This window comes from Exiguobacterium sp. UBA6309, from assembly GCF_002439205.1.
In the GTDB taxonomy this organism is placed as follows: domain Bacteria; phylum Bacillota; class Bacilli; order Exiguobacteriales; family Exiguobacteriaceae; genus Exiguobacterium_A.
In genome coordinates this window covers 173,015-218,246 of record NZ_DJTL01000009.1, presented here as the reverse complement: position 1 = coordinate 218,246, position 45,232 = coordinate 173,015, and the positions used below count along the sequence as shown (strand labels likewise).

The following is a 45,232-nucleotide window of genomic DNA, read 5'->3' as shown; positions in this document are numbered from 1 at the left end:
GTTAAAGTGACAGCGGAAGACGTGGAATCAAGCTGGGCTGGTGTACGTCCATTGATTTATGAAGAAGGAAAAGATCCTTCTGAAATCTCTCGTAAAGATGAAGTATGGCAGTCTGAGTCAGGTCTCATCACGATTGCGGGTGGGAAATTGACTGGATACCGTAAAATGGGTGAGCACGTCGTTGATCTCGTTGCTAAACTCTTGAAAAAAGAAGAAAACGTTGCGTATGCACGTTGCTCGACGAAAAACATGCCAATGTCGGGTGGACATGTCGGCGGAGCAAAAGGATTTGCTGAATTCCTAAAAGCTCAAACAGCAACGAATGGTCTAACAACAGAGGAAGTTCAATTCTTAGCAAAACGCTACGGTTCGAACTTACCGAAAGTACTTGAATATGCAGCAGCATATGATGCTGCTACGACAGATCTTCCTCGTTCTGTCTACGCACAACTTCACTATGGTATCGAACATGAAATGGTCGCTCGTCCGATTGACTTCTTCATCCGTCGTACAGGTGCTGTCTTCTTCGACATTGCTTGGGCTCGTGCTCACAAAGACGCGGTCATCGAAGAAATGAAAACTGTCTTGAACTGGACAGCAGAACAAACAGCTGCTTACACGAAAGAACTCGATATTGAGATCGAAGATGCAGCACACGCGCTTGTAACAGAATAAGCGATGAACGCACTAAAGAACCAAGATCAAAACGATCTTGGTTCTTTTTTTGAACATATTTGAATCGACCTGGGCGGAAAGATTGCAACTCTGCCTAGAGGCGACTATGCTTAAAGTATGATATCGCACAAAAAGGAGAGAACACAGATGAAAGTAGAAGTATGGTCGGATTATGCATGTCCGTTTTGTTATATTGGGAAGCGTCGCCTAGAACAAGCGATTGCGAATGAAAAGTTGGATGTCGAGGTCGAATTTAAAAGCTTTGAACTCGATCCAGATGCACCAGCAGTACCAACGCAAGGATTATACGAAATTCTTGCTTCAAAATATGGAACGACTCTCGAGCAAGCACGGAATATGTCGCAAGGTGTCGTTGATACGGCACGTCAGGAAGGCTTGCACTATGAGATGGATCGTGTCATCCCAGCCAATACATTCGAGGCTCATCGCCTGACTCAATTTGCAAAAAAACATGGTAAGATGAATGCAGTATCGGAAGCTTTGTTCACAGCTTATTTCATGAATGGAGAAGATTTGAATGACCCAACCATTCTGACGCGGATCGCAGTAGAAGCAGGACTTGCTGAAGCAGATGTCACAGCGTTTCTCGCTTCAGAAGAACTGGCGACAGATGTTCGAGAAGAAGAAGCAATGGCGCAACAACTCGGTGTTCGTGGTGTACCGTTCTTCGTCTTCGACCGAAAATATGCTATTTCCGGCGCACAACCAGTAGAAGCATTCGAACAAGTCTTCGCGAAGATCCGCCAAGAACAAACACTTGAAATCATCGCTGAAGGTGATGCGTGTGGTGTCGACGGCTGTAACTGATCACATTATGATTCCATCACAAAGGAGCACGAAACCCTTATGAAATTCATCTTCCATCCTGAGATTCGCGATGCGCGAATCAATCTCGCTGTCGAAGAATTCATCTTGAACAACCTGAACGTCAATGAAGAAGACTATTTCTTGTTTTATATCAACGGTCCATCCATCATCGTCGGAAAAAACCAGAACACGAATGAAGAAGTTAATTTGAAGTATGTCGAGGAAAACGGCATCCACGTCGTCCGTCGTCTTTCCGGCGGTGGCGCTGTTTATCATGATGAAGGAAACTTGAACTTCAGTTTCTTGACGAAAGATGACGGTGATTCGTTCAACAACTATAAAAAGTTCACGGAGCCGGTCGTGCAAGCGCTGCATAAACTCGGTGTCGAAGCGGAGTTATCTGGACGAAACGATATTCATGTCGGAAGCCGGAAAATTAGCGGGAATGCCCAGTTCACGACAAAAGGACGGATGTTTAGTCATGGTACGCTGATGCTCGATTCGAACATCGAAGAAGTCGTCAATGCGCTTGTCGTCAGTGAAGAGAAGATGCGTTCCAAAGGCATTAAATCGGTTCGGAGCCGTGTCGCGAACATCTCGGAATTCCTGACAGAACCGTTGACGATGGAACAATTCGTCGATCATCTCCTTGCCTCGATCTATGAAGGGAAAGAGATTGAACGGTATATCTTAACTGAAGAAGACTGGGATAAAGTACGTGCCATCTCGGCAGAACGTTATGGCAACTGGGAATGGAATTTCGGAAAATCACCGAAATTCGATGTTATTCAAAAAAAACGTTTCCCGATCGGAACGATTGACTTCCGATTGAATGTCAAAAAAGGCATCATTGAAGAAGCGAAGATTTACGGTGACTTCTTTGGCGTCGAGGACGCGGAAGAAATCGCACGGGCGCTTGAAGGTACACGTTATGATCGCGCGTCTCTTCGCGAAGTGCTCGGTCGGTACGAATTGAAAAAATATTTCGGCGCCGTCGAACTTGATGAGGTGCTAGACGTTTTAGCGTAAGTCTTTATGGGAAAACTCCTTCTATCAACAGCATAGGGGGAGTTTTTTTCATGGGCTATAATAAAGATAACTTTTTAGAAGGTTCGTTGACGGACTTTATCGATTTTGAACAGATTTCAAAACAATTACCGAAGACGGAGGACGAACAACCGTTACCTTATTATGAGCGTGATGATTATAAGGCAGCAGGTAAGCTTGAAGGAAAGGTCGCAATCGTCACAGGCGGCAATTCTGGAATCGGTCGTGCTGTCTCGATTGCTTATGTCCGTGAAGGGGCAAAGGTCGTCATTGCTTTCTATGGCGATCAAGAAGGAGCAGAAGAAACGAAGGCGCGTCTTGAAGAATTAGGAGGCGAAGTCCTACTTTCTAAAGGAGATATTGGGGACGCAGACTACTGTGAAACACTTGTTCAAAAAACGATCGACCATTTCGGTCGCTTAGATATCGTCGTCAACAATGCAAGTATGCAAAAACCAGAAGATAGTCTGAAGGATATCACGGATGATTCGATGGAGAAGACGTTCAAGACAAATATCTTCGGAATGATGCGTCTTGCCCGTGCTGCTTTACCGCACCTTTCACTTGGTTCTGCCATCATCAATACGACATCTTCGACAGCATACGAGGGGAACGCATTATTGATCGACTACTCCGCTACTAAAGGAGCAATCGTTAGCTTCACGCGGAGTCTTTCAATGAATCTGGCAAAAGAGGGCATTCGTGTCAACGCCGTCGCGCCGGGTCCGATCTGGACGCCGCTCATCACGGAAACGTTCCCGCATGAATCAGTCAAGACATTCGGGAAAAATACACCGATGGATCGCCCAGGGCAACCGGCCGAGATGGCATCAGCATATGTTTTCCTCGCCTGTAACGATTCAAGTTATATGACAGGACAAGTCCTTCACTTAAACGGTGGCGTCATCGTCAACGGTTAAAAAGAAACTCTGTGAAAACGTTTCCAAAAAGTGTTACACTATCCATACGGTCGCTTTTGACTACGTATGGATTTTTTTTACGTAAAAAATGAATAGTCATTCATTCGAAAGGGGAATTTTGCTCATGCTTGGATTGATTCAATCCGTCGAAGAAACTGCTCGAACACATCCAGACACAACGGCGTATGTGTTTGAGGACACGCAAGTCAGCTATCGTGAGTTTGTCGAGAAGTTTCACCGGGCAGCCGGTGCGCTTGAAGCGAACGGGATCCGAAAAGGCGATCATGTCGCGCTGATTTTAGGGAATAGCCCAGCATTCCTAGTGGCATATTACGCCATCATGAAACAAGGGGCAATCGCGATTCCGATCAACCCTACATACACACCGGATGAAATCGGGTATATCCTGATGAACGGTGATGTGAAGGGGATTTTAGGGATTGCACCGCTCGTCGAAGCTGCAAAAGATCGTCTCGTGCATTTACCGAATCTTAAGATTGTCGTCTCTGTTCCTTACGCGGATCAAGAAGGACCAAACGAAACACATCAACAAGTGACGTTCATCACGCTCGATCGCTGGCTCGAAATCGAACATCCCTTGACCGAAGTGACGAATGAACTGGACGACATCGCTGTCATTCTCTATACGAGTGGAACGACAGGAAAACCAAAAGGTGCGATGTTATCCCACCGTAATCTGACGTCGAATGCGCGCTCGATTGGGGATTATCTACATGTATCCAGTAACGACCGGACACTTGCCGTATTACCGATGTTCCATGTCTTTTGTTTGACGGTCGTCGTCAATGCGTCACTCGCACATGGAGCGTCAATCATCATTGCTTCACGTTTTTCACCACAAGAGACGTTTGAGTTAGCGAAAAAAGAACAGGTGACGATTTTTGCAGGCGTGCCAACGATGTATAATTTCTTACTGCAAACCGTGAAGGCTCATCCAGAATATGCGACCTATTTTGAATCAACACGTTTGTTCGTCTCAGGAGGAGCGAGTCTTCCAGTGCCGCTCCTTGAAGCATTTGATCGAACATTCCAATGTCATATCCTCGAAGGATATGGTTTATCGGAAGCATCACCCGTCACTTGTTTCAATCCGGTCAATGGTGTTCAAAAACCAGGCTCGATCGGTACATCGATCGTCGATGTCGAAAACAAAGTCGTCGATGAACTCGGACAAGAATTACCAGATGGTCAAGTCGGAGAATTGATCGTTCGGGGACCAAACGTCATGACCGGTTATTACAAGATGCCGGAAGAGTCACAAGCGACGTTACGCGATGGCTGGTTATATACGGGTGATTTGGCTCGTCGAGATGAAGATGGGTATTTCTATATCGTCGATCGCAAAAAAGATATGATCATCGTCGGTGGGTACAACGTCTACCCGCGTGAAGTCGAAGAAGTCCTCTATCAGCATCCGAACGTCATCGAAGCCGCCGTCATCGGTATACCGGATGAGGAGATGGGCGAAGCCGTCAAAGCATTCGTTGTTGCTCGTGAGACGATGACGGAAGAGGAAACGCAGGCATTCTGTGCTACATCACTCGCGAAATATAAATGTCCGACACAGATTGAGTTCATCGATCAATTACCTCGTAATACGACCGGAAAGATTTTACGGACCGTGTTGAAGAAACAACCGACGAATTCATGACTGTCTCAAGAACTTCAGGTTTCTGAAGTTCTTTTTCTGTGCATAGACAAGAAGGAGGGGATACGAATGAATATCGCATTGATTGCACATGATGAGAAAAAGGATGAGATGATGGGGTTTACACGGGCTTACGCCGCATTCTTTAAGAAAAATACATTATACGCGACAGGAACGACCGGGCAACGGATCATGGAAGCAACCGATCTGCACGTCCATCGCTGTAAGTCAGGTCCACTCGGCGGGGATCAGGAAATCGGAGCGCTGGTAGCACAAGGAAAAATCGATATCGTGATTTTTTTACGCGATCCACTGACGGCCCAACCGCATGAGCCGGACGTCTCGGCACTCATTCGATTATGTGACGTATACGATTTGCCGCTTGCGACGAATGTCGGAACTGCTGAAATTTTAATTAATGGACTCGAACAAGGACAATTCGATTGGAAGGAAATCATTCGAAAACGTCATGAACTAGAACAAAAAAAGTTTTTGGATGATTAATTTTGTGAGAACGCTTCTCATTTTCGTTTAAGCATGCTATAGTCAGTTTGAGGATGATACTGATTATCAATTGCGATGGAAAAGGTGGCGAAGAAAATGGAGATTCTATTAATGACGGGTGTAACAGTATTGCTAGGAGGCGGCGTTGGATTTTTGACGCACGTCGTGAAAATGGAACGACGTCAACAGGTGGCACCTGCGACTTCAAAGAACGAGCAAGTAGCGTATCCAGCGCTCCGTCTCGTCAAATAATAGAAAATTTATGACTTCGCCTTTCTTTTCTTTTGAAAAGAAAGGTTTTTTTGAATTATTATCCACTCTCCCATAATTTTGCGAAATTCCTTTGATACACTGAAACAAAGCACATTAGTCGAGGAGTGAGAGCCATGCATACAATCTATTTGGTTGATGATGAAGTGAACTTGAATCGTGTACTCGTAAAGTACTTGGAACAAGAAGGTTGGCAGGTTAAATCGTTTACATCTGGTGAGGCAGCTGCTTCTGCGATCGTAGAGAAGCCAGATTTGTGGGTTTTAGATATCATGCTACCGGATATGGATGGTTTTCAATTGATTAAGCGAATCAAGGCACATGATGAAACGACACCCGTCATTTTCATCTCGGCGCGTGATGAGGATATCGATAAGATCATTGGTCTTGAGATGGGATCGGACGATTATATTGCGAAGCCGTTCCTTCCGCGCGAACTGGTCATTCGTGTCAAAAAAATCTTAGCACGTACGTATGCGACACCGAAAAGTGGCGTCATTCAATACGGCGATTATATGATTTATCCTGAGAAACGAATCATCGAGGAGAACGGTCAAGAAATTGATCTAACCTCAAAAGAGTACGATCTACTGATTTTATTTGCGACACAAATCGGGACGCCGATGTCTCGCGAGCAGATTCTCGTCAGTGTCTGGGGTGACGATTATTTCGGATCGGATCGCGTCGTCGATGATCTTGTCCGTCGTGTCCGTAAGAAATTAACGAAACTGGAACTCGAAACGATCTATGGTATTGGCTATCGCTTGGTGTCTGCATGAAAAATCGCAGTCTCGGATTTCAGATTTGGGCGATGTTTCTGCTCGTCATCGTCACATTATCTGCAGTCATTCTCCTTGTCATCCGCTCATCGATCGGAAATTTCATCGATGAACAGGTCTATTCGACGCTTGAGAATAGTGAGGTCTTCTTCTCGAAGGATGCCTCTGTCATCGAGATGCTACAAGATAATCCGATTGAATTCGATCGTCGAAAACAAGAATCTCGATCAGTTAATATCCTATTGCTATCTAAGAACGGAAAACTTTATTACGGTGGGGCACCGCAACAACTGATCAATCAGATGTACCGTGATGCAATTGATCAAAAAACAGTTACGGCAAAGTATACGACGCGTCTTGATAAAGAAGACGTTTATTATAGTATTCGTAAAATGGAAGAGAGCGGCGAAACCTACTATCGTGTCTCTTACGTCTGGGATGCTTATCGACAAGAACTGATTACACAACTGTTTTCAAAAATCGGCTTCGTCGTCATCATCGGTAGTATCTTTACGTTATTCATTGCCTTCTGGTTGGCGCGTCGTCTGACACATCCGCTCGTCGAAATCGAAAGAGCAGTCGGGAAAATCGCGGCTCAAAAGTGGGATACACCACTTCCGCTCGATCGTGGGGATGAAATCGGTCGACTGGCACGGTCCGTCGATGCGATGCGGATGGATCTTGAAAAGCAGGATAAGGCACAAAAATCGTTGCTTCAAAATATTTCACATGATTTGAAGACGCCAATCATGGTTATTCGAAGTTATGCTCAGTCCATTTCAGATGGGATCTATCCAGATGGTGATTTAACCGGCTCCGTATCAGTCATTGATGAGGAAGCGGAACGATTAGAGAAAAAAGTGGCGGCTCTTCTTTACGTCACGAAGCTCGACTATTTCGAGCTCGATCGTTCGACGTGGGATAATGTCGATATCGATCGGATGATACACCTGCTGAAAAATCGTTTTTCTGGAACGAAGTCACTCGAATGGCATGTTAGTGGAGAAGCGGGGATCGTCCTTGGTGAAGGGGAACAATTACGAGTTGCACTCGAAAACGTCATGGACAACGCGATTCGTTATGCTGAAACACAAATTGACATCCGACTGTCTGGGACAGCGGATCAGGTTCATATCGAAATTGAAAATGATGGACCGCCACTTGATGACTCTTCGCCCTTGTTTCATCAATTTTCACGGGGCAAAGAAGGGAAGTTCGGGCTTGGTCTTTATATTGTCAAAAGGATCGTTGAGCGTCATGATGGTACGGTAGCAATTGAGAATCGCCCTGCGGGAAATGGAGTCGGGAAAGTTTGTGTGATTTTTAATTTCCCACGTCACTTTATTGAACAAGAGGAAAAAAAGCCAGAAGAATTTTAAAAACGGGATCCTAGGATCTCGTTTTTTTCATTAGGAAATAATCGGTATACTCATGCAGAGTAGAAGGAAGTTTGATATAACCAATATAATTCAGGAAGGGAGTGAAGGAGATGTCATACCCAGTTACGGAAGAAACGTTAGCTTTGATTCCAAGATATGGTCAATATGGTGAACCACAGACACTTGTCATCAAGGAGCATTCGGAAAGTATTTTAGAGGGTCATCCGATTAAGTTGATTGAAGAATCCTGTTTATATTTTGGTTCATCGATGCGTGGACGGATCGAAGCAGCGCGACATATTCTTGGTCCGAACCGAAAGACACCTGTTTTAGTAGATTGGCAGGCACAAACGATATTTTTTCCGACGACCGCAAAAGAAAAGGCGGAATGCATTTGGATCAATTTCAAGCAAATGAAGACTGTTCAAAAAAAGTCTGGAAAAGTACAGGTAGAGTTTCAGACAGGTCAATGTATTGATACGGACGCATCCGCATACAGCATCGAACGGCAACGAATCAAAACGTTGGAACTGGCGTATGAAATGCAACGGCGCTTCCAATTGCCGGAGTTTAAGAATCGATGAAAAGTGGAAACACATAACAGGAATCTTACTTATGTAAGGAGAAAGAAGTAGAGAGAGAAATCATAGGGAGGTGAAGCGGTAACTTTTACCGCGACACGATGAATGAATCATATGAATGGTTAAATCGCCGAAAATTGCAGCCTGGATTTGGTGCGACAGGTGGCAGACGCTTTATCAGTTCTCGCATCGTACGTCCGGAAAATACACCGGGTAAACGAATCAAAGGAATCAAACGCGCGCGACAACTAGTCGTCGATGATGCCGGAAATCGCCGTTGGGTCACGAAACGAATCGTTGTGACGGATGCTGCGAAGCATGTCACGATGAATCGTCGAACATCGATCGCCTTAAAAGAGACGAATGAATCGCGACTCGAACAAGTCAAACAAAAACTAGCATCTAATAAAAAAGTCTTACTTCCAATCTTGGCGGCAACAGGAATCGCTGTCGCAGGTGGCGTTCTTGCCTATGTCCTTCGTCGGAAGAAAAAACAATCCGATCAATAAAAAAGAAGCCAGTTCTCCAGTTGGAGGACGGCTTCTTTTTATGTCTTAAAGGAATCGTTTCCGTAAAGAAGTCGAAAGTGCTTTGTCTGCGATTTCTTCTAGTTCCGTCAAGTTCGTCGGATCAAAGCTATCATTGTAGAACCGACCTACAAAGTCGACACGGTCGTAATCGAGTTCCTTGAAAATCAAGTGTTTATGATCGTCATAAAAAACGACACGGTAGTAATCAGAACCGCGTTCAAGGGTGACGAGACCTTTGATATGGTCCAATTTTTTTTGTTCTTCGGTTTGTTCTTCTTCGAGTGTATCGTCCTCGTTCGTCGATGCTTCTGCTTGCTCAATCGCATTCTTTACGAGTTCCGGTCGTTGTTCTTGTTCTTCCGTCATGTTATATCGCCTCCATTTATTATTTTACATGGAAATGGACAGATGAGAAAGAAAAATCCCTCAGTCCATCTGGTGTGCTTCGCAAACACGTAAGACATTCGTTGCGCCAATCCGTAATCGCTCGAGGAGTTGGAGTCGCGCTTCTTCATTTGGAATCGTATCAAGAGAAGCTATTTCCATCAGTTCCAACCAACGGATGGCATGCTCTTTTTGAATCGGCAATAACCGGTGAATCATCGCTAAACTCGTCGGCGGTTGATTCGGATCGCGTGGACCTCCTGTCATTTGGGTCAAGAAGGCGAATTGTGCCTGTTCGACACGGTGTCGATCATCAGGGAATAACGGACGCAATAAGGAATCATGGTAGACTTGATGATAGAACGAATGAATCAAAGAGGTGAGTACTTGCTCGCCTCCAAGCATTTCATAGAGCGACAAAAATCATCACCTGCCTTACATTAGGATGTGTTCTGATTATAGCAAATCCATATCGAAAAGACATGCGTCGAAAACAGTACATTTGTTCTTATTTGTGCGATAATAATGATACATAAAAAGGTAGAGGAGGTTTTCTTGATGAACCAGATGCACATTGGTCGTGCGGGTAGTGGGAAAACGACACAATTGATTGAGCGCGTCGTACAAGAACTCGAGCAACGACCACTAGGCGAGAAGATGTATTTCATCGTTCCGGATCAGATGTCATTTGAAATGGAGCGTCGGATTGCGACAGATGAACGGATAGCAGGTCTTGTTCGTCTCGAAGTCATGAGTTTACGGCGCTTTGCGTTTCATATTTTACGCGATTACGGAAATCAAGCAATTCCATTTCTCGATGAGACAGGAACACAATTATTACTCCGACAGGTCGTCGAGGAATCAGAAGACGAGTTAAAGATTTTTAAGCGTACGAAAAATATGCCAGGATTTTTCCAAGGACTTGATGAACTCATCGCGTCGTTTAAACGCTCATTGATCGAGCCGGATATGTTGCGTCAAGTGAGTGATCGGTCTCTCGAACGGTCACCAAAATTGAACGACCTTGCGTTGATTTATGAGCGCTTTGCGGAACGAATCGTCGATAAGGCACTCCATGCGGATGATTATTATACGACGTTACTTGAGTTGCTTCCAAAAGCGCGACTGGATCAAGCGACGATCATCCTCGACGGATTTTATGAGTTTTCGCTTCAGGAACAACAAGTACTGCTTGCCTTGATGCAACAAGTGGCTGAAATGCATATTAGTTTTACAATGGACGCGGCGGATCCTTATGCAAAACAAACGTCTTTTGGTGTGTCCCAGCGTTGCTACATGCAATTGATCGGGCAAATGCAGGAGCTGTCGATTCCATACGAAGAAATCTTGTATGATCAACCAATCAAGTTTCAATCAGAAGGGCTACGACATTTGGAGCAGGCCTTGTTGAAGCCGGGATATCCTCCTGTCGATCATGATATTGACGGCTTTCAGATGACAGCTGCAGTCAACCGGCAAGTTGAAGCAGAATCAGCCGTGCGGAAAGCGATTCAACTTGTTCGCCAAAAAGGGTATCGATTTCATGAAATGGCATTCGTCGTGCGACATCTAGAGCCGTATGCGGATCACTTGGAACGAGCCTTCCGCATGTATGATGTTCCGTATTTCTTGGATCAACGTGAGTCGATGATCCATCATCCGCTCGTTGACTTGATTCAATCTGCTTTAGACATCGTGACATCGGGTTATCGGGAAGAAACGGTCTTTCGTTTACTGAAGACGGAGCTCTTACCGATGCCGGCAGAAGATGCGCGTCTAGCGCTCGATCGTTTCGAGACGTTCGTGCTCGAACGCGGCATTAAAGGGTCAATGTGGCAACAACCGTGGCAATTAAAGCGACGCTTAGCAGAGGAAGTTCGCTTAACGGAAGAGGAGCTTGCGCAAGAAGAAGAACTGAACCATTTACGAACCTTCGTCGTCGACTTGATTGAACCGTTGCACCGTCGGTTGAAGCAGGCAAAGACGATGAGCGCGTATACGAAAGGTCTTTATCAATTCCTTGAAGAACAGAAAATTGCAGAACGTTTAATGGAATGGCGTAAGCAGGCACTAGAGCAGGATCAGTTACTTGTTGCTCGAGAGCATGATCAAGTGTACGAAGCGATACTTCATCTATTCGAACAGCTAGAAGCTGCTGCACCTGAGCATACGTTATCGACGGATTTGTTCGTCCAGATGGTCGAGACAGGACTTGAGAGCCTTCGTTTTGCACTTGTTCCGCCATCGCTCGATCAAGTCATCGCGACGGACTATGTCCGTGGACGATTACAACGAGTAAAAGTCGTCTTTTTACTAGGAGCGAATGATGGTCTGATTCCGTTCGTTCAAGATCAATCAAAGTTACTGTCTGAAAATGATCATGACTTTTTACATGAGCATGGTATTCCGGTTGGAAAAGCGTCTCTTGATGTGTTTGATGATGAGCTGTTTTACCTGTATCAAGGGATGATGGCTCCAAGTGAAGCATTGTATGTTAGTTACGCACTTGTCGATGAAGAAGGAAAGGCGCTTCAGCCGGCAGCGATCACAAAACAATTAAAGCGACAACTGTTGCTCGATCGTCCGATCAAAACACACTTTGCGGAAGCTGGGGAACACGCACCGCAAGAACAATTCGATTTCGTGACGAGTCCCGATCGCGCGGCAGCAGCGACGGCGATTGAACTCCGCCGTTTACAACGACGTTATCCGATTCAGCCAATTTGGTTTCAAGTATATAATTCACTTCTTGAAAACGGACAAGGGCGCGAACGAATGGGTCTATTCTCAAGTGCCTTGTTCTATCAAAATCAAGCGGAAGCGTTACCGGAAGGGTTGGCGCATCGTCTATATGGTGATTCACTGCAAGCGAGCGTTTCGCGTTTTGAGACCTATAACGCCTGCTCGTATAAGCATTTTGCTCGATACGGACTTCGTTTACGCGAGCGGAAGCTGTATAAATTTGAAGCACCAGACATCGGGAATCTGTTCCATGGCGCATTAAATGATTTGTCGCTCAGTATTAAAGCTTCTGGACGACACTGGCGAGAGCTCGACGGCGAAACGTGCGGGACACTGGCGAAAGAAGCTGTCGAAAAGGTGACACCGGAAATTCAGAATGCGATTTTGATGAGTTCGAGTCGGTTCGGGTATATCAAGAAAAAATTGACGGATGTCGTGGAGCAAACAGCTAAAATGCTTGTTGAACAAGCAAAACGAACAGACTTTGAACCCGACTTATTTGAAATCAGTTTTGGGAACGCGACGTTCCCACCATTACGCTTTACGTTACCAGACGGAACAGAAATTGAATTCACGGGTCGCATCGACCGGATTGATCAGGCGACGATTGGTGATCAGCTATACGTTCGAATCATTGATTACAAATCGAGTGCTCGAGGACTGGATTTTGCGGAAATCTATTATGGGCTTGCCATTCAGATGCTTCTTTATCTGAAGACGGTCGTGGAACAGTCGGAGTTGCTCTATCAACAGCAGGCGAAACCAGCTGGTGCGTTATATTTCCACGTCAAAAACCCGATGCTACGAGGCGATTTATCGGCTGACGAAGAAGAGCGCAATCAACTGTTACTCGAGTCCTATCAAATGCAAGGCGTCATTCTCGAGAATGACGAGGTACTACGAGCGATGGATCATATTGCGTACGATGAACGAAAAAAATCACCGCTCGTCAAAGTGACCTTCACAAAAAACGGACTGCATAAGACGCAAACGAAAGGTGTTGTACAAGAGGCAGATTTATCAGCGCTGATGGATCATGCATGGGAGGCATTAAAAGACAGCAGTCAAGACATCTATGATGGGGATATTGCCATCAATCCATTCGATTATCAGGAGCGGACACCGTGTAGTTTTTGTGAGTATCGTTCAGTCTGTCAGTTCGATGAATCGCTTGGGAATCAATATCGCCCATTAAAACCGATGTCTGAAAAAGAGGTACTGGAACGGTTGAAGGAGGAAGAAGAATGAGCGTGCGTTGGACGGAAGAACAACAACAAGCCATTTCAGCAAGGGGAGGACATATCCTAGTCTCAGCGGCTGCTGGATCAGGGAAAACAGCTGTCCTCGTCGAACGGCTGACGCAACGATTGATCGATCCCAAAGATGAGTTGTCGGCGGATCGGATTCTTGTTGCTACCTTTACGAATGCAGCAGCGCGTGAGATGAAAACGCGAGTCATCGAGGTCATGGATCAACGTATCAAAGAGGCACCGGATGATTTGTATTTGAAAAAACAGCGTCAATTGATGAACCGGGCACAAATTACGACGATTCATTCGTTCTGTTTGTCGATTCTCCGCGAGAACTATTACCGGATTGGTCTGGATCCTGCGTTTCGAATTGCCGATGAATCCGAATTACTGTTGTTACAAGACGATGTCTTAGAAGCAGTCTTTGAGTCCTTTTATGCCTCCGAGGATCCGGGATTCTATGATTTGATCGATAGTTATACATCAGACCGGGACGATCAAGCGATGCTTTCGCTGATTTCAAATCTCTACCGTTTTTCCCGTTCCTTACCGGATCCGGAAGCGTTTTATGCGCATTTAATCAATCAGTACGATCAACCAATCGATCCGGATGAGTCTCCGCTCATGCAACGATTGGTCGAACTGGAATGGGAGACGTTGTCGAATCTATTAGGACGTTATCGAGAACTTGCTTTTGAATTGGAACAGTCCGGATATACGGAAATGGGACAGATGATGCGACAGGATATCGCTCCTTTTGGAGTACTTGAAACGTCAGTACGGCAATGGTCGATGGTTGCTCTTGCGTTTCAAGCAGTAGAATTCGGTCGTTGGAAAAGTCCGCGCGGGGATGAAGGCATCAAACCGTTCCAGACAGAGCGGACACGACTCGTTGCAGAATTCAAGAAAATGAAAGAACTGTTTGTCCAAAAAACAGGTGTTGATTACTTGGAGGATTTACGATCACAGCTCCGACATGTAGAAACGATTGTTACACTCGTGCGTCAATTCGCAAGCGATTATCTCGAAGCGAAACAACAACGTGGTATCGTCGATTTTTCGGATCTTGAACATTTTGCATTAGAGATTTTGACGGACGAAGGACAACCGTCAGACGTGGCAAAACTTCTGAAGGAACGCTTCGTTGAAGTACTCGTCGACGAATATCAAGATACGAACGAGGTTCAGGAACGCATCATCCAATTGGTCTCGAAAACGGATGAGGCGACAGGAAATCTATTCATGGTCGGTGATGTCAAACAATCCATCTATAAATTTCGTCATGCAGAGCCAGGATTGTTCCTTGAGAAATTCAAACGATTCCAACAGACCGACGTTGGAACACGGATCGATCTAACAAAGAACTTCCGCAGTCGCCTCGAGGTGTTGGATGGAACGAATCAAATCTTCCGCCAAGTGATGGATGAGACAGTCGGAGAAATTGATTACGATGAAGCGGCGCACCTTCGACTCGGTAATTTAAGTTATTTAGAATCAGAGCAAGTCGACCCTGAATTACTCTTGATAGATCCACTTGATAGTGAAAAGGAAGAGGTTGAAGCACGAGCGATTGCAACGCGAATTTTAGAACTCGTTGATTCGAAGCATCCACATCTGATTTACGATGCGAAAGCGAACCGATTCCGAACGTGTGAATACCGCGATATCGTCGTCTTAGCACGGTCGCGTGGTAAGCGTGTCCAAGCGCTTGTCGAAGTGCTCGAACAGTATGAGATTCCGGTCTATGCGGATACGACGGGCGGATACTTCCAAGCGACGGAAATTCAAATCATGATGGCATTGCTCAAGACGATTGATAATCCACTTCAAGATATCCCGTTCGCCAGTCTGTTACGATCGCCGATTTTTGGGGTGGCGGATCGAGATTTAGGACGGATTCGAGCAAAACAAAAAGAAGGAAGCTTTTATGAGGCAGCACTCGCAATGGCGGCAGAGGAATCATCACTCGGAATTCGAATGGATGAAATCATCCGTCAGATTCAATCATGGCGAACTGAAGCGCGTGGGAGTGCCCTACCTGCCTTCATTCGATCGCTCTTTGATCAGACCGGCTATTTTGAGTACGTCGGCTGTCTCGCCGGAGGCAAAAGTCGTCATGCCAACTTGAACGCCTTATATGAGCGAGCGAAGCAATATGAGACGTCCGGTTATCGTGGATTGTATCGTTTTCTACGCCTGATCAATCGGTTGATCGAACGAGGAGAAGACTTCGCAGAAGCCCGTTCGCTTGGAGAAGACGAGGACGTCGTTCGAATCATGACGATCCACCAATCAAAAGGACTCGAGTTCCCCGTGACGATTGTCAGCCAATTGACGAAGCAATTCAACAAACAGGATCAAATGCAGGCCATCCAGTTGCATAAGACATATGGCATTGCTCTAGACGCCATTGATCCGATTCGTCGTTTGCGATCTGGAACGCTATTGAAGGAAGTCATCCGTCGGGAAATGGATCGCGAGATGAAGGCAGAAGAGATGCGCGTCTTGTATGTTGCAATGACTCGAGCGAAGGAAAAATTGATTCTCGTTGGGACAGTCAAGGATTTAGAAGATCAAATGGTGGCCTGGCAGATGACGCCACTCGACGAAGTCTTACTACCTGAAAATGACCGGCGCCAAGCGAAGAGTTATGCGGAATGGGTCGTTCCGGCAGTCTTACGCAGTAGTTTACTACGTCCGGATGAGACGAACTGGTCGATTCGCGTGATGTCTTTAGAGGAGTTAGCACCGTATCAAGAAATCTCAACACTCGTGGAGCAACTCGAACACGTTCAAAAGCTTGAAAAAATTGATGTGCCCGTCAATACGCATGTCAAAGAAATCGTTGAAGCGGCATTTTCGTATCAGTATCCGCATCTACTCGCGACAGAGACGGCAGCGAAACAGACCGTCACGGAACTGAAGCGCGCGGAACAGTTGGAACGCGCAGCATTTGAAACGACGTATCGCCAGACGACGTATTACCGAACGCCACAATTCCTTGGACCTGTACTTAGTGGAGCGGAACGAGGAACGGTCCTACACCTAGCGATGCAATTATACAAACCGGATACAGCGATTTCAGAACAGATCGATCAATGGGAAACGATGGAACGAATCACACCTATCGAAGCAACGACGATGCGGGAAGCAACACCACAGTTGCAAGAGTTCCTAGACTCCGAGATCGGACAATTGTTCAGCGAACGACTACGGACAAACCACGTCTATCGAGAGTTACCGTTTACGTATAAAATCGGAGCATCACGTTTTCGGAAAGACTGGACGGGTCCAGTGGATGACGCAGTCATGCAGGGAATCGTCGACTGCTTGATTCAGGATGGGGAGTCATATATCTTACTCGACTATAAATCGGATCAAATCGTTACGACGGAAGTCGGACAGACACCTGCTGATGTGTTACGTGAACGGTATGCGACTCAATTGAATCTATACCAAGAAGCATTAGAAGCTATTCTTCATATTCGAATCTCGCGGAAAGTCATTTATGCTTTTGCTTTAGGAGAAACGATTGATTTAGTTTAATTTTACGACTGAGACCTCTCTTGTCCTCCTACTTCAGGTAGAGGCGAGGGAGGTTTTAGTATAGGTCGAAAGAGGGATGAGGAATAAAGGAATAAAATCAAGGTATGGAGTGATTTCCGTTTCTTATTGTGAAAAAACTGTGTAAAATAAAGAAGATATGTCACTTTAATGATGGTTAATTTTGGGAGGTTTTAATAGATGGCACGTATTTTATTAGCAGAAGATGAAGATGTCTTACGTATGTTGGTACTTGATACACTAGAAGATGAAGGATATACGATTGATGAAGCGACGGACGGAGACGAGGCATATCAAAAAATCATGAACACGGAATATGACCTCGTTCTGTTGGATTACATGATGCCTGGGATGACAGGAATCGAAGTCATCGAAAAAGTTCGACAACATCCAGATAAGCAACACTTGAAAATTATGATGTTGACCGCTAAAAGTCAACAATCTGATCGAGAGCGCGCGGAAGAAATCGGTGCAAACTACTTCTTTTCGAAACCCTTTAGTCCTCTTGAGTTGATTGATGTAGTAGGAGGAATATTGAGTGATCACCAAGTGGATTAATCGAAAAATCGGACGCCAACTTATGGCATCCTTTTATGTCGTATTAGCTACATTGATGATTTCATCATTGATCGTCTACAACTACACGGACACGAAATTGCAAGCGACACGGGCGAAATTAGAAGACATCCGAGATCGTAGTGCACGCGCAGGGGCTCTATGGGAAGAATGGCAGGATGTTCAATTCAACATGCGTGGCTATGCCTTGATGGGAAATGAAGAATTGTATACCCAAGTCATGGCTCAACAAGATAAGATTGCTCAGCAAACGGATTGGTTCGAAAAAAATGCAATCTACGATCAAGGAAAGGCATTCGCCCAGTCCTCGAGAGAACTATATCAATACTATTTCGATGCAATCTTGCCGCTTGTTCAATCCTATGTCAAAACGAAAGAGTCAGGAGATATTACAGAATCCTTCTTGAAAGGAACGACGCTAGCTGAATTGCCACTCGGTCAGAAGTTGATAACTGAAGGAAAGATTCAGTTAGATAGTCAAGGAAACATCGATGTATTATCAGAGATTAATAAAAGTGAACTGGCACTCGGCGGTTATCGTGAATTTTTGGAAGATTGGGCACAACGGACAAGTGATCAATTGGAGCAGGAAATCCGAACGACGCAACTGATTTGGTTAGCGAATATCGTCGTTTTGATCGCTGTTTTGATCTTCTTCATCTATCCATTCATTCGTCGCATCACGATTGAATTACTGTCTCTCGTCAAGAACAGTCAACGGCTTGCGAATGGTGAAGATGTTTTAAGCGTCAAAGTACCGAATCGTAAAGATGAGATTGGTATTTTAGCACTATCGTTTAATCAGATGGCAAGTTCGATTTCTGAGAATAAACAGCATCTATTGGCAAAAAATGAAGAGTTGCAAGCCCAGCAGGAAGAATTACAAGCGCAGCAAGAAGAATTGCAAGCACAACAACAGGAACTTGAAGAAGCATTGGAACTGACGATGCGCAATGAACAACACCTTCAGTACCGGAATGATCTGACAGAGACGCTCGCGGCACGTGAATCGTTGACCGCTTATCCGGAAATCATCGAGAAGCTCGTCACGATCACGGATTCTGAAATTGGTGCATTAGTATTCGTCGATGAGGAAGAGAGTTATTCCGTCGTCACCTATGGTATGACGGATGAACTGGCAGAGCGGTTACTTCAAAACGATGCGTCACTGTTAAAACGAGCAGAATCACTCAAGACACCAGTTCACTCTTCTAAACAAGTCGCGAGCAATCATCCGTTACCGTACCCGTACTATATGTATGAAACGGCTGTGCCGATTCTCGATCCAACCGCAGATGATATCATCGCGTATATCTATCTGGTCCGTTACCGCGATCAGTTTACGAATGAACAGATGCGGGATGTCATGTCCTTCTCTCGTCAATTGTCGTTATCCCTTCTCCGGATGCGTTTGTTTGACGAGATGACGAGAGAAAAAACGAAAACGGAACGGATTCTCGATTCGATTCGTGAAGCGGTCATCTATCTTGAACCGGGTAAAGAAGAGGTCTTCGTCAATCGACCGCTGTACGATCTATTCCCGGAATTACGATATGGTGTCCAGGCGGAACAAGAAACACTTCAAACATGCTTAGAAGTCATTCAATCCGTCGTCGATGAACCGGAAAACTTCAGTCGATATGTTGATTCAGTTCTTCGTGGAGAATTACCGACAGATAGTCTACAGTTCTCGATTAGAAACGAAACGGTATTCATTCAATTTTATGTCGAGGTGATTCACATTCATCAGGTGCATAAAGGAACGATGCTTGTCATGCGGGATGTGACGAAAGAAACCGAAATGGATCGTTTGAAATCAGAACTCGTTTCGACTGTATCTCATGAACTTCGAACACCGCTTTCTTCGATTTATGGTTTTACAGAGCTCATGCTCAATCGAGATATTGAAGAATCGCGCCAAGATCGATACTTACGGACGATCCATTCCGAAACGGAACGTCTTGCGAATCTCGTCAACGATTTCTTAGACGTCCAGCGCATGGAGTCAGGTACACAATCATACAAAAAGACATCTGTGAACATTCATGCGATTGCTGAAGAAACGACACACTTTTATGCGGCTTCGACACAAGCCCACCGGATTACGTTCCGTCACGAAGGAAATCAGTTGCCTGTCATTGAAGCAGATGAAGAAAAAATTAGACAGTTACTCAATAATTTATTGAATAATGCGGTGAAATACTCACCATCTGGTGGTGCGATTGATGTCGTACTCACGACATCACGTGATCAAGTCATTCTTCAAGTTCGGGATGAGGGAATCGGGATTCCGAAACAATCACTCAGTCGTCTATTCGAAAAGTTTTACCGCGTCGATAACTCGGATAGTCGGAAAATCGGTGGTACGGGCCTTGGTCTAGCCATCTGTAAAGAAATCGTCACCGGTCATGGGGGAGAAATTCATGTGGAATCGGTCGTAAGGGAAGGGAGTCTTTTCACTGTCAAATTCCCACTCGTTCAGTCCACACATGTGACAATCTCCTGAAAAAATCATATAGCAACAAAATAACACTAGGTGTTCGTACGGAAATCAGATACGATGAAATAGGAAAAGAAAGGAGGAAATGAAATGCCAATCACAGCATTCGTTCACACACACGTCTTACTTTGGGTACTTTTATTGGTTACGTTCTTCGTCGCGTTTTCGATGTACAAGAACAATAAGAAAGCCGCAAAAGGCATTCATATGGCGTTCCGTCTTCTACTTTTATTGACGTTCGCGACAGGTCTTTACCTGTACATTAAAATCATGGGGGTGTCTGAAAATCCAGATCCTCTCTACCATGCGAAGATCACAGCAGGTCTTTTGACGCTCATCTTCGGAGAATTGACACTCGTTCGTGTCAAAAAAGGAAAAGCCTATTCCGGTTTCGTCATCGGATTCATCGTGCTTGTCCTTGTGACAATATTCCTTGGTTATTCGCTTCCATACGGTATGAAGTTTTTCTAATTTCATGCGAAATCAAAGAGTCCTTTTCGACCTTTTGGGTTGAAAGGACTCTTTTTGTCGTGTCTGCTAGTAATTTTTGTTTACAAGTGGTTGTTATTTGGGAAAAGGGATGTATTACACAGTAGAGAGGGGAACGCTTGTGGCACAGTTGAAGGAATGGACGAAGGTCTTCCGGGCACGGAAATGGATGAAACGCGCAGAACCGGTGTTACCACTCTGGCATGGATACATCGGTTATAAATATGGATTATTCGATGCTCTTCAAACAGGGGCAACACAAGCAGAGGCACAGTTACGAATGCAGCGTCCGCTGACACAGGAAGCGTTATCCCGCTGGTTCGAAGTTGGCGTCGCAGTCGGTCACTTGAAGAAAAAAGATTTACGCTATACAGCGACTCGCCATGTTCTTCCGGAACTCTCTCAATCAGACGATCGCAGTATCGGATTCATGTTATCGGAAATGATGGAGCTGCACTTACCAGCCCTATTCTCTTATCCTCAGTTTTTAGAAGAGGGTCAACAAAAGACCTTCAATGGAGAGGAACATGGAGACATCGTGGCTGAAACTTCAGCTCTCGTTGAGACTGTTGCTTTCCCGGCAGTACGCCATATCATTCGGAGTCGCAATCTGACATCACTACTTGATATTGGTTGTGCTTATGGTGGATATCTCCGTAAAATTCACGAGGCATTGCCGGACTTACGACTCGCCGGAATCGATATTGAAGAATCCGTCATCGCCGAAGCAAAACGACGAGATACGAGCGGAGAGATTGATTTTGTCGTCGGGGACATTAAAACGTTTGATGTGAAAGAGACATATGACGGTGTCATGATGAATAATATTTTGTATTACTTCCCGCAACCGGAACGTCTTGCTTTACTAAAAGGGGTACGCCGTTTCGTCAAAGATGATGGAACAGTCATTCTCGTCACTCCACTTCGTGACAGTTCACATGGTGCACCGTTCTCAGCAGCATTCAATGCCTTAATGACGTTGCATGAGAATTTGTATCCATTACCAAGTCAGGAAGAATTGAAAGAAGATTTATCGAAAGCTGGGTTTGGAAATATTTCGATCACACCATTCTTAAAAGAAGGTGCTTGGTATATCGTGACTGCAAACGCCACTTCCTAAGCGAAGTCTGGCGTTTTTACAGTTGGAAGACAGTTCAAATTTGTCGCTCTTACTATGTGCTTAGTATAATAGTTGAAACGATGAGAGATAAAAAGGAGAGATTTGGGTGAAGCGACGCGTAGCAGTGATAGGAGCCGGACCAGGGGGACTTGCATGTGCCTTGTTATTAGCAGGAAAAGGAGTAGACGTCACCGTTTATGAAAAACAGACGCAAGTCGGTGGACGAACTTCTGCCGTCAAGCTAGGTGAATACACATTTGATCGAGGACCGACTTTTCTTAATATGCCGCATATTTTAGAAAACGTCTTTCACGAAGCTGGTCTACGGTTAGAAGATTATTTAGATCTAAAGGCACTTGATCCGATGTATACACTCTATTTCAAAGGTGGAACAGAACAGTTTACGATGACGACGGATCGGGACCGGATGAAAGAGACGATCGAGCGTCACTTTCCGGGAAATGGGGAAGGGTACGATCGATTCATGGCAGAGCAAGCGTTAAAGCTCGGTAAGTTGATGCCGATTCTACAGACACGTCATGACCGATTAACGGACTACTTGTCACCGCGTGTCTTAACAGCACTTCCGCGTCTCTCACTCGGGCGATCACTTTATGATGTCTTGTCCGACTATTTCACGAGCGAAGAACTGAAGTATGCCTTTACGTTCCAAGCGAAGTACTTAGGGATGTCGGCTTGGGAATGCCCAGGAGGTTTCTCCATCTTGTCTTACATGGAACATGCATACGGTGTCCATCATCCGATTGGTGGGATGCATCAGGTGCCACTTGCGATGCAACGTGCCCTCGAAGAACTCGGTGGAACGGTTCAGTTAGGTACAGGCATCAAGCAATTGATCTTAAACGGCAAAGTCGTCGAAGGGGTCATCCTTGAGTCAGGTCAGCATGAGTTATTTGATGAAGTCATCGTCGGTGCTGATTTCGCACATGCAATGAATCACCTTGTACCGGAAGGAGTACTGAAAAAATGGTCCCGACCAAAAATTGATCGCAAAAAATTCTCGTGTTCGACGTTCATGTTGTATCTTGGCGTCAATCGGACATTCGATGCGCCACATCACACGATTTATTTTGCGGAAGACTACGAGAAAAACGTTCGCGAGATGACGCAGACTTTAGAATTATCCGATGATTTTTCATTTTATGTTCAAAATCCATCCGTTCTTGATCCGACACTAGCACCTGAAGGAAAGTCCGCCATGTATGTGCTAGTTCCGGTTCCGAACAATTACTCGGAACTCGATTGGTCGATCGAAGGACCAAAATTACGTCGACGTGTTCTGGATACGCTTGAAACGCGTTCACCGTATCAAGGGATTGAAGCGGCAATCGAAGTCGAAGAGATGTTCACGCCGGACGATTGGGAAGCGATGGGGATCCATCAAGGAGCGACGTTTAACCTTGGGCATCAGTTGACACAGATGATGTATTTCCGACCGCATAACCAGTTTGAAGAGCTGGATCACTTGTATCTTGTAGGGGGAGGTACACACCCAGGGAGCGGCTTACCAACAATCTTCGAATCTGCGCGTATCACGGCAGAACTCGTGCTCAAAAAAGAAGGGGTGCGGATATGAAAATAGGATTCGTAGGAGCAGGCGTCGGAACACTGCATGCAGCACTTTTGCTGACAGCAAGACATCCGGGAGTCGAGATTACGATTTTTGAAAAAGAAGCGCATGTCGGTGGTCGATTACGATCCGTCGATTTTGAATCCGGTGGACGCATCGATGAAGGTCCGACAATCGTCCTGATGCCAGGTAAGTTGAAAGAGCAGTTGGCAGAAGCAGGCGTGACGGGAGTAAAACTCGAACGGGTGGATCCATTGTATGACCTTCACTTCGACGACGGGACCGTCGTTACGAAAGTATCTGATGTCGTGGACCAAGCCATTGCGATCGAACGCCAATTCGGCGAAGGTCGTGGATTTTATGAATTCATGCATCAAAAAGAAAAGGATTATAAGACGAGTGTATCGAAATTTTTAGAACGTGGTTATCGTCGGAAAACGGAGCTGTTGCATCCAGAAATGATGCGTCCATTATTACAGATGCACGCTTTAGAGACAGCGCATGATCATTTGAAGCGATACTTCAAGAGTAAATATTTGCGCATGGCATACAGTTTCCCAACATTTTATATCGGAGGAAATCCGTATACGACACCATCCATCTATGGTTTGATTCCGTACCGGGAACAAGCAGAAGGTGTCTGGTATGTAAAAGGTGGCTATTTCTCACTGGCTGAACGCATGTATGACACGTTAGTCGAACGAGGTGTCCGATTCGTCTTTGAAGCACCAGTCGAACGGATCGTCGTTGACCAAGGACAGGCAAAGGAAATTGTCTTACAAGATGGAACACATGAAGCATTCGATCAAATCGTACTAAATGGAGAGTTTCCATTGATGGAACGTCTTGTAGAAGGTAAACAACCCAAAACATATACTCCTTCAGGCGGTACGCTGTTGCTGTATTTCAAGATGAAAGGGAAAGTCGATTTACCGGTGCATCGTTTTTTGATGCCAAACGACTTGGAACCGCTCATGACGAATATCTTTAAAAAAGGACGCTTACCAAAACATCCGGCAGTCTATCTTTTCCATCCGAGTCAGATTGACCGTAGTTTGACAGGAACGGACGATAGCGTCGTCTATTCATTAATTCCTTCTCCGCGTGGCTATGGTGTAGAAAATTATGAAAAAGTAGACTTCATCGAGACTGTACTTGAAAAAATTGAGCATCATCATCCGGGATTCCGGGAAAAGATACAAGAAATGAAGATTCGTACACCGAATGATGCACAGGCCTTTGGGTTATATCAGGGAGGTAGTTTTGGGATTGCGCCGACGATTCGCCAATCGGCTGCCTTAAAGACACAGGCAAAACCGTATCCGGATATCGATCGACTATATGCCGTCGGTGCATCGGTGCATCCGTGTGGAGGAGTACCAGTCGTTATGATGGGCGCAACGATACTCGTAAACCGAATGGAACAAGAGATGGGGTGGAAACATGAATTCAGTGACGATCCAGAACGCGTATATCAAATGTGAGGAAGTCATTCAGTCCGGATCTAAAACGTTCTATAAAGCCTTTTCACTCTTACCAAAAGCAGATCGACAAGCTGTTTATGCCATTTATACATTTTGCCGGTTCCTCGATGATACCGTCGATGAGTCGGATACGCCGAAAGAGAGTTTACTGGCTTTCTTGAATGAATTCAAACGATTCCGTGATGGCGAAGTACTGGATAAACCGCTATGGATCGCGTTAGCAGACGTATTTGAACGTTATGAAATGGATGAGACACCATTTCTTGAGCTCGCGGAAGGAATGCGTTGGGATATCGAGAAAAATCGTTATCAGACGCTTGAGGAGACAGAGCAATACAGTTATTACGTAGCGAGTACTGTCGGTTTAATGTTATTGCCAATCCTTGCACCGCAACAGCCTGATCTCCGTAAATCTGCTATTGATCTTGGAATCGCGATGCAACTAACGAATATATTGCGAGACGTCGGAGAAGATGCAAAACGCGGCCGCATCTACTTGCCCCATTCATGGATGGAGACATACGGTGTCACAGCGGAGTCGTTACTCGCTGGTTGCCCTTCAGGAGACTTCATTGGTCTCTGGGAAGAGGTTGCACTTCGAGCAGAGCATCTGTATGATGCGGCGATTCCATCGTTTGATCGGTATCCGCGGGAGAGCAGACGCGCTTTAAAGGCAGCTGCCTTCTTATACCGTGGTATCCTCGATGCGGCAAGGGATAATCATTACGACGTTTTTACGAAGCGTGCGTACGTCAGCCGTTGGCAAAAGATGAAGTTGCTCGCAACGATTTAATACAAGACTATAGAAAAAAGACCTTGGCGGGGACCAAGGTCTTTTTTTCTATGGTCTGAGACCGGGGAGTCTCAGATTACTTCTACACCAGAGCGAACATCTGGACTACGAGATAGGTCTATTTTGACCACGGGGATGGTCTTTTCTTTATCGAGCTATCTGTGGACCATTCGGATGAGACGATCTAAGGGGGAACGTCGTAAGTCATGCGAATGGACACACGATGAGTCACGTGATGAAATGGGTGGGTCCCATTTGATTTCGCTGGTTAGAAAAAGTAAGTTCTTCAACGCTCTTGACTCGGGGAAGTCACCTTGCGCTTGATTGAGGATGTGGGGTCAATCACTACCTCTTGAACTCGAAGTAATCGTATCAAATCTTAGTTGTCCGTACAAGTGATTGATATGCAATTCACATAACGTTCACAGGGTAGCGGCGACAGCAGAGACGATTCGTTCACTTGCTAGTTTTCCTGAAAGCGTCACCATTGGACTACCACCACCAGGATGCGTTGATCCACCAGCAAAAAACAAATTGTGAACATTCTTTGAACGGTTGCTCGGACGGAGGAAAGACGACCGGATGCCATTGGATGACAAGCCATACAACGAGCCGTGATAAGCAAAGAAGGTTTGTTCGATATCCTGTGGTGTGACCCGTTGTTCGTAGACGACATCTGATGAAATATCAATTCCAAACGACTGCAACCGTTGATTGATCAGTTGATCATACGTATCAAAATCAATCGCATGTCCAGTATCTGTCGCAGGCGCGTTGACGAGTACAAACAGATTGTCACCCGCTTGTCCCATTTCTGGGGCTGTGACGGAAGAATTGGAGATATAGATCGTCGGTTCCTCCGCATAACGTTTTTCATCAAAAAGTGCTTTGAACTCTGCTTCGTAATCTGAAGAGAAGAAGACGTTATGATGAGCCAGTCCTTCGATCCGACGTGAGAGACCGATACAACGGACATAGGCAGAAATGGACGGTTCGACTTGAGCAGGCGTCGGATTTTTAAAATCAGGTCGTGCGGTTTCTGAGATCAGACGTGGATATTGTGTCAACAAATCACCGTTCATGACGACGAAGTCGACGGGTAGATACTCTAAATGATTCAATTCGATTTCCGTTGCTTGTCCGTCGACGACTTCGATCTGGGTCACCTCATCTCCAAGCCGGAAGACGACACCGAGTTCTTTTGCACGTCGAGCGAATCCTTCTGCGATTGCTGTATTGCCGCCATTCGTGAAGTAGACGCCGTCATTCAATTCTAAATGAGCGATTAAACTGAAGGTAGCAGGTGTTTGATACGGACTGCTCCCGATATATGTCGCATAACGATCAAGTGCCTGAATTAACTCTTTATCCTTAAAGTAGTGTTTATGCAGTCCATGGAGACTTTGAAAGGGATGCACTTTTAGCATGTCACGCCAAAGGGAAGGGCGGACATATGAATCGATATTTGTGAAAAATTGTCGTTTGGCGATCGTATGCAACTTCGCGACTTCCTCTTGGTAACCGGTAATATCGTTCTTCGCCAACTGACCGTTCGTGAAACGATCTACTTCTGTTCGCATCGCTTCGCGCCCAGACGAAAAGGTTAACGTGCGTCCGTCTGAAAAGTGATTGATCGTATGGCGCTCGAGTTTCGTAAATGTAAAGTATTCATCAGGATCCGCACCGGATTCGAGAATGACAGACTGAAAGACTTCCGGCATTGTGATCGTATTCGGTCCGAAGTCGAAGCGATGTCCTTCTGTGACGATCGGCATCATCTTGCCGCCAATATGTGCATTACGCTCGACGACAGTGACACGAAACCCTTTTGCAGCTAATGAAATGGCGGCGCTGAGTCCACCAAGACCGGCTCCGATGACAGCTATATGTTTCATACTATTGATTCCTCCTTATGAATAGGTTCGACCCTTCCATGTGATTTCCCGTTTCCTAAAGCTTCGAATCATCGCACTGGCTAGCAAGATGACATAAAGGAGTACCGCCAGTGGATGAAGCCACCAAACATGTCGAATCCGCGCTGCACCATCGATCCGTAACCGCGCCATATAGAGAAGGAATAACGCGGCACCCATCTGCCAAGAAGGATGGATGATGAGATAAGGAAGGATGCTTGCTTGAATCAAGTAAAAGAGTAGAAAGTATGATCCGACGGTGTAGGAATCGTTCATCCCACGAAAGACATTCTTTAGAAAACCTTGCCAGACCTCTTCATTCGTGGCGTACATGTCGCAAGAAACAACTGGGGCGACTTCGACAAGTGTCGTTGTCCATCCATGTCGTTTAAATGTACGACAAAGCTCTAGGTCGTCCACAAGAGCCGTTCGAATACTGTCATGTCCACCGACTTGTTCGTAAGCCTGTCGTTCGACGAGCACGACCATACCGTTCGCAGCGGCAAAAGCCGGATGTTTCACCTTGCGAAACGGAATCGGAAGATGCTGTGCGATAAGAACATGTTGTATCGGAATCAAACACTTCCCGAGAAACGTCGGTACAGGAAATGACGGAAAACCGGAAAGGAACACGGCTCGTTCTGTTCGTAACGTTCCGTATAAGCGACAGATTGCATCAGGTGTCAGTGTCACATCAGCATCGAGAAATAATAGATAGTCCTCTGTCGTTCGTCTCGCGAGTTGATGACACGCATGGACCTTTCCTGCCCAGCCTACTGGTAAGGGAAGACCATCAATCACCGTAAAACGATTGTCTTGACCAATCCGATCGAGCAATAACTCACGCGTCCGATCGGTCGAACGATCTTCATATAAGTAGACGTGCATCCCTGATGTCAAAGCTGGTTCCAGTGCGTCTAATAATTTTCGTACATTGCGCTCCTCGTTACGTAACGGGATGCAGATTGCTAGACTATCTGGTTGAACGGCATCCGTTAATCGAGGTAAAAAAGCTAAATTGACCCATGTGTAGAGACAGACAGCTAGAGCGAAGAAAAAAAAGAACCAACTCATGACCGAAGTGCCCGTAACCAGCGTTCCGTTCGCGCAGGGAGTGGTTCCCTTCGTTTTGAGATACAGCGATACAAATCAACACGCTCTGCCATCGCATCTGCTCGTATGTCGTCATATAGTGCTGTTAGCTCTACTGTCAGACGTTTTACTTGGACACTGGATCGTTCGTCAGACAATGGATAAAAGCGACGCGTCCTTACATAGACATCCGGTTGCTGTTCATGTCCGTACGAATAGTAGAAGGCGACGAGAGACACGGTATCCGCATGACGCATTAATTGCGTTGCTCCACTTGCTAAATGCATCGGTCGTTCTTCTTGATGCCGTTCCTCACCTTGAGGAAACATCCAGACGCTGCTTCCGTTTTGGAGTTGTGCTTTTGCATATTGAAGGCTTGTCTTGATATCAGAGAACGATGTCCGGTCGACAGAGAAAGCTCCGAGACGGGAGAAGAATGGAAAACGGGCGAGTCCTGCCTGGTCAATCATGACATACGGATCATGACGGAAACAGGTTTGATCTAAATGAAAGAGAATCATGCCATCCCACCAAGAACTATGCGTAGCAAGCATGAGCCCTGGGACGGGTAGATCGTCTGCGCGGTATAAAACACGATGAAAATGACGCTGAATCAAAGCATGATCGACATACGTATGAAATACGGTCTCAGCTAATTTGCTTTTGTTTGCTTCTTTCAACGATAACCCCTCGTTTCACAATGAAGTAGATGATGAATGCACTTAAGCTGATCAAAGTGACGCCATAGAGACTAGAAACTCCTGCCGTTACGCCGAATAAGGTGTGCAACATTAAAAAGAGATATTGGTTGTTTTGCTCGAGTGAGGCATCCGTCGCCTTAACTTGATAGCGACTGATAAAAAAGGAAAAGACGAGCGCCGTTCCATACCACCCGAAGAAGTTCTGTGTCGGAATATCGTAATACCAGCCACCGTCTTGCCAAAGCCAATAAGACTTCACATTAGCAGCAACAGGATCGATCGCTAAATCGAGCCAAACGGCAAACAATGGAACGAGAATCAGTGTACTATAGCGAAACGAGAACAAACGGGAGAAAGCGAGACTCGCACCCATGACCGACAACCATGCAGCCCCGATCGTAATCGGCACACCTAATAATTGCACACCAAAGTCGGATTCATAACGATATGTTCCAAACGGCCAACCGGTATGAACGCCAATCGACTCGATGATGATCGAACCAAAGAAGATGAAGGGGATGACAAGGCGTCCCTTCGGTAAGACATGCCAAAAGTAGAGGGCAGCGTATAAGCCGGAAGCGAATAAAAAAACGGCGTTGGCCCATTCGAGCCAAGGGGGTAGTATAGAAAATCCGACTAAGATCAAGCCGATGGTAAACCAAATCGAAAAGAAAATCCAAAGACGTTTATGGAACTGTTCCATGCGTGACATTCCTCCATTTCCGTGATAGCTTCTGTCATAAGTATACCCATATATCTTGAAAACGAGCGAGGGAGAAGCGGTCCAATAAAAAAAGTGGTCTAGTTTCTCGTACGAGAAACTAGACCACTTGAGGTCATCAGCCATTTGAATGTTGCTTTTGCTTCTTCTTTTTGATAAATGAGAAAAGGAGAAACGCGATGTATAACGGAACAGCGACGAACCAAAAAGTCGACCATTCATTACTACGAGCAATCATGACATACGTCACGTACAGCAATGTAAAGGTGATGACAAATGTATGGCGCGGGACGGGAATGTCTTTGAAACTTGGAATCTTGACACGACTGACCATCAAGAAGGCAAGACCTGTGAAGACGAGTGGAACCATCAAATCATTCATTCGTCCGCTAAACAACGTGACGACGGCCAAAATACCACCTGCCGCTGTAATCGGTACACCTGAAAAATAAGCAGATGCCACATTCGTTGCCGATAAATTAAACCGGGCAAGACGGAATGCGCCGAACAACGGGAACAGAGCAGAGATTAGTAAACCAACTTCTCCGAATTCATAGAAATACGTATAGTAGGCCATCATTGCAGGTGCGACACCGAATGTCACGATATCTGCTAATGAGTCCAGTTCTTTTCCGAAGTCGCCTGCTACACCAAGCATCCGAGCAAGACGTCCGTCCAGACTATCAAGCATCATCGCGATGACGATTAGTAAGGTGGCATTTTGAAAATCACCTTTTGCTGCCATGACGATGGCTAAAAAACCACAATACAGATTTCCGAACGTAAATAGGTTGGGTATTGAATTACGAACACGATCTTTCCACAAAATGATTCCTCCTGCCACTTCATCGATACTACTCATCATATCATAGTTAGGAGATGGAATTCAGCCGTTTGTAAAGAGAATCCCTTGAGTGAAAGATAAAAAATCATGAGGATTCAATCGAACTTGATGTCCACGTTTTCCAGCGGATATGATGATGAATGGTTCATGGATAGCACGATCCGATAAAAGAACGGGAAAATTCTTCTTAGCACCGATAGCAGAGACACCACCTCGAATATAGCCAGTCAGGAATTCTAACTCCTTCATCGGAACAAGCGCGACTTTTTTCGAATGCAATGCTTTAGCCGCTGCCTTTAGAGAGAGTTCTTCTTCCCCCGAAATGACGACGAAGACATATTTATTTTCGACCATTTTCAAAACAAGGGTTTTAAAAATGGTCGAAAGGGGGTAATTAATCTTTCTAGCGACGGCTTCAGCAGATAAATCATCAAGATCAACAGGATAAGTGAGGGATTCAAAGTCAATCTTAGACTGCTTCAGAAGCCTCTCGACGTTCGTTTTGCTCATGTGTTTCTCCTTTGACGAGTGAGTATTGGACCCATTTCCGTCCGTGCCAACGTTTCATGGCGAAAATGCCACGGAACCATTCGTCAGCAGAGAAGGCAATCCAGATTCCAAGTAAACCAAGACCGAAACCAAGACCAAGTGTATAACTGAGGACGACCGCTATTCCCCACATCGATAGAATACCGATGGCGACAGGGAAACGAACATCTCCTGCCGATTTAAGAGTTCCCATGAGCACGATGTTCATCGCGCGACCTGGTTCAAGAATGACGCTTGCCCAGAGTAGTGGGATACCGATTGCAATGATTTCAGGACTTGATGTGAACGCTGATAGAATCGATGAACCGAATGAAGCAAGTGCAACAGCTGAGATGAAGCTTGCGAAAACAGCGATCTTCAATGTTTTCACAGCCCGTCCGTATGCTTGTTCGAATTGTTGCGCACCAACTTGGCGTGCGACGAGTAATTGCGTTCCTTGCGCGATCGCAAGTGTGAATAAGAAACAAAGCATTGTGATATTCGATACATAAACACGAGCAGACAACGCTGCTTCACCAATTGTTGCGATGAATCCTGTGATGATGAGTTGTGAGAATTGATACGAGATCCCTTCACCAGCAGATGGGATTCCGATGTTCATGATTCGTTTCACATCCTCACGATTGAAATGAATCAAGTCTTTTACTGTAAAACGTAAAGAAAGTTTGCGGTAAACGACAAAGAACAACACAAGGACAGCGATTGTCCGGGCGATGACGATCGACCAAGCGACACCAGCAACACCGAGAACGGGAATGCCGAAGAGTCCAAGAACAGCGATGACGTTACCAAAAGCACTAACGAAATTCATCAGTAGCGTGACGTACATAGCATTTTTAGTGAATCCATGACTCCGAAGAATCGCACCCAGTGTCAATGAGATGGCTTCTAAGAAAAGGAACAGACCAACGATCTTAATGAACGTTTCGCCATAGACGAGCGTCTCTCCTTCTAACGAGAAAAATCCAAGGAGTTGTCTTCCGAACAACACGACGGTCAGAGAAACGATTAGGCCGGTATACAAGTTAATCGCAAAAGCAGAACGAGCCGTTTGACGAGCGTTTTGCGTCTTTCTTGCACCGAGGTACTGACCAATGATGATCGTTGCACCGACCGAGGTGATGTTAAAGAGAATAATGAAGATATTCAAAATTTGATTGGATACACCGACTGCCGCAGCAGCGCTATCTGAGTAATAACTTAAAATCAACGTTGCAATGATTCCGAGACTCATATGCAGTGCGATTTCAATGAATAATGGCCACGTAATGTGGAATAAGCTTGGTTGCTTGACTGTTTTCATAAAATAAATCCCCTTTGTTTCATAAAACGAATAGTGTTTCTTTATCTTTTTGAAACTATACGCCTTCGATTTTCATAATGAAAGAGGGTTTTTTGTCTTTCATCGAAAAAATAGAGATTTAAAAGGATTTTCATAAAATATCACGAATACATCATAATGAACAATCATTCATTTTTTAAAAGGTAGGGGAATCTGATGAAACGAGAAATGCATTATGTCGTCAAGGATCAAATCGCAACGCTAACGCTCGCTCGACCCAAACAACTGAATGCATTAACGTCGAATTTATTAGAAGAGCTGGCAGACGCTCTAGAAGAAGCGAATCAGGATGAGGAAGTACGTGTCATCGTCTTGACTGGTGAAGGACGCGGTTTTTGTGCAGGACAAGATTTGAAAACCGTCTCGCCTGAGCTCGATCATGGTGAATATCTACAGCAGTATTATCATCCTGTCGTTCGGGCACTCGCTAAATCGAAAAAACCGACGATTGCTGCCATCAATGGTGTTGCAGCAGGTGCCGGTTTATCATTGACGCTTGCTTGTGATTTCCGGCTCGTCCACTCTGAAGCGAAATTGTCACTCGGATTCATTAATATCGGTCTTGTTCCGGATGCGGGTGCCCCGTATTTCTTACCTCGACTGATCGGAGCGGCAAAAGCAACGGAGCTTGCGTTACTCGGTGATACGATTTCAGCAGACGAAGCCGTTACGCTCAACCTTGCGACGCGAAGCATTGAAGCAGAACGATTTGCTGAAGAGGTCACAGCTTTTGCTCGTCAGCTAGCGAATCGTCCGACGAAAGTGATCGGGTACATTAAGCAGCTGCAAGCAGCGAGTTATGAAAATAATTTGGAGGAAATGCTAGCTCAAGAAATCATCTATCAGTCACGTGCTGGAAAAACGGAAGACCACCGTCACGCGGTTGAGTCCTTCATCGAAAAAAAACGCCCTGTTTTTGTCGGACGATGAATCGAAGAACATATATAGAAGAAAGACGTCGGAAACGCACGAGGCACCGACGTCTTTTTAATTCAATTTCTTTTTGATTTTTCGTGCGGTCGCATGTGTACGGTTCGTCAATCCTGTAGAGATACGGAATAGTAGAATTCCAAGAAAAGCAGAAACAAAAATGTATATCCCGGTCAACGTCACGAATGCACCACTAGCGAGCGTGATGAAAAGTATCGAAAATTCACCACGTGGACCAAGACAAAAGCCAGATTCGATCGCATGATAATTCGATAAACCAAAGGACCTTCCGCCGAGGTAACCGACTAAGAATTTAGAGACGACTCCCCAAATGACAAGAGCGAAGAAAAATAGATCAATCGGTAATCCGTCAGTCAACTCGAATGACATTCCGAACGTGATAAAGAACAATGGTAATAATAAGTCTTGAAACGGAGTGACTAGTCGTCTAAGATAACGCGTCTCATCCAGTTCGGTTAACAGAATACCGATGATGAAGGCGCCAAGTACTTCTGACAATCCGAATAAAATACCGATACCGGAAAATAACAAGATTAACCCGATGATTCCGATGCCGGCATCAGGATGACGGTAGAGTGAATCGACGAGACGTTTCCGTCTTCGGATGAATAAAGTCATGATGATTAAAGCAATGAAGAAGAAGGCGAACCCTAAAAAGATGATGCTGATTTTGGCAACCGAGAACGTCTCAGTCCCTAAAACGAACGGGGCCGTCGTCAGTAGGATCGGTGCCATCAAATCTTCGAAGACGAGTAGGGACAGCACGAAGCGATTCACATCCTGATGTTTATCCGGTTCCCGATCGAGCAGTCGAGCTGAAATCGAAGAACTCGTCGCATACAAGACACAGCCGATCAAAAACGATTCGGCGATGGAAAAACCGAACGATAAAGTCAACAGGATTGTTCCACCAAACGAAAGTAGAATATCGATGACTCCTGCTTTCCAAATGGAACGGAGCTGAATCAGCAAGTCCGCCACTGAAAATTTTAGGCCGAGTAAAAAGAACAGGACGATGATGCCCGCTTCTCCTCCGAGTTTCAGTTCTTCGGGAGGATCGTAATAAAATCCAAGGACGATTCCAATCAAGATGAAGGCCAGAATACTCGGGACGTGGAATCGTTCACTCAAGTAACTGATCGTAAACAAGCCAATGAGGATGAGACCGGCGTAAAAGAAAATTTCCATGGAGGATGTCCTCCTTTCTGTACCCTATACCCTAATTCGATGGCATTCATTAACTTGTTTTTATCTTGGAGAACGGATACAGAAAAAAGCCTGTACACAAAACTTCTTTTTAGAAGGTGGGTGTACAGGCTTTTAGGTGGTTATAAGACTTGAACGATCGTTCCAGAATACGCGGGGAGAGAAACATCAAGTGTCTGCTGGTGCGTGTTCGTCAATAAATCAAGCCCTCGACCAGCTTGTGGAGCGGTCAGCGAAACAGGAACATCTGAATTGTTGAAGTAGATATAATACAATCCTTCCGGGCTCATGCGACGCATGATGATCGTATTCGTCTCATCATTCGCATGAACGAAAGAAATGTGACCTTGGTTCGCAAGCGTCTTATGCTGCTTTCGAAGCTGTAACAAGTGTCGCGTATAGGCGAATAACTCCTGATCCTGCTCCTCTGGATCCCATGGCATGCATTTCCGACAGCCTGGATCTTGATCGCCATCGAGACCGATTTCATCACCATAATAGATGACGGGACTACCCGAGAACGTCAACATCGATAACAAGAGAAGACGAAGCTTTTGTTTGTTATTGCCAGCACGCGTCAACGCACGTGGTGTATCGTGTGAACCGATTAAATTAAAGGTCACTTCATTGACATTCATCGTGTTTGAGAACAATACATGCGACATATCGTTCGCATACGAAGTTGCTTTAGTCTTATCTAAGGCAAAGAAGTTCAAAGCGGCATTCGTAAATGGATAGTTCATGACAGCGTCAAACTGGTCACCGAGCAACCATTCCTGTGAATCATGCCAAATTTCACCAAGGATATACGTGTCAGGGTTGACCGATTTGACGACTTGACGGAAATCACGCCAGAATGCGTGATCGACCTCGTTGGCGACGTCGAGTCGCCAGCCATCGATTCCGAATTCCTCGACCCAATAGCGGGCGACATGGAGTAAGTATGACTTTACTTCATCGTTCTCGGTATTGAATTTCGGCATCTCAGGTACGAAAGCAAATGTATCGTAGTTCGGTAGCGGTTCGGTCACGAGTGGGAAATCGCGCAAGTGGAACCATTCCTTATATGTCGAATGACTACCATGTTCACGGATATCAGCAAAGGCTTTATGGTGGAAGCCAGCGTGATTAAAGACGGCATCTAGCATGATGCGAATGCCATGTGCATGTAACAAATCAACCATTTCCTTGAACTTTTCTTTTGTGCCAAACTGTGGATCAATTTCTAAGTAATCGATCGTATCGTATTTATGGTTCGATTTTGCTAAGAAGATCGGACAGAAGTAAATACCAGTGATGCCGAGTTCAACAAGGTAGTCAATATGATCGATGACACCTTGGAAATCTCCACCGAAGAGATTCGTCGTTGTCGGTGCCGTACTATTCCATGGAAGTGTACCAACTGGATCATTCGTCGCATCGCCATTTGCAAAGCGATCTGGGAAGATTTGATACCAAACTGTATCCTGGACCCAATCCGGTGCAGTGAATACGTCGACTGCATTAAGGAAAGGAACACAGAAATAGTAGCCTGTATCATCGAGCGGTTTTTCATCGAACCATCCACGCTCTGTAAAGACTTGGCTTGTTGCACTGTCATGGAGACGGAAACCATATCGTAGACGACGGAAGGGTGGAACGACATCGATGAACCAATAATCATATAGTTCATCTGATCCACTTCGCTTCATCGGTGTTTCAAATGTATTCCAGTAGTTGGATTTTGAGGGATCGAAGTTCCAATCGGCAGCATCTGGGTTTTCGGTATGCCAATCATACGGATCGCCCCAAATCAAATCGACGTGATCAACGTCATTTTTTTTCGTTTGTAAACGGATGTGGATTGTTCGCTCATCATATTTATAGACGAACGGAGACATCGCGCGGTGAAACACAGCTTCTTTAAACATGGCAGTCACTCCTTAACGCAATCGCTTGCATCATATTGATTATGTCTTCGACCTAAGAATAGTAAAGCGCTTTCTTAAAGTCAATTCCAATCCCGTGAAATCAAGGATTCCTGATAAAAGTCGAGAGTATGATGCAATCGTTTGCATCATGTTGTGCAAACGATAAAAATGAAAACGTTTTCTTTTTTATGTACTTATTCTCTACAGCATTTGATTCAAATAATGAAATCAAAAATAAAAAGTTTTGAAATGTAAGAAAATAATTGAATAAAAGGACTTGTCAAAAGGATTTTAGATTGTATAATAAAAATGTAAAGGTGATGCAAACGTTTTCATAAAACGCTTACAATTGCTCGGTTGTTATCATGAGAAAATGGTTGTGCCTTTATGCAAACGTTGTGCATTAAAACTTATCATTCATAAGTTAACTTGGGGAGGAAATTTTAATCATGGAAATGAAAAAATTCGTAGCAGGTCTCTCTGTATCTGTCATGGCAATCGGTGCACTTGCAGCATGTGGCGGTGGATCAGATTCTGAATCATCATCTTCAGATTCAGGCAGTAAAAAACCAAGCAAGATCGTCATCTGGGAAGACACTGAAAAAGCTGAAACGACTAAAGCGGCAGCTAAAGCGTTCGAAGAAAAAGAAGGCGTCAAAGTTGAAGTCAAAGAAGTTAAGATGACAGATCAGCAGAAGAAAGTAGCACTTGACGGACCAGCAGGTAAAGGACCGGACATCATGCTTCTTCCACACGACCAAATCGGTACAGTCGTTGACCAAGGCTTGATCGCAGAACTCAAAGATGGCGAAAAAGCACTTGAGCCATTCATCGATACAGCGAAATCAGCAGTAACGTTTGACGGTAAAGTCTACGGATATCCGAAAGCAGTTGAAACACCAATCCTCCTTTTCAATAAAGATGAATTAAAAGAAGCACCAGCTTCAATGGATGATCTGTACAAGATCTCAACAGAGCAAAAGAAAGACGGTAAATACGGATTCCTCGCGCTTTGGGATAACTTCTACTTCGCGCACGGTCCAATCGGTGGCTACGGCGGATATGTCTTCAAAGACAACGGTGGCAAATTGGATCCAGCAGATATTGGCTTGAACAACAAAGGTGCTGTCGAAGGTATGGATTACATCGGCAAGTGGTACAAAGAAGGTCTCTTCCCGAAAGGTCTTATCGGTGGTGGCGGTGGTCAAGCACTTGACCAACTCTTCGGCGATAAAAAAGCTGTTGCTGTCATGAACGGTCCATGGGCAGTTGCGAGCTATAAAGAAAAAGGCATCAACCTCGGAGCTTCAGCACTTCCGAAACTTCCAAACGGTGAGCCGATTAAAACATTCGTTGGTGTAAAAACATACGCGATTTCAGCATACTCGGAAAATGCAGAATGGGCTGAGAAGTTCTTGGCATCACTCACTGGTGAAAAGAACGCGAAAGCAATGTTCGAAAAATACAATGAGATCCCACCAGTCACTGCGCTTCAAGAAGATGCAGCAATCAAGGATAACGAAGTCGCAGCAGCAGTCTTCGCACAATCACAAAACGGTGTGCCAATGCCGAACATCGCTGAGATGGGTCAAGTTTGGGAACCAATGGCAGCAGCACTCCAGCTTGTTGCAACAAACAAGCAAGATGCACAAAAATCAGCTGATGATGCTGTCAAACAAATCAAGCAACAAATCGAAGCTAACAATCAATAAGCGTAAATGGAACGCGTGAATCCATGAAAAAGAGATAAAGAGAGGGGGATCTTGAATTCCCCCTCATCTTTATGGTTGGAAGAGAAGCCTGAGGTCAGACATGACCTTTGGAAAGGAGAACGGACGATGGCTGCGATTGCAACACCACACCCGACGAATCCAACGCCTGAAAAAAAGACGAACCACCGCACGATTGCGGCGCTGATGTCGATCATTCCAGGAGTAGGACAACTATACAATAAACAATTCCTTAAAGGCGCGACATTTTTTGTCGTCGTACTATCATATTTTCTCGTCAACTTTGAACTGTTCTTCAAAGGAGCCGGAAAAGGTCCTGGCGATCGCGGAGCGATTTGGGGCTTGATTACACTCGGTGAGGTACCAGGCGTAAGGGGGGATCACTCGATCTTTCTAATGGTCGAGGGCATCATTGCCTTGATTTTACTTGTCTTTGGTATCACCATTTACGTCTGGAACTTTATCGATGCGTATCGAATCGGTAAGTTGCGCGACATGAACCTCGAAGTACCTTCCTTGAAGATGCAACTTCGGAATTTCCGTGATAATGGATTCCCGTATGCGATGTTGATTCCTTCATTAGTACTTTTAGTGTTCACGGTCGTCTTACCGTTGATTTTTACTTTCTTGATTGCTTTTACAAACTATAAGTTCAACAACTCGCCGCCAGCAAAGCTGGTTGACTGGATCGGGATTCAAAACTTCTTGAATATCTTCACGGTTGATATTTTCCGCGACACATTCGTCAGCGTTCTTGGTTGGACGCTTGTCTGGACCGTCGCTTCGACGACAGGTGTCATCGCGATCGGTATCGGACTGGCAGTCTTACTGAACCAAAAGGGACTCAAAGGAAAACGGTTCTTCCGTTCCATCTTGATCCTGTCATGGGCAGTACCAGCGTTCATCACGATTTTGATCTTCCGCTCGATGTTCAATGAGACATTCGGTGTCTTCAATACGACATTGTTACCAGCGATTGGTCTCGATAACGGTCTCGACTGGATGACGGATCCAACGTATACGAAGCTTGCATTGATCGGGATTCAGTGGTGGTTAGGTTTTCCATACATCATGACGCTGACGACAGGGATCTTGCAGTCGATACCAGAGGATCTCTATGAGGCAGCAACAATTGATGGAGCGACAGCAGGAGAGAAATTCCGCTTAATCACGTTGCCGATGATTCTTTTCGCAACAGCACCGATCTTGATCACGCAGTATACGTTCAACTTCAATAACTTCAATATCATCTATCTCTTTAACAACGGTGGACCGGCAGTACCGGGTCAATCGGCTGGTGGAACGGATATCTTGATTTCGTGGATTTACAAATTGTCGCTTGGCGCGAACCCGCAGTATGGATTCGCAGCAGCGATCACGCTTGTGTTGTCGTTCTTCATCATGACGATTGCCGTTATTCAGTTCAAGCGTTCAAAATCATTCAAAGATGAGGATATGATCTAATATGAGAAAACAAAACCGAATCAACATGGCGTTGTCATATCTCATTTTGACGGTCGCCTCCATCATTATCGTCTATCCACTCCTTTGGGTCGTTGGTACTTCACTTAACCCAGGGAAAAGTATTACATCGGATATCTTCCCAAGTAATCCGACTTTGATTCACTACTTTGATTTGTTTGATCCGTCAAAAACGGATTATGGCATGTGGTATTTAAACACAATCAAGATTGCCGTCATCACGATGGTCGTCTCCGTCGCGCTAATCACTTTAACAGGATACATTTTTTCACGCTATCGCTTCGTCGGTCGGAAAAATTCACTCATCTTGTTCCTCGTGTTGCAGATGGTACCGCAATTCGTTGCAATCATTGCGATTTATGTCTTGCTTAATATGTTAGAATTGTTTGATACGCATCTGGCGCTCATCCTACTCTACTCGGGTGGCGCGATTCCAATGAATACGTATCTTGCAAAAGGATATTTCGATACGATTCCAAAAGAACTCGATGAGGCGGCACGGATGGATGGTGCCGGTCACTTACGAATCTTCTGGCAAATCATCTTACCGCTAGCAAAACCGATGGTCGCCGTCATCGCATTGTTCAACTTCATGGCACCATTCAACGACTTCATTTTAGCATCGCTCGTCCTGCGTTCTCCTGAGAAACAGACACTTGCGGTCGGGTTGTACAACATGGTGTCGGAGCAGTTCGACAATAACTTCACGTTATTTGCGGCAGGTGCCGTATTATCAGCAGTTCCAATCGTTCTTCTCTTCTTCGCATTCCAGCGCTTCTTCGTGTCTGGATTGACAGCAGGTGGAACGAAAGGATAATCATAAGGGGGAAATCAGCGGCATGAGACGAGGCATAATGCTTCTCCTCTTGCCGCTTCTCTTGTCTATCGGGCTTCAACCGATGACGGGTGAAGCAGCAGGTTGGGAAAAAGAACGAATGTATTTCATCATGGTGGACCGGTTCGAGAATGGCGATCCGAGTAATGATCGAGAGGCGGATCCCGAAAATCCAAAAGCGTTCCAAGGTGGCGATTTAGCAGGTGTGACGAAACGTCTCGATTACATCAAGGAAAAGGGATTCACTTCGATTTGGTTGACGCCGATCTTTAAGAACCGTCCGAATGGTTATCATGGATACTGGACGGATGATTATTACGAGATTGATCCGCACTTCGGAACAAAGGAAGAGTTTAAACGTCTCGTCAAAGAAGCGCATAAACGGGATATCAAGGTCGTCCTTGATCTTGTCGTCAATCATTTAGGACCAAATCATCCAATGGTGAAAGAAAAACCGGAGTGGTTTCATAAAAATCAACCGATCATGAACTGGAATAACCCGTCGGAAGTCGAGAATAACTGGCTGTTCGATTTACCGGACTTCAATACAGAAAATCCGAAAGTCGTGGATTATTTAGTTGATGCCGCGAACTACTGGGTCGATGAAACGGGTATAGACGGATACCGGCTCGATACGGTTCGCCATGTGCCAGCGTCATTTTGGAAAACGTTTATCCCAGCAGTAAAAGAAAAGCATCCAGACTTATTCTTGTTGGCTGAAGTGTTCGATGGAGATCCGCGAAAAATCGCGTCCTATTCGAAATTAGGTTTTGATTCTGTGACGAACTTCCCGTTTTATTATGGAGTCAAGGATCAGTTTGCTCGCAAAAATGGTTCCGCGGAAGAGCTCGATTCAGTTTATAATCGAGATACTACGTTTAATCCGAATGCCAAGGGACTTGCAACCTTCATTGATAATCATGATGTCAAGCGCTTCATCACGGAAGCAAAGATTGGTGGAGCAGATGAAGAGGAGCGGCAGCTTCGATTAGCGCTGTTCGCACTCTATGCTGCACCAGGGATGCCGATCGTCTACCAAGGAACAGAGGTGGCGATGCCAGGTGGTGAGGATCCTGGAAACCGGATGATGATGACATTTGATCAAAATAAGAAGATGCAACAGTACGTAAAAACGTTGAACGAGATGCGTCAGGACTACCCAGCGTTTGCAACAGGGAAGCAACGCTTGATCGCAAAAACCGATCATATGGCAGTCTACTCACGGGAGACGAAACAACAAAAAGTCATTTACGCGATTAATCTTGGAGAAAAAAAGACGAGCTTACGCGTGTCTGCGAAAGAAGTCGGTGATGATCAGCGTCTAAGAGGACTTTTATTCTCAGACTTAGTGCGTCAAGATGGTGACGCCTATGAGATCACGCTTGATGCAAATAGTGCGAACAGCTATGTCATCGAAAAGTCACAAGTCAACTGGTGGTCGATCATCGCAATTGGTGCGATTGCTCCGATTTTAGCGCTCATACTTCTTCTCGTTCACCGTAAACGCATGCAACGTCAAACAAAATAAAATACTTAACTAGGGGAAATGTGAGGTGAAGGGGATGCAGGTAACAATCAAGGATGTAGCACGGGAAGCGAATGTCGCACCCTCGACGGTATCACGCGTCATTGCGAATAGTTCACGCATCAGTCAAAAGACGAAGGAACGGGTGCGGCAGGCGATGGATGAGCTCGGGTATTATCCGAACGTTCATGCGCGCAGTCTCGCGAATCGAACGACACAAGCGATCGGTCTCGTCATGCCAAGTGCTGCAACAAAAACGCTACAAAACCCGTTCTTTTCGGAGGTCATTCGAGGAATCAGTACAAAAGCGCATCAAAATGGATATTCGTTATATATGACGACAGGTGTCTCGGAAGAAGAAGTATATGAAGGTGTCGTGTCGATGGTTCAGGGCCGTCGTGTCGATGGTGTCGTCGTACTGTATTCCCGTACGGATGACAAAGTCGTTCAATTTCTGCAAGATTCGAAGTTTCCGTTCGTCGTCGTCGGAAAACCATTCAGTGATTCATCACATGTCACGTATGTCGATACGGATAATTATCTAGCCGGTCGCGAAGTGACGAAGTACTTGCATCAACTTGGGCATGAGTGTATCGCATTCGTCGGAGGCGCACAGGACTTAGCTGTGACGCAAGAACGTGTCGGGGGTTACAAGACGGCTCTCATGGAAGAGGGCATCCCGATTCAAGAATCCTACATCGTCAGTGCACCATTCATGACGACAGGAGGCGCTGAGGCAGTCAAACGACTGATGTCGCTTGAACATCCGCCGACGGCTGTCGTCGTCAGTGACGACATGATGGCACTTGGTGTCATGAGTACCCTGAATGAGATGGGGATCGGTGTGCCGGATCAAATGGCCGTCGTCAGTTTCAATAACTTGTTCATCGCAGAATTCTCAAGCCCACCGTTGACTTCTGTTGAAATCAATATCTTTGGACTTGGTTTTGAAGCGACGAATTGTTTGATTGAACAAATCAATGAAGATGCGACCCCTTATGGGAAGCGCGTCATCGTTCCACATTATCTCGTCGTCCGTCAGTCTTGTGGCGGAAAATCTGAAGCGTGAAACAGAAGTCTATTTTTAAACCGATTGGTTTGAAAATAGACTTTTTTTGATTCAAATGGATGTCGATTTCTAGTAAAAGGAAGCGGTTGCAGAAAAAGAAATTTATTTTCGTGCAAACGATTGCATTGATGCTTTTTATGTGTACAATAAAGAATGTAGAGTATAGATGAAACGCTTACATGATCAGATTGACTGACATGCGTAGCATAAAAAAGGAGCGACTTGACGATGAAACGACTTTTTGAGGTCAATGAGTGGAAAATTACAGAGCTTGGTTTTCATCCAGAAGATAATCGATTGGCAGAATCGATGACATCGATCGGAAACGGTCATATGGGAATGCGCGGAACGTTTGAAGAAGAGTACACAGGGGACACGCATCAAGGCATGTATGTCGCAGGTGTTTATTATCCGGATAAGACACGTGTCGGCTGGTGGAAAAACGGTTATCCGGAGTACTTCGCGAAAGTACTCAATGCTGTCAACATCATGGGTTTGAAAGTATCTGTCAACGGAAAAACTGTTGATTTGAATACGTGGGAAGTCATCGACTTCAAACGTGAACTTGATATGCAACATGGTGTGTTGACGCGGGCGATGTTGTTGAAGCATGGAGAAGAAGAGATAAAAGTCGAATCCAAGCGTTTCTTCTCGATCGTCGATAAAGAAATCGCTGCCTTGCAATATACGGTAACACCTGTCAATTTCGAAGCAGAGGTCATCATTGAATCATATCTCGATGCGGATGTTGAGAATGAAGACTCAAACTATGATGAGAAGTTCTGGCTTCCCGTTGAACACGGAATTGAAGAACGGTTTGGTTATGTCACATCAAAAACGAAAAAGCTCGATTGGCATGTGACGGCAGCTATGATCACGGACGTCGAAGGCGCACGGTGTGAGGTCGTCGATGGCAATACGCAGTACGTCGCGAATCGTTTCACGAAACAAGCCGCAGTAGGTGAGGGTGTCACTGTCGAGAAATTCGTTGCGCTCGTAACGAATCGCGATCATGAAATCGATGCGTTACTGGAGCAAGCGATGAAACGGGTTCACGTCGCATTCGAATCAGGCTTTGAACCATTGCTTGCGACACATGAAGCAGCTTGGTTGCACCACTGGGAAGAAGCGGATGTGAAGATTGAAGGTGATGTCGAGGCACAGCAAGGGATTCGTTTCAACATCTTCCATATGTTCCAGACCTACACAGGTGAAGACTCACGCCTCAACATCGGACCAAAAGGCTTCACGGGCGAGAAGTATGGTGGTGCGACGTATTGGGATACAGAAGCGTACTGCTTGAACTTCTACCTTGCGACGTCGAAACCGGAAGTGGCTTGGAATTTACTCAAGTATCGCCACAATCAATTACCGCAAGCAAAAGAAAATGCGGATAAGAATGTTGGGATGAAGGGTGCGCTTTATCCGATGGTGACGATGAACGGAGAAGAGTGCCACAACGAGTGGGAAATCACACATGAAGAAATTCACCGGAACGGTGCAATTGCGCATGCGATTTATAATTACACGAACTACACGGGTGACACATCGTATCTCGGACAATACGGATTTGAAGTGTTAGTCGAGATTGCTCGTTATTGGGCAAGCCGTGTCAATTATGTGGCGCATAAGGATGTCTATATGATTCTTGGGGTGACGGGACCAAATGAATACGAGAACAACGTCA

General features: G+C 45.3%; 38 protein-coding genes (1 of these 38 only partly in view). 27 read left to right on the top strand and 11 right to left on the bottom strand.

Going from position 1 to position 45,232, the window contains the following annotated elements; all coding sequences use genetic code 11:
• The 11 genes from B3M90_RS02300 to B3M90_RS02250 form a co-directional block, all read left to right on the top strand.
• Nucleotides 1-675, top strand: a 675-nt coding sequence (locus B3M90_RS02300; protein ID WP_290782406.1) for a glycerol-3-phosphate dehydrogenase C-terminal domain-containing protein, incomplete at its 5' end; no start/stop codon positions are given.
• A gap of 147 nt (nucleotides 676-822) precedes the next feature.
• The gene (locus tag B3M90_RS02295) at nucleotides 823-1,503 is read left to right on the top strand and encodes a DsbA family oxidoreductase (RefSeq protein WP_290782404.1); all 681 of its coding nucleotides are present in this window, start codon (nucleotides 823-825) and stop codon (nucleotides 1,501-1,503) included.
• Between the two features lie 39 nt (nucleotides 1,504-1,542).
• Entirely contained in the window at nucleotides 1,543-2,532 is a 990-nt protein-coding gene (locus B3M90_RS02290; RefSeq protein ID WP_214856732.1) for a lipoate--protein ligase, read from the top strand.
• Between the two features lie 50 nt (nucleotides 2,533-2,582).
• Nucleotides 2,583-3,470, top strand: a complete 888-nt coding sequence (locus tag B3M90_RS02285; RefSeq protein WP_290782402.1) for an SDR family oxidoreductase — start codon at nucleotides 2,583-2,585, stop codon at nucleotides 3,468-3,470.
• 124 nt (nucleotides 3,471-3,594) lie between these two features.
• Nucleotides 3,595-5,142: a fatty acid--CoA ligase family protein gene (locus B3M90_RS02280; protein ID WP_290755080.1), complete on the top strand. Its 1,548-nt coding sequence runs from the start codon at nucleotides 3,595-3,597 to the stop codon at nucleotides 5,140-5,142.
• Nucleotides 5,143-5,208: 66 nt separating this feature from the next.
• Complete coding sequence (gene mgsA, locus B3M90_RS02275) at nucleotides 5,209-5,643, top strand: methylglyoxal synthase (RefSeq protein WP_029340960.1); 435 nt, start codon at nucleotides 5,209-5,211, stop codon at nucleotides 5,641-5,643.
• 96 nt (nucleotides 5,644-5,739) lie between these two features.
• Nucleotides 5,740-5,895, top strand: a complete 156-nt coding sequence (locus B3M90_RS02270) for a hypothetical protein (RefSeq protein WP_197026224.1) — start codon at nucleotides 5,740-5,742, stop codon at nucleotides 5,893-5,895.
• Between the two features lie 134 nt (nucleotides 5,896-6,029).
• The gene (locus tag B3M90_RS02265; RefSeq protein ID WP_214856729.1) at nucleotides 6,030-6,692 is read left to right on the top strand and encodes a response regulator transcription factor; all 663 of its coding nucleotides are present in this window, start codon (nucleotides 6,030-6,032) and stop codon (nucleotides 6,690-6,692) included.
• A complete protein-coding gene (locus tag B3M90_RS02260; protein ID WP_035409370.1) occupies nucleotides 6,689-8,071 on the top strand; it encodes a sensor histidine kinase in 1,383 nt (460 codons plus the stop codon). Before B3M90_RS02265 ends, B3M90_RS02260 begins: the two co-directional genes overlap by 4 nt.
• A gap of 110 nt (nucleotides 8,072-8,181) precedes the next feature.
• Complete coding sequence (locus B3M90_RS02255; RefSeq protein WP_035409368.1) at nucleotides 8,182-8,655, top strand: competence protein ComK; 474 nt, start codon at nucleotides 8,182-8,184, stop codon at nucleotides 8,653-8,655.
• A gap of 98 nt (nucleotides 8,656-8,753) precedes the next feature.
• Entirely contained in the window at nucleotides 8,754-9,161 is a 408-nt protein-coding gene (locus B3M90_RS02250) for a hypothetical protein (RefSeq protein WP_023467385.1), read from the top strand.
• A gap of 45 nt (nucleotides 9,162-9,206) precedes the next feature.
• Here B3M90_RS02250 and B3M90_RS02245 read toward each other — a convergent pair whose 3' ends face one another.
• Together B3M90_RS02245 and B3M90_RS02240 are read right to left on the bottom strand one after the other, a co-directional pair.
• Nucleotides 9,207-9,548 carry a hypothetical protein gene (locus B3M90_RS02245; protein ID WP_029340963.1) on the bottom strand — a complete coding sequence of 114 codons (342 nt, stop codon included), beginning with the start codon at nucleotides 9,546-9,548 and terminating at the stop codon, nucleotides 9,207-9,209.
• A gap of 60 nt (nucleotides 9,549-9,608) precedes the next feature.
• On the bottom strand, nucleotides 9,609-9,986 hold the full coding sequence (locus B3M90_RS02240; RefSeq protein ID WP_231496881.1) for a truncated hemoglobin: 378 nt from the start codon (nucleotides 9,984-9,986) through the stop codon (nucleotides 9,609-9,611).
• A gap of 138 nt (nucleotides 9,987-10,124) precedes the next feature.
• Between B3M90_RS02240 and addB the strand changes: the two genes are divergently transcribed.
• The 9 genes from addB to B3M90_RS02195 all read left to right on the top strand — a co-directional run bounded on the left by addB (nucleotide 10,125) and on the right by B3M90_RS02195 (nucleotide 25,675).
• A complete protein-coding gene (addB, locus tag B3M90_RS02235) occupies nucleotides 10,125-13,556 on the top strand; it encodes a helicase-exonuclease AddAB subunit AddB (protein ID WP_290782400.1) in 3,432 nt (1,143 codons plus the stop codon).
• A complete protein-coding gene (gene addA / locus B3M90_RS02230; RefSeq protein ID WP_290782398.1) occupies nucleotides 13,553-17,104 on the top strand; it encodes a helicase-exonuclease AddAB subunit AddA in 3,552 nt (1,183 codons plus the stop codon). Before addB ends, addA begins: the two co-directional genes overlap by 4 nt.
• Before the next feature lie 198 nt (nucleotides 17,105-17,302).
• Nucleotides 17,303-17,680, top strand: a complete 378-nt coding sequence (locus B3M90_RS02225; RefSeq protein WP_035409361.1) for a response regulator — start codon at nucleotides 17,303-17,305, stop codon at nucleotides 17,678-17,680.
• Nucleotides 17,661-20,204, top strand: coding sequence for a HAMP domain-containing sensor histidine kinase (locus tag B3M90_RS02220; RefSeq protein ID WP_290782396.1), 2,544 nt, complete (start codon nucleotides 17,661-17,663; stop codon nucleotides 20,202-20,204). The genes B3M90_RS02225 and B3M90_RS02220 overlap by 20 nt, the downstream gene beginning before the upstream one ends.
• An 84-nt stretch (nucleotides 20,205-20,288) precedes the next feature.
• Nucleotides 20,289-20,669, top strand: coding sequence for a DUF1516 family protein (locus tag B3M90_RS02215; protein ID WP_214856724.1), 381 nt, complete (start codon nucleotides 20,289-20,291; stop codon nucleotides 20,667-20,669).
• Between the two features lie 139 nt (nucleotides 20,670-20,808).
• Nucleotides 20,809-21,807 (top strand): class I SAM-dependent methyltransferase, encoded by a 999-nt coding sequence (locus tag B3M90_RS02210; protein WP_290782394.1) that lies wholly within the window; start codon nucleotides 20,809-20,811, stop codon nucleotides 21,805-21,807.
• Nucleotides 21,808-21,913: 106 nt separating this feature from the next.
• Nucleotides 21,914-23,404, top strand: a complete 1,491-nt coding sequence (locus tag B3M90_RS02205) for a phytoene desaturase family protein (protein WP_214856722.1) — start codon at nucleotides 21,914-21,916, stop codon at nucleotides 23,402-23,404.
• On the top strand, nucleotides 23,401-24,882 hold the full coding sequence (locus B3M90_RS02200; protein ID WP_290782392.1) for a phytoene desaturase family protein: 1,482 nt from the start codon (nucleotides 23,401-23,403) through the stop codon (nucleotides 24,880-24,882). Before B3M90_RS02205 ends, B3M90_RS02200 begins: the two co-directional genes overlap by 4 nt.
• Entirely contained in the window at nucleotides 24,842-25,675 is an 834-nt protein-coding gene (locus tag B3M90_RS02195) for a phytoene/squalene synthase family protein (RefSeq protein ID WP_290782390.1), read from the top strand. The genes B3M90_RS02200 and B3M90_RS02195 overlap by 41 nt, the downstream gene beginning before the upstream one ends.
• A gap of 422 nt (nucleotides 25,676-26,097) precedes the next feature.
• Here B3M90_RS02195 and B3M90_RS02190 read toward each other — a convergent pair whose 3' ends face one another.
• The 7 genes from B3M90_RS02190 to B3M90_RS02160 form a co-directional block, all read right to left on the bottom strand.
• Nucleotides 26,098-27,570 (bottom strand): phytoene desaturase family protein, encoded by a 1,473-nt coding sequence (locus tag B3M90_RS02190; protein WP_035409346.1) that lies wholly within the window; start codon nucleotides 27,568-27,570, stop codon nucleotides 26,098-26,100.
• Between the two features lie 15 nt (nucleotides 27,571-27,585).
• The gene (locus B3M90_RS02185; RefSeq protein WP_214856718.1) at nucleotides 27,586-28,662 is read right to left on the bottom strand and encodes a glycosyltransferase; all 1,077 of its coding nucleotides are present in this window, start codon (nucleotides 28,660-28,662) and stop codon (nucleotides 27,586-27,588) included.
• Nucleotides 28,659-29,360, bottom strand: coding sequence for a lysophospholipid acyltransferase family protein (locus tag B3M90_RS02180; RefSeq protein ID WP_251138018.1), 702 nt, complete (start codon nucleotides 29,358-29,360; stop codon nucleotides 28,659-28,661). Before B3M90_RS02180 ends, B3M90_RS02185 begins: the two co-directional genes overlap by 4 nt.
• On the bottom strand, nucleotides 29,329-30,084 hold the full coding sequence (locus B3M90_RS02175) for a carotenoid biosynthesis protein (protein ID WP_290755092.1): 756 nt from the start codon (nucleotides 30,082-30,084) through the stop codon (nucleotides 29,329-29,331). The genes B3M90_RS02180 and B3M90_RS02175 overlap by 32 nt, the downstream gene beginning before the upstream one ends.
• 136 nt (nucleotides 30,085-30,220) lie before the next feature.
• A complete protein-coding gene (gene pssA / locus B3M90_RS02170) occupies nucleotides 30,221-30,967 on the bottom strand; it encodes a CDP-diacylglycerol--serine O-phosphatidyltransferase (protein WP_174316042.1) in 747 nt (248 codons plus the stop codon).
• Between the two features lie 21 nt (nucleotides 30,968-30,988).
• Nucleotides 30,989-31,456, bottom strand: a complete 468-nt coding sequence (locus B3M90_RS02165) for an aminoacyl-tRNA deacylase (RefSeq protein WP_035409337.1) — start codon at nucleotides 31,454-31,456, stop codon at nucleotides 30,989-30,991.
• Nucleotides 31,416-32,798 carry an MATE family efflux transporter gene (locus tag B3M90_RS02160; protein WP_035398439.1) on the bottom strand — a complete coding sequence of 461 codons (1,383 nt, stop codon included), beginning with the start codon at nucleotides 32,796-32,798 and terminating at the stop codon, nucleotides 31,416-31,418. The genes B3M90_RS02165 and B3M90_RS02160 overlap by 41 nt, the downstream gene beginning before the upstream one ends.
• Before the next feature lie 195 nt (nucleotides 32,799-32,993).
• Here B3M90_RS02160 and B3M90_RS02155 point away from each other — a divergent pair, with 195 nt between their 5' ends.
• Nucleotides 32,994-33,767 (top strand): enoyl-CoA hydratase/isomerase family protein, encoded by a 774-nt coding sequence (locus B3M90_RS02155; protein ID WP_290782388.1) that lies wholly within the window; start codon nucleotides 32,994-32,996, stop codon nucleotides 33,765-33,767.
• Between the two features lie 57 nt (nucleotides 33,768-33,824).
• Here the strand turns inward: B3M90_RS02155 and B3M90_RS02150 are convergent, their stop codons facing one another.
• Nucleotides 33,825-34,976, bottom strand: a complete 1,152-nt coding sequence (locus B3M90_RS02150; protein WP_290782386.1) for a cation:proton antiporter — start codon at nucleotides 34,974-34,976, stop codon at nucleotides 33,825-33,827.
• A gap of 140 nt (nucleotides 34,977-35,116) precedes the next feature.
• Nucleotides 35,117-36,904, bottom strand: a complete 1,788-nt coding sequence (locus tag B3M90_RS02145; RefSeq protein ID WP_290782384.1) for a glycoside hydrolase family 13 protein — start codon at nucleotides 36,902-36,904, stop codon at nucleotides 35,117-35,119.
• A gap of 455 nt (nucleotides 36,905-37,359) precedes the next feature.
• Between B3M90_RS02145 and B3M90_RS02140 the strand changes: the two genes are divergently transcribed.
• The 6 genes from B3M90_RS02140 to B3M90_RS02115 form a co-directional block, all read left to right on the top strand.
• A complete protein-coding gene (locus B3M90_RS02140; protein ID WP_290782452.1) occupies nucleotides 37,360-38,616 on the top strand; it encodes an extracellular solute-binding protein in 1,257 nt (418 codons plus the stop codon).
• A gap of 126 nt (nucleotides 38,617-38,742) precedes the next feature.
• The gene (locus B3M90_RS02135; RefSeq protein ID WP_290782382.1) at nucleotides 38,743-40,098 is read left to right on the top strand and encodes a carbohydrate ABC transporter permease; all 1,356 of its coding nucleotides are present in this window, start codon (nucleotides 38,743-38,745) and stop codon (nucleotides 40,096-40,098) included.
• 1 nt (nucleotide 40,099) lies between these two features.
• A complete protein-coding gene (locus B3M90_RS02130) occupies nucleotides 40,100-40,933 on the top strand; it encodes a sugar ABC transporter permease (protein ID WP_023467409.1) in 834 nt (277 codons plus the stop codon).
• A 22-nt stretch (nucleotides 40,934-40,955) separates the two neighbouring features.
• Nucleotides 40,956-42,479: an alpha-amylase family glycosyl hydrolase gene (locus B3M90_RS02125; protein ID WP_290782380.1), complete on the top strand. Its 1,524-nt coding sequence runs from the start codon at nucleotides 40,956-40,958 to the stop codon at nucleotides 42,477-42,479.
• Nucleotides 42,480-42,513: 34 nt separating this feature from the next.
• A complete protein-coding gene (locus B3M90_RS02120; protein WP_035398727.1) occupies nucleotides 42,514-43,545 on the top strand; it encodes a LacI family DNA-binding transcriptional regulator in 1,032 nt (343 codons plus the stop codon).
• A gap of 228 nt (nucleotides 43,546-43,773) precedes the next feature.
• Nucleotides 43,774-45,232: the 5' portion of a glycoside hydrolase family 65 protein gene (locus B3M90_RS02115; protein ID WP_214856709.1), read on the top strand. The gene runs 842 nt beyond the window's last position; only the first 1,459 of its 2,301 coding nucleotides appear in the window; its start codon is at nucleotides 43,774-43,776; its stop codon lies beyond the right edge, outside the window.

What these genes read in the sequence shown, in the direction of transcription:
- B3M90_RS02185 (WP_214856718.1), bottom strand. Translation starts at nt 28,662, where the DNA reads ATGAGTTGGTTCTTTTTTTTCTTCGCTCTAGCTGTCTGTCTCTACACA.
- B3M90_RS02295 (WP_290782404.1), top strand. Translation starts at nt 823, where the DNA reads ATGAAAGTAGAAGTATGGTCGGATTATGCATGTCCGTTTTGTTATATT.
- pssA (WP_174316042.1), bottom strand. Translation starts at nt 30,967, where the DNA reads ATGATGAGTAGTATCGATGAAGTGGCAGGAGGAATCATTTTGTGGAAA.
- B3M90_RS02250 (WP_023467385.1), top strand. Translation starts at nt 8,754, where the DNA reads ATGAATGAATCATATGAATGGTTAAATCGCCGAAAATTGCAGCCTGGA.
- B3M90_RS02125 (WP_290782380.1), top strand. Translation starts at nt 40,956, where the DNA reads ATGAGACGAGGCATAATGCTTCTCCTCTTGCCGCTTCTCTTGTCTATC.
- B3M90_RS02245 (WP_029340963.1), bottom strand. Translation starts at nt 9,548, where the DNA reads ATGACGGAAGAACAAGAACAACGACCGGAACTCGTAAAGAATGCGATT.
- B3M90_RS02150 (WP_290782386.1), bottom strand. Translation starts at nt 34,976, where the DNA reads ATGGAAATTTTCTTTTACGCCGGTCTCATCCTCATTGGCTTGTTTACG.
- B3M90_RS02130 (WP_023467409.1), top strand. Translation starts at nt 40,100, where the DNA reads ATGAGAAAACAAAACCGAATCAACATGGCGTTGTCATATCTCATTTTG.
- B3M90_RS02270 (WP_197026224.1), top strand. Translation starts at nt 5,740, where the DNA reads ATGGAGATTCTATTAATGACGGGTGTAACAGTATTGCTAGGAGGCGGC.
- B3M90_RS02135 (WP_290782382.1), top strand. Translation starts at nt 38,743, where the DNA reads ATGGCTGCGATTGCAACACCACACCCGACGAATCCAACGCCTGAAAAA.
- mgsA (WP_029340960.1), top strand. Translation starts at nt 5,209, where the DNA reads ATGAATATCGCATTGATTGCACATGATGAGAAAAAGGATGAGATGATG.
- B3M90_RS02255 (WP_035409368.1), top strand. Translation starts at nt 8,182, where the DNA reads ATGTCATACCCAGTTACGGAAGAAACGTTAGCTTTGATTCCAAGATAT.
- B3M90_RS02285 (WP_290782402.1), top strand. Translation starts at nt 2,583, where the DNA reads ATGGGCTATAATAAAGATAACTTTTTAGAAGGTTCGTTGACGGACTTT.
- B3M90_RS02175 (WP_290755092.1), bottom strand. Translation starts at nt 30,084, where the DNA reads ATGGAACAGTTCCATAAACGTCTTTGGATTTTCTTTTCGATTTGGTTT.
- B3M90_RS02165 (WP_035409337.1), bottom strand. Translation starts at nt 31,456, where the DNA reads ATGAGCAAAACGAACGTCGAGAGGCTTCTGAAGCAGTCTAAGATTGAC.
- B3M90_RS02190 (WP_035409346.1), bottom strand. Translation starts at nt 27,570, where the DNA reads ATGAAACATATAGCTGTCATCGGAGCCGGTCTTGGTGGACTCAGCGCC.
- B3M90_RS02280 (WP_290755080.1), top strand. Translation starts at nt 3,595, where the DNA reads ATGCTTGGATTGATTCAATCCGTCGAAGAAACTGCTCGAACACATCCA.
- B3M90_RS02225 (WP_035409361.1), top strand. Translation starts at nt 17,303, where the DNA reads ATGGCACGTATTTTATTAGCAGAAGATGAAGATGTCTTACGTATGTTG.
- B3M90_RS02145 (WP_290782384.1), bottom strand. Translation starts at nt 36,904, where the DNA reads ATGTTTAAAGAAGCTGTGTTTCACCGCGCGATGTCTCCGTTCGTCTAT.
- B3M90_RS02155 (WP_290782388.1), top strand. Translation starts at nt 32,994, where the DNA reads ATGAAACGAGAAATGCATTATGTCGTCAAGGATCAAATCGCAACGCTA.
- addB (WP_290782400.1), top strand. Translation starts at nt 10,125, where the DNA reads ATGAACCAGATGCACATTGGTCGTGCGGGTAGTGGGAAAACGACACAA.
- addA (WP_290782398.1), top strand. Translation starts at nt 13,553, where the DNA reads ATGAGCGTGCGTTGGACGGAAGAACAACAACAAGCCATTTCAGCAAGG.
- B3M90_RS02195 (WP_290782390.1), top strand. Translation starts at nt 24,842, where the DNA reads ATGAATTCAGTGACGATCCAGAACGCGTATATCAAATGTGAGGAAGTC.
- B3M90_RS02290 (WP_214856732.1), top strand. Translation starts at nt 1,543, where the DNA reads ATGAAATTCATCTTCCATCCTGAGATTCGCGATGCGCGAATCAATCTC.
- B3M90_RS02215 (WP_214856724.1), top strand. Translation starts at nt 20,289, where the DNA reads ATGCCAATCACAGCATTCGTTCACACACACGTCTTACTTTGGGTACTT.
- B3M90_RS02200 (WP_290782392.1), top strand. Translation starts at nt 23,401, where the DNA reads ATGAAAATAGGATTCGTAGGAGCAGGCGTCGGAACACTGCATGCAGCA.
- B3M90_RS02160 (WP_035398439.1), bottom strand. Translation starts at nt 32,798, where the DNA reads ATGAAAACAGTCAAGCAACCAAGCTTATTCCACATTACGTGGCCATTA.
- B3M90_RS02140 (WP_290782452.1), top strand. Translation starts at nt 37,360, where the DNA reads ATGAAAAAATTCGTAGCAGGTCTCTCTGTATCTGTCATGGCAATCGGT.
- B3M90_RS02265 (WP_214856729.1), top strand. Translation starts at nt 6,030, where the DNA reads ATGCATACAATCTATTTGGTTGATGATGAAGTGAACTTGAATCGTGTA.
- B3M90_RS02260 (WP_035409370.1), top strand. Translation starts at nt 6,689, where the DNA reads ATGAAAAATCGCAGTCTCGGATTTCAGATTTGGGCGATGTTTCTGCTC.
- B3M90_RS02120 (WP_035398727.1), top strand. Translation starts at nt 42,514, where the DNA reads ATGCAGGTAACAATCAAGGATGTAGCACGGGAAGCGAATGTCGCACCC.